The 56,355-nt window shown below is 70.7% G+C and carries 48 protein-coding genes, 4 tRNA genes and 1 other RNA gene (2 of these 53 running past the window's edge); 31 read left to right on the top strand and 22 right to left on the bottom strand.

The features are described from left to right. Positions 1–1,716, top strand: the 3' portion of a protein-coding gene (locus tag G6O69_RS09135; protein WP_255215746.1) for a hypothetical protein. It extends 24 nt beyond the left edge of the window; 1,716 of the gene's 1,740 nt are visible here — the last part of the coding sequence; the start codon falls outside the window, past its left edge; the stop codon is at positions 1,714–1,716. 51 nt (positions 1,717–1,767) lie between these two features. On the opposite strand, the gene G6O69_RS09130 is transcribed toward G6O69_RS09135, so the two are convergent. Further along, on the bottom strand, positions 1,768–3,201 hold the full coding sequence (locus tag G6O69_RS09130; RefSeq protein WP_172303131.1) for a thioredoxin domain-containing protein: 1,434 nt from the start codon (positions 3,199–3,201) through the stop codon (positions 1,768–1,770). A 186-nt stretch (positions 3,202–3,387) separates the two neighbouring features. On the opposite strand from G6O69_RS09130, the gene G6O69_RS09125 reads away from it, so the two are divergent. After that, a complete protein-coding gene (locus tag G6O69_RS09125; RefSeq protein WP_172303130.1) occupies positions 3,388–4,365 on the top strand; it encodes an ABC transporter ATP-binding protein in 978 nt (325 codons plus the stop codon). Positions 4,366–4,395: 30 nt separating this feature from the next. Here the strand turns inward: G6O69_RS09125 and G6O69_RS09120 are convergent, their stop codons facing one another. The 3 genes from G6O69_RS09120 to G6O69_RS42030 are packed head-to-tail and all read right to left on the bottom strand — an operon-like array spanning position 4,396 to position 9,504. Beyond that, positions 4,396–6,141, bottom strand: coding sequence for a DUF2330 domain-containing protein (locus tag G6O69_RS09120; protein WP_172303129.1), 1,746 nt, complete (start codon positions 6,139–6,141; stop codon positions 4,396–4,398). Positions 6,142–6,193: 52 nt separating this feature from the next. Then, positions 6,194–7,051: a bifunctional hydroxymethylpyrimidine kinase/phosphomethylpyrimidine kinase gene (locus tag G6O69_RS09115; protein WP_172303128.1), complete on the bottom strand. Its 858-nt coding sequence runs from the start codon at positions 7,049–7,051 to the stop codon at positions 6,194–6,196. Further along, complete coding sequence (locus G6O69_RS42030; protein WP_346017022.1) at positions 7,048–9,504, bottom strand: peptidylprolyl isomerase; 2,457 nt, start codon at positions 9,502–9,504, stop codon at positions 7,048–7,050. Before G6O69_RS42030 ends, G6O69_RS09115 begins: the two co-directional genes overlap by 4 nt. A 268-nt stretch (positions 9,505–9,772) precedes the next feature. Between G6O69_RS42030 and G6O69_RS09105 the strand changes: the two genes are divergently transcribed. From G6O69_RS09105 to G6O69_RS09095, 3 genes are all read left to right on the top strand, one after another. Further along, positions 9,773–9,991 carry a DUF5818 domain-containing protein gene (locus G6O69_RS09105; protein WP_172303127.1) on the top strand — a complete coding sequence of 73 codons (219 nt, stop codon included), beginning with the start codon at positions 9,773–9,775 and terminating at the stop codon, positions 9,989–9,991. Positions 9,992–10,059: 68 nt separating this feature from the next. Further along, positions 10,060–10,142, top strand: a tRNA-Leu gene (locus tag G6O69_RS09100). Positions 10,143–10,193: 51 nt separating this feature from the next. Then, a complete protein-coding gene (locus G6O69_RS09095; RefSeq protein WP_172303126.1) occupies positions 10,194–11,036 on the top strand; it encodes an SDR family oxidoreductase in 843 nt (280 codons plus the stop codon). 31 nt (positions 11,037–11,067) lie between these two features. On the opposite strand, the gene G6O69_RS09090 is transcribed toward G6O69_RS09095, so the two are convergent. Further along, entirely contained in the window at positions 11,068–12,930 is a 1,863-nt protein-coding gene (locus G6O69_RS09090; RefSeq protein ID WP_172303125.1) for a hypothetical protein, read from the bottom strand. A gap of 162 nt (positions 12,931–13,092) precedes the next feature. Between G6O69_RS09090 and G6O69_RS09085 the strand changes: the two genes are divergently transcribed. Continuing rightward, a complete protein-coding gene (locus tag G6O69_RS09085; protein WP_172303124.1) occupies positions 13,093–13,920 on the top strand; it encodes a hypothetical protein in 828 nt (275 codons plus the stop codon). A gap of 169 nt (positions 13,921–14,089) precedes the next feature. Here the strand turns inward: G6O69_RS09085 and G6O69_RS09080 are convergent, their stop codons facing one another. Then, complete coding sequence (locus G6O69_RS09080; protein WP_172303123.1) at positions 14,090–15,031, bottom strand: hypothetical protein; 942 nt, start codon at positions 15,029–15,031, stop codon at positions 14,090–14,092. Positions 15,032–15,281: 250 nt separating this feature from the next. Between G6O69_RS09080 and G6O69_RS09075 the strand changes: the two genes are divergently transcribed. The 4 genes from G6O69_RS09075 to G6O69_RS42025 all read left to right on the top strand — a co-directional run bounded on the left by G6O69_RS09075 (position 15,282) and on the right by G6O69_RS42025 (position 21,478). Further along, a complete protein-coding gene (locus G6O69_RS09075) occupies positions 15,282–16,571 on the top strand; it encodes a 2-hydroxychromene-2-carboxylate isomerase (RefSeq protein WP_172303122.1) in 1,290 nt (429 codons plus the stop codon). Positions 16,572–16,615: 44 nt separating this feature from the next. Then, entirely contained in the window at positions 16,616–17,536 is a 921-nt protein-coding gene (locus tag G6O69_RS09070) for a TlpA disulfide reductase family protein (RefSeq protein WP_172303121.1), read from the top strand. A 74-nt stretch (positions 17,537–17,610) separates the two neighbouring features. After that, positions 17,611–19,428: an acyl-CoA dehydrogenase gene (locus G6O69_RS09065; protein ID WP_172303120.1), complete on the top strand. Its 1,818-nt coding sequence runs from the start codon at positions 17,611–17,613 to the stop codon at positions 19,426–19,428. A 151-nt stretch (positions 19,429–19,579) separates the two neighbouring features. Continuing rightward, a complete protein-coding gene (locus G6O69_RS42025) occupies positions 19,580–21,478 on the top strand; it encodes a methyl-accepting chemotaxis protein (protein ID WP_172303119.1) in 1,899 nt (632 codons plus the stop codon). Positions 21,479–21,484: 6 nt separating this feature from the next. On the opposite strand, the gene G6O69_RS09055 is transcribed toward G6O69_RS42025, so the two are convergent. Further along, complete coding sequence (locus tag G6O69_RS09055) at positions 21,485–22,270, bottom strand: protein phosphatase 2C domain-containing protein (RefSeq protein ID WP_176396731.1); 786 nt, start codon at positions 22,268–22,270, stop codon at positions 21,485–21,487. 26 nt (positions 22,271–22,296) lie between these two features. Next, positions 22,297–23,103: a TlyA family RNA methyltransferase gene (locus G6O69_RS09050; protein WP_172303117.1), complete on the bottom strand. Its 807-nt coding sequence runs from the start codon at positions 23,101–23,103 to the stop codon at positions 22,297–22,299. A gap of 60 nt (positions 23,104–23,163) precedes the next feature. Between G6O69_RS09050 and G6O69_RS09045 the strand changes: the two genes are divergently transcribed. The 3 genes from G6O69_RS09045 to yhbY all read left to right on the top strand — a co-directional run bounded on the left by G6O69_RS09045 (position 23,164) and on the right by yhbY (position 23,895). Continuing rightward, positions 23,164–23,349 carry a hypothetical protein gene (locus G6O69_RS09045; RefSeq protein ID WP_172303116.1) on the top strand — a complete coding sequence of 62 codons (186 nt, stop codon included), beginning with the start codon at positions 23,164–23,166 and terminating at the stop codon, positions 23,347–23,349. Between the two features lie 65 nt (positions 23,350–23,414). After that, positions 23,415–23,487, top strand: a tRNA-Ala gene (locus G6O69_RS09040). Between the two features lie 87 nt (positions 23,488–23,574). Further along, positions 23,575–23,895: a ribosome assembly RNA-binding protein YhbY gene (gene yhbY / locus G6O69_RS09035; protein ID WP_172303115.1), complete on the top strand. Its 321-nt coding sequence runs from the start codon at positions 23,575–23,577 to the stop codon at positions 23,893–23,895. A gap of 9 nt (positions 23,896–23,904) precedes the next feature. Here yhbY and G6O69_RS09030 read toward each other — a convergent pair whose 3' ends face one another. Then, the gene (locus G6O69_RS09030; RefSeq protein ID WP_172303114.1) at positions 23,905–24,300 is read right to left on the bottom strand and encodes a hypothetical protein; all 396 of its coding nucleotides are present in this window, start codon (positions 24,298–24,300) and stop codon (positions 23,905–23,907) included. Positions 24,301–24,453: 153 nt separating this feature from the next. Between G6O69_RS09030 and G6O69_RS09025 the strand changes: the two genes are divergently transcribed. The 4 genes from G6O69_RS09025 (at position 24,454) to ffs (ending at position 26,140) form a co-directional block, all read left to right on the top strand. Then, complete coding sequence (locus G6O69_RS09025) at positions 24,454–25,644, top strand: serine hydrolase domain-containing protein (RefSeq protein WP_172303113.1); 1,191 nt, start codon at positions 24,454–24,456, stop codon at positions 25,642–25,644. Between the two features lie 120 nt (positions 25,645–25,764). Further along, a tRNA-Ser gene (locus G6O69_RS09020) sits at positions 25,765–25,849 on the top strand. 88 nt (positions 25,850–25,937) lie between these two features. Next, a tRNA-Ser gene (locus tag G6O69_RS09015) sits at positions 25,938–26,022 on the top strand. A gap of 20 nt (positions 26,023–26,042) precedes the next feature. Further along, an RNA gene (gene ffs / locus G6O69_RS09010) (signal recognition particle sRNA small type) lies at positions 26,043–26,140 on the top strand. A 340-nt stretch (positions 26,141–26,480) separates the two neighbouring features. Here the strand turns inward: ffs and G6O69_RS09005 are convergent. Next, positions 26,481–27,365 carry a serpin family protein gene (locus G6O69_RS09005; RefSeq protein WP_172303112.1) on the bottom strand — a complete coding sequence of 295 codons (885 nt, stop codon included), beginning with the start codon at positions 27,363–27,365 and terminating at the stop codon, positions 26,481–26,483. A gap of 12 nt (positions 27,366–27,377) precedes the next feature. Here G6O69_RS09005 and fsa point away from each other — a divergent pair, with 12 nt between their 5' ends. From fsa to G6O69_RS08980, 5 genes are all read left to right on the top strand, one after another. Beyond that, positions 27,378–28,025, top strand: a complete 648-nt coding sequence (gene fsa, locus G6O69_RS09000) for a fructose-6-phosphate aldolase (protein ID WP_172303111.1) — start codon at positions 27,378–27,380, stop codon at positions 28,023–28,025. Positions 28,026–28,081: 56 nt separating this feature from the next. Next, complete coding sequence (locus G6O69_RS42020) at positions 28,082–30,724, top strand: S41 family peptidase (protein WP_172303110.1); 2,643 nt, start codon at positions 28,082–28,084, stop codon at positions 30,722–30,724. 242 nt (positions 30,725–30,966) lie between these two features. Beyond that, positions 30,967–31,521, top strand: a complete 555-nt coding sequence (locus G6O69_RS08990; RefSeq protein ID WP_172303109.1) for a hypothetical protein — start codon at positions 30,967–30,969, stop codon at positions 31,519–31,521. Beyond that, on the top strand, positions 31,521–32,960 hold the full coding sequence (murF, locus tag G6O69_RS08985; protein ID WP_172303108.1) for a UDP-N-acetylmuramoyl-tripeptide--D-alanyl-D-alanine ligase: 1,440 nt from the start codon (positions 31,521–31,523) through the stop codon (positions 32,958–32,960). The genes G6O69_RS08990 and murF overlap by 1 nt, the downstream gene beginning before the upstream one ends. A gap of 83 nt (positions 32,961–33,043) precedes the next feature. Continuing rightward, positions 33,044–33,631, top strand: coding sequence for a hypothetical protein (locus G6O69_RS08980; RefSeq protein WP_172303107.1), 588 nt, complete (start codon positions 33,044–33,046; stop codon positions 33,629–33,631). A gap of 50 nt (positions 33,632–33,681) precedes the next feature. Here the strand turns inward: G6O69_RS08980 and G6O69_RS08975 are convergent, their stop codons facing one another. Beyond that, a complete protein-coding gene (locus G6O69_RS08975) occupies positions 33,682–34,326 on the bottom strand; it encodes a sigma-70 family RNA polymerase sigma factor (protein WP_172303106.1) in 645 nt (214 codons plus the stop codon). Positions 34,327–34,510: 184 nt separating this feature from the next. Here G6O69_RS08975 and G6O69_RS08970 point away from each other — a divergent pair, with 184 nt between their 5' ends. Both G6O69_RS08970 and G6O69_RS08965 read left to right on the top strand, forming a co-directional pair. Continuing rightward, the gene (locus G6O69_RS08970; RefSeq protein WP_172301232.1) at positions 34,511–35,278 is read left to right on the top strand and encodes a hypothetical protein; all 768 of its coding nucleotides are present in this window, start codon (positions 34,511–34,513) and stop codon (positions 35,276–35,278) included. An 80-nt stretch (positions 35,279–35,358) separates the two neighbouring features. Further along, positions 35,359–36,063: a hypothetical protein gene (locus tag G6O69_RS08965; RefSeq protein ID WP_172303105.1), complete on the top strand. Its 705-nt coding sequence runs from the start codon at positions 35,359–35,361 to the stop codon at positions 36,061–36,063. Between the two features lie 71 nt (positions 36,064–36,134). On the opposite strand, the gene G6O69_RS08960 is transcribed toward G6O69_RS08965, so the two are convergent. After that, positions 36,135–37,850, bottom strand: coding sequence for a hypothetical protein (locus tag G6O69_RS08960; RefSeq protein WP_176396730.1), 1,716 nt, complete (start codon positions 37,848–37,850; stop codon positions 36,135–36,137). Positions 37,851–38,111: 261 nt separating this feature from the next. On the opposite strand from G6O69_RS08960, the gene G6O69_RS08955 reads away from it, so the two are divergent. After that, entirely contained in the window at positions 38,112–39,011 is a 900-nt protein-coding gene (locus G6O69_RS08955; protein ID WP_172303103.1) for a DUF4388 domain-containing protein, read from the top strand. Positions 39,012–39,459: 448 nt separating this feature from the next. Next, positions 39,460–40,560, top strand: a complete 1,101-nt coding sequence (locus tag G6O69_RS41520; RefSeq protein WP_176396729.1) for a hypothetical protein — start codon at positions 39,460–39,462, stop codon at positions 40,558–40,560. Between the two features lie 6 nt (positions 40,561–40,566). On the opposite strand, the gene G6O69_RS08945 is transcribed toward G6O69_RS41520, so the two are convergent. The 6 genes from G6O69_RS08945 to G6O69_RS08925 form a co-directional block, all read right to left on the bottom strand. After that, entirely contained in the window at positions 40,567–41,844 is a 1,278-nt protein-coding gene (locus G6O69_RS08945; RefSeq protein WP_346017021.1) for a pyridoxal phosphate-dependent aminotransferase, read from the bottom strand. A 4-nt stretch (positions 41,845–41,848) separates the two neighbouring features. After that, on the bottom strand, positions 41,849–41,983 hold the full coding sequence (locus tag G6O69_RS39960) for a hypothetical protein (protein ID WP_255215745.1): 135 nt from the start codon (positions 41,981–41,983) through the stop codon (positions 41,849–41,851). Positions 41,984–42,107: 124 nt separating this feature from the next. Continuing rightward, positions 42,108–42,986, bottom strand: a complete 879-nt coding sequence (locus tag G6O69_RS08940) for a tetratricopeptide repeat protein (protein WP_172303101.1) — start codon at positions 42,984–42,986, stop codon at positions 42,108–42,110. 155 nt (positions 42,987–43,141) lie between these two features. Next, entirely contained in the window at positions 43,142–43,594 is a 453-nt protein-coding gene (locus G6O69_RS08935; protein ID WP_172303100.1) for an HNH endonuclease, read from the bottom strand. Positions 43,595–43,618: 24 nt separating this feature from the next. Continuing rightward, positions 43,619–44,593 carry an SGNH/GDSL hydrolase family protein gene (locus tag G6O69_RS08930; protein ID WP_172303099.1) on the bottom strand — a complete coding sequence of 325 codons (975 nt, stop codon included), beginning with the start codon at positions 44,591–44,593 and terminating at the stop codon, positions 43,619–43,621. 30 nt (positions 44,594–44,623) lie between these two features. After that, a complete protein-coding gene (locus tag G6O69_RS08925; RefSeq protein ID WP_172303098.1) occupies positions 44,624–46,285 on the bottom strand; it encodes a DUF2914 domain-containing protein in 1,662 nt (553 codons plus the stop codon). Positions 46,286–46,790: 505 nt separating this feature from the next. Here G6O69_RS08925 and G6O69_RS39955 point away from each other — a divergent pair. Further along, positions 46,791–47,654, top strand: a complete 864-nt coding sequence (locus G6O69_RS39955) for a CAP domain-containing protein (RefSeq protein ID WP_255215744.1) — start codon at positions 46,791–46,793, stop codon at positions 47,652–47,654. Positions 47,655–47,751: 97 nt separating this feature from the next. Here the strand turns inward: G6O69_RS39955 and G6O69_RS08915 are convergent, their stop codons facing one another. Together G6O69_RS08915 and G6O69_RS08910 are read right to left on the bottom strand one after the other, a co-directional pair. Beyond that, positions 47,752–49,005 carry a penicillin-insensitive murein endopeptidase gene (locus G6O69_RS08915; protein WP_172303097.1) on the bottom strand — a complete coding sequence of 418 codons (1,254 nt, stop codon included), beginning with the start codon at positions 49,003–49,005 and terminating at the stop codon, positions 47,752–47,754. Between the two features lie 26 nt (positions 49,006–49,031). Then, positions 49,032–49,391: a hypothetical protein gene (locus G6O69_RS08910; protein WP_176396728.1), complete on the bottom strand. Its 360-nt coding sequence runs from the start codon at positions 49,389–49,391 to the stop codon at positions 49,032–49,034. 101 nt (positions 49,392–49,492) lie between these two features. On the opposite strand from G6O69_RS08910, the gene G6O69_RS08905 reads away from it, so the two are divergent. From G6O69_RS08905 to G6O69_RS08890, 4 genes are all read left to right on the top strand, one after another. Beyond that, positions 49,493–50,359 carry a flagellar motor protein MotB gene (locus G6O69_RS08905; RefSeq protein WP_172303096.1) on the top strand — a complete coding sequence of 289 codons (867 nt, stop codon included), beginning with the start codon at positions 49,493–49,495 and terminating at the stop codon, positions 50,357–50,359. A 603-nt stretch (positions 50,360–50,962) separates the two neighbouring features. Continuing rightward, complete coding sequence (locus G6O69_RS08900; protein ID WP_176396727.1) at positions 50,963–51,727, top strand: haloacid dehalogenase-like hydrolase; 765 nt, start codon at positions 50,963–50,965, stop codon at positions 51,725–51,727. Beyond that, the gene (locus G6O69_RS08895) at positions 51,721–53,403 is read left to right on the top strand and encodes a prenyltransferase/squalene oxidase repeat-containing protein (RefSeq protein WP_172303094.1); all 1,683 of its coding nucleotides are present in this window, start codon (positions 51,721–51,723) and stop codon (positions 53,401–53,403) included. Before G6O69_RS08900 ends, G6O69_RS08895 begins: the two co-directional genes overlap by 7 nt. Then, the gene (locus G6O69_RS08890; protein ID WP_172303093.1) at positions 53,400–53,846 is read left to right on the top strand and encodes a hypothetical protein; all 447 of its coding nucleotides are present in this window, start codon (positions 53,400–53,402) and stop codon (positions 53,844–53,846) included. The genes G6O69_RS08895 and G6O69_RS08890 overlap by 4 nt, the downstream gene beginning before the upstream one ends. 77 nt (positions 53,847–53,923) lie before the next feature. On the opposite strand, the gene G6O69_RS08885 is transcribed toward G6O69_RS08890, so the two are convergent. Together G6O69_RS08885 and G6O69_RS41515 are read right to left on the bottom strand one after the other, a co-directional pair. Continuing rightward, on the bottom strand, positions 53,924–54,094 hold the full coding sequence (locus tag G6O69_RS08885; protein WP_176396726.1) for a hypothetical protein: 171 nt from the start codon (positions 54,092–54,094) through the stop codon (positions 53,924–53,926). Positions 54,095–54,645: 551 nt separating this feature from the next. Further along, a protein-coding gene (locus G6O69_RS41515; protein ID WP_172303092.1) for a S8/S53 family peptidase crosses the window boundary here: on the bottom strand, positions 54,646–56,355 show its 3' portion. 354 nt of this gene lie beyond the right edge of the window; the window shows 1,710 of its 2,064 coding nt (coding positions 355–2,064); the start codon falls outside the window, past its right edge; it ends in the stop codon at positions 54,646–54,648.

Genomic DNA, 56,355 nt, shown 5'->3' with positions numbered 1-56,355 from the left:
CTGCTCGCTTGCCCCAAGGCCGACTCCGCGTCGGCGGTGGCTCCCCAGCCCGACCCCGGCGGCCCCACGACCCCGGTCGAGGCCGAGGGCGGCGGGGGCGACGAGGACGCGGCCGAGGTCGCGGCGCTGCGCACCAAGGTCGAGCAGTTCGTGCCGGTGGTCCTCGAGGCCGACGTGGCGAGCCTGCCCGAGTCCGAGCAAAAAGCCCTCGCCGAGCTGATCGCGGCGGCCAAGCTCCTCGACCCGATCTTCTCGCGCCAGGTCTGGGCCGAGAACCCCAGCCGCGAGGCCGAGCTGATCGCGGCTGCCGAGGCCGAGGGCGCGAGCGAGGCCGACGCCCTGCGCCTCGCCTACTTCCAGATCATGCGCGGGCCGTGGGATCGCCAGGAGCACTTCTCGCCCTTCGCCGTGCAGATCCCCCACCCGCCCGGCGCCGGCTTCTACCCGCCGGGGCTGAGCGCCGACGAGTTCCAGGCCTACGTCGAGCAAAACCCGGCCATGCGCGCCGAGCTCGAGGGGCTGTTCACCGTGGTCCAGCGCGACCCCAAGGACCCCGCTCGGCTCGTGCCCGTGGCCTATGGCCAGGCCTATCGCCAGTGGCTCGAGCCGGCCGCGGCCAAGCTCGAGGCGGCGGCGGCGGCGACTCAAAACGAGTCCCTGGCCACCTTCTTGCGCTCGCGCGCGGCCGCGTTCGGCAGCGACGACTACTACCAGTCCGACAAGGACTGGATGGACCTCGACAGCCGCGTCGAGATCACCATCGGGCCGTACGAGACCTACGAAGATCAGCTGCTCGGGCTCAAGGCTGCCTTCGAGGCCTTCGTCACGGTCTCGGACCCCGAGGCCAGCAAGAAGCTCGCGGTCTACAAGGACTGGCTGCCCAAGATGGAGCAGCACCTGCCGGTGCCCAAGAAGGTCAAGACCAAGCGCGGCTCCGAGAGCCCGATCCGCGTGGTCGACCTGGTCTATAGCTCCGGCGACGCCCGCAAGTCGGTGCAGACCATCGCCTTCAACCTGCCCAACGACGAGCGCGTGCGCGCCGAGAAGGGCGCCAAGAAGGTCATGCTGCGCAACTCGATCAACGCCAAGTTCGACGCGATCATGACCCCGATCGCCGCGCGGATCATGAACGAGGACCAGCTCGGGCTGCTCTCCCAGGAGGCCTTCTTCAACGAGGTGCTCTTCCACGAGCTCAGCCACAGCCTCGGGCCGGCCACGGTCGAGCAGGGCAAGCGCGAGGTCGAGGTCCGCGTCGTCCTCGGGGCCAGCTACTCGCCCCTCGAGGAGGGCAAGGCCGACGTCATGGGCGCGTGGAACATCCTCTACATGATCGACGAGGGCCTGTTCCCCGCGGAGTTCCGCGAGCCGCTGCTCTTCACCTACTTCGCGGGGCTGTTTCGCAGCGTGCGCTTCGGCGTGGCCGAGGCTCACGGCAAGGGCGCGGCCTTCCAGATCAACCGCTACCTCGAGGCCGGCGCGGCCAGCTTCGACGCCGAGAGCGGGCGCTTCACCGTCGACCCGGCCAAGCTCGAGGCCGCCATCGAGGCCCTGGTCCACGACGTCGTCATGTTCCAGCACGAGGGCGACAAGGCGGCCGTCGACGCCTTCTTGGCCAAGTACGCCGTGCTCTCGCCGGCGATGGCGCAGGCCCTGGGCGCGATCGAGGACATCCCCGTCGACATCCGCCCGATCTATCCCGTGGCCGGCGAGGGCTGACGCGGGCGCTCACTCGGTGCCGGTGAGGTGGCGGTCGATCTGCTCCGCCGCTCAGTCGGTGCCGGTGAGGTGGCGGTAGATCTGATCCGCCGCCACGCCTTCGTTGCGGGCGGCCTCGACCCGGCGCAGCTCCTCGGCGACCAGCATGCGGAAGTCCAGCAGCGGCTGGACGCCGACCACCGGGCGGCCGTTGATGAAGTAGGCCGGCGTGCCGGTGATCCCCAGGCGGATCCCCAGGTCCATGTCGGCCTCGATGGCGGCGTCGTGCTCGGTCCCGACCATGGCCTCCTCGAGGGCGGCCCGGGGGATGCCGAGCTCGTCGCCGATCGCCAGGAGATCGTCGGCGGTGTAGCGCGCCCCGAAGGCGTAGACGGCGTCGTGGAATTCCCAGAACTTGCCGGCGTCGCGGGCCGCGAAGCTGGCCCGGGAGGCGAGCGCGCCCAGGGGGTGGCCGGGCAGGGGGAAGTGCCTGAACACGAAGCGGATGTCGTCGCCGTGCTCCTGGCGCAGGGCCTCCATGCGCTCGTGGCCGCGGGCGCAAAAGGGGCACTGGAAGTCCGAGAAGGCGACGATGGTGATCGGCGCGTCGTCGCGGCCGCGGGTCGGGGCGTCGCCGATCGGCACGGGGTAGACCGAGTCCTCGTCGAGGGAGGGGCGGGCGTCCTCGTAGACGATCGCCGTGTAGCCCCACTGCGTCGTGAACTCGTAGAGCTCGGCCGCGCTCACGCCCTTCTCGGCCAGGCCCTTGGCCAAGGACAGCTCCTGCTCGATGACGTGTTCGAACACCCGCCGCGGCCGTGCGCCGTCGAGGCGGCGGCCGTTGACGAAGAACACCGGGGTCGAGCGCAGCTCGAGGCGCTTGGCCGTGCGCAGGTCTCGGCGGACCTCGGCGGCGTAGTCGAGCTCGTCGAGCTCCTTGGCCAGGCGCTGACGGTCGAGGCCGACCTCGTCGATGTAGCGCTCCAAGGTGGGCTCGTCGATGCCGCCGCCGCTGAACACCCTGTCGTGCCACGGCCAGAACTTGCCCTGGGCGTGGGCCGAGTAGCCGATCAGCGCGGCGAGCATCGCCGTGGGGTGGCGGTTGAGGGGGAAGGCCTTGTAGACCAGGCGGATCTCGTCGGGGTAGTCGGCCTGGAGCGCGGTGATGGTGGCGAGGGCCTCCTCGCAGTAGGGGCACTCGAAGTCCGAGAACATCACGATGGTCACCGGCGCGTCGGCGGGCCCGCGGCTGGGCGAGCCGCCGATGTCCACGCGAAAGCGCAGGTAGGGCACGCCGGCGGCGATCTGCTCGGGGTCGGGCTCGAGCTCGCCGTCGCCGACCACGGCGATCGAGCGGTCGGACTCGGCGTCGGCGCCCGTGCCCTCGGCCGGCGCGGCGGCTGGCTCGGGCGCTTGGCTGTGGTCCTCGTCCGCGCCGCGCTTGCAGGCTGGAGCCAGCAGCAAGGTGGTGAGCGCGAGGGTCAGCGAGGCGCGGAGGGTTGGCATGCGCGGGGAGGGTAGCAGGCTCTCGCGGGGGAGAAACGCGGGCGAGCGCGTGGAGCGGGCGCCGACGGCGGGCGGGCGCTACCATCGAGGGCGCTACCATCGAGGGCGCTACCATCGAGGGCCCGGGGCGAGGCGCCGGGAACCTTTCGCCGGCGCCGGGCGTCGGGCAAGAGCCGAGGAGCAGCCGTGAAGTCCGTCTGCGTCGAGAACATTACTCACTCCTACGACGACCTCCGCCCCGCCGTGTCCAAGCTCGGCTTCGCGATCGAGGCTGGGCAGGTGCTCGCGCTGATCGGGCCCAACGGCGCGGGCAAGTCCACGACCTTGCGGATCCTCGCGACCTTGCAGCGCCCCGATCGCGGCCGGGTGACCTGGGACGGGCGCGACGCCTGGGCCGAGCGCCTGGCGCTGCGCCAGCGGATCGGTTTTCTGGGCGACGGTACCGGGCTCTACCCGACCATGAGCGCCGCTGGCTACCTGCGCTTCTTCGCCGAGTGCTACGGCCTCGACGACGCCCAGGCCCGGGCGCGGGTCGACGAGCTGCTCGCGATCTTCAAGCTGTCGAGCAAGGCCGACGACCAGATCTCGGACCTCTCCAAGGGCATGCGCCAGCGCCTGGCGATCGCGCGCACCTTGGTCCACCGCCCCGAGCTCCTGCTCCTCGACGAGCCGGCCGACGGCCTCGACCCCCTCGGCCGCAGGCAGCTGCGCGAGATCCTCCGGGCCGTCGCCGACGAGGGCGTGGGCATCGTCGTCAGCAGCCACATCCTGCGCGAGCTCGACGGCTTTTGCGACACCGTCGCGCTGATCCAAAAAGGTGAGCTACAGGTCTTTGGCGCCGTCGACGAGGTCATCGAGCGCTACGAGGTCGCCCGTCGGGTCCACGAGGTCTCGATCACCGCCGGGCTGCAAAAGGCGCTGGCCATCCTCCGCGCCCACGAGGGGCTGATCGAGGAGATCCTCCCGCTGCACCGCGAGGAGGCCCTCGACCCCGCGACCGCCGACCGCGGCAAGGTCCGGGTGCGGATCCACGGCGAGGAGTCGCGCGCGGCCAAGCTGCTCAAGGAGCTCGTGCTCGCCGACGTCGAGGTCATCGCGCTGACGCGGATCCGCAGCGACCTCGAGGACGTCTACCAGAGCATCGGCCGCGACGAGGTCGCCTGATCGAGCTCGGGCTCGGGCTCGGGCTCGGGGTCAGGCCCGACGCCGGCGCCGTCGCTGGAGCCCGGCGATGCCGAAGAGCGCCAGCAAGGTCAGCGTGGCCTCGGGGCGCGCGCCGATGGTCGCGCAGTTCCAGGGCGAGGGTCCCTGGATCCGGTCGTCGTTCCACGCGTCGATGATCGCGTCGTTGGCCGGGCCGTTGTCGACCTCGACCTGCTCGAGGCCGGTGGCGGGCACACGGACGATCCGCCGCGCCGGGTCGAGCTCGAGCGCGGGCATGGAGAGGTCCTCGGGCAGCGCGAGCACGCGCTCGACCCCCTCGTTCGTGGGCGGCAGCGAGAGGGTCGTCGGGCCGCCGTCGCAGTCGGTGATCTGCACGGCGGTGAAGTTGTTGTCGAGCTCGCCCAGGCCCGTGACCGGGTGAAAGAGCGGGTCTTCGATCATCTCGTGGGGAGACAGGCGCGTGCTCAGGCGGGTGAGGTAGGAGGAGGACTCGAGCATCTCGAGGGCGTGGAACGCCGGGTCGGAGATCCGGGCCTCGAAGTCGGCGGCGAAGCCCGGCTGCTGCGTCCACGCGCTGGTGTCGATCAGGGCCTCGAAGCACGCGGGGCAGTCCCAGAATTCCTCGTCGTCGAGGCTCTCGGGCGTGGGCAGGTAGGTGCGCACGAGGCCCTCGACCAGGGGGTGGCCAAAGCTGCAGGTGTAGCCCGAGGAGTCCTCGGCGCAGCCGAAGAGCGACTGAGACGCGAGCACGTCCATGAGCTCGGCGGGCTCGATCTCGGCGTAGGCCGCAGGGATCCAGGCCGCCGAGTAGATCCCGATCTCGCTGACGACATCGTCGGGGCCGGCGTACTCGGTCACGAAGGCCCGGCCGCCGGCGGCGTCGATGGCCAGGGACATGAGCTCGTCGTAGCTGGCGGCGGTGTCGCCCAGCCAGTCGAGCTGCGCCCACTCGAGCTCGACCTGCGGCCAGTTGCTCGACGCGACCCGGGTCTGACCCAAGAACAGCCCGCGGATCGCCATGTCCTCGACGGCGGCGATGCGCGTGAGCCGGATCGGGATGCACGGCTCGGTGCCCGGGTAGCGGACCACGAGGGGGTGGATCTCGTCGATGTCGGCGCCGTTGCGCAGCTTGATCGCCAAGAACACGAAGTCCTCGTCGAGGTACTCCGCGAGGATCGGCGGGGCCTCCTCGTCCTGGAGGTAGCCGTTGTCGTCGAGCCAGGTCACGACCTCGTCGATGTCGTCGCCGGTCAAGGTCACGTACTCGAAGGCCCCGGCGAAGCCGCGGTCGAGGATCTCCGGGCCGCTGGTGTCGGTGTCGATGCCCCACTCGCCGGTGTCGCCGACCTCGTCGGCGGCGAAGCTCGCGTCGTTGAGGGCGAAGCCGCCGCACAGCCCCGAGTCGCCGAAGCAGTCCCCGGTGCTCGAGCTCTGGAGCGTGAAGGTGGGGACCGTGGCCGCGAGCAGGTTGTCGATCAGGGTCTGGGAGCCGACGAGGATCTCGGGCACGCCGGTGACCGGGACGACCCAGGCGAACTGCTCGGCGTCGCCCTCGTACTGGATCTGGATGTGGGCCTCGGTGTACGGCTCGCTGCCGCTCTCGTCGATCCAAAACGCGATCGTCTCGCCGGTCTGATCCACGGTCATCACCGTGGGCCCGGCGTCGCAGAAGAAGCCGCCGCAGGCCTGGGCCTCGCTCGCGGCGGCCAGGGTCGTCAGGCCAGCGAGGGAGGCGGCGAAGGCAGCGGCGATGCGGCGCGGGGCAGACCGAGACATGGCTCGAGTCTCGCAGACTTCGCCGGGCGGGCGAAAGCGTGGCGACGTGCGTTCAGGGCCGCTGGCTGGAGTGCCAGGGCAGGTGGGGTCGCCCATCGCGGCCGGGGTGGAGGTGGCGGCGGGCCGCGTCGAGCCAGGCGATGGCGGCGGCGACGGCCTCGGTCATCGCCTGGCCGCGGGCGAGGCCGCAGGCGATCGCCGTCGCGAGGGCGCAGCCGGTCCCTCGCGGATCCGGGCCGGCGCAGCGCGGGCGCTCGAAGAGGCGCTGGCTGGGCCCGGCCGAGGGATTGGGGAGCAGCAGGCGGTCGCAGACGCGGCCCACAGCGAGGGGTGCCGCGAGGGGGGCTCGCTTCGGGGCTTCGCCCTTGGCGAGCACCGCGACGCCGAGGCCAGCGGCCAGGGCCTCGCTCGCGTGCGCGTGGACTTGGCCGTCGGCACGCAGCGCCTGCGCGAGGGCCCCGAGCTCGTCGCGGTTGGGGGTGATCAGATCCACGTGGCGGGCGAGGGCGAGCAGGCTAGACGCGGCGCCGAGGGAGCCGCCCGCGGTGGCCCGGAGCACGGGGTCGAGGACGATCGATGGCGGCCGCTCGCGGCGGCGCAGCTCGAGCACCAGGGCCTCGACGAGCGCGACGGCGTCCGGGGGGAGCATGCCGATCTTCAGGGCGCGCAGGCGCGGCGCCGCGGCCAGGCGGGCGAGGGCGCGGGCGAGGCCGCGGGGATCGACGGGCCCGACCTGCACGGGGACGTCGCCGCCTTGGCGGGTCGAGGCGGTGACCACGGCGAGCTGCCGCAGCTGCGGCGCCACGGCCTGGACAGTCCAGCCGTCGCGGAGCAGGCCGGCGCCGCCGGTGGGGTCGAGGCCCCCGATCAGCCCGATCGAGTCGTCCTGCTCGGCCGGGCCCGGGCTCACGGGCGCAGGACCTCGACGGCCTCGATGCGGTCCCCCGGGAGCAGGAGATCGACGACCTCCATGCCCTCGACGACCTGACCGATCACGGTGTAGCGCGCGTCGAGGTGAGGCTGGGGCGTCTGCGTGATGAAGAACTGCGAGCCGCCGCTGTCCTTGCCGGCCAGGGCCATGCCCACGGTGCCCCGCTCGTAGCGCAGATTGGAGCGCTCGCAGGGCACGAGGTAGCCGGGGCCGCCGTAGCCGTCGCCGCGCGGGTCGCCGCCTTGGACGACGAAGCCTGGAACGACGCGGTGAAAGCTCAGGCCGTCGTAGAAGCCGGCCGTGGCCAGGGCGGCGAGGTTTGCCTGGTTGTAGGGCGCGCTGATGCCCGTGAACTCGAGGGTGAAGCTGCCGGCGGTGGTCTGGATCCGCAGGCCGCGGGCGGGCTCGTCGAGCTGCTGTTGGAGGTCCGCGGCCAGGCGCTCGCCAAAGGGGGCGCGCGGGCGGGGGCCGTCGCCGGGGTCGCCGACGAGGGCCTGAGCGCCGACCCGGGCGGCGCGCTCGTCGAAGGCCCGGAGCAGCTGCTCGTGGCCCAAGATCGCCCCGCGGGCGGTCTGGCGCACGGCCACGGCGGGGTCCTGGGCCAGGGGGAGGATCGTCCGGGCGAGCCAGGGGCTGTCCCCGGCGGCGCCGGTGGAGGGGTGATTGCCGTCGGGGTCGAGGGCCGCGAGGGTGCTGCGGGCGAGGGCGCCCAGGGCCTCGATGGCGGCGAGCCGCGCCTCGAAGGCCGCCGCCTCGGTGCGCGTGCGGACGATGTCCTCGAGCAGGGGGACGACCTCGAGGTCGCGCTTGGCCGCGTCGACGGAGCGCACGGCGATCGCCGTGGTCGCGGCGGCGAGGATCCCCGGGTCTTCGCGGATCAGCGCCGCGCGCAGCACCGGGAGCACGGCGGGGTCGTCGAGCTCGGCCAGGGCCGCGAGCGCCGGGGTGGCCCGGGCCGGCGAGGGATCTCGGGCCATGGTCAGCAAGCTGGCCACGCGAGCGCGGCGGACGGGATCTCCCGGGCCGGCCCCGTCGACCCCCGCGCCGCCGATCAGCGCCGAGTCCTCGTCGATGGCCGCCGTGCCCAGGTTGTCGCGGGTCTGTCCCTCGGCCCCCGTGGGCCGGGTGGCCCGCAGCAGGGCCTCGACCTCGAGGTTGGCCAGCCAGATCTCGGGCAGCGCGTCGATGGCGGGGGCGTCGCGCAGCTCGTCGCAGCCGCGCACGCTCTCGGGCTCGCCCACGCGGATCGCCTGGAGCAGACGCAGCTCGCACATGGCCATGGCGCTGACCCGGCGCAGGCGGGGATCGTCGCTGCGCCGACCCTCGAGCAGACGCTCGCCCACGCCGACGAGCTCGGCGTCCGCCGCCCGGGGGTCCGCTGCCACGCCGCCGCGCATGGCCTGGAGCGCGCTCGAGAGCACGTGCTGCCGCGGCCCGGCGAAGGCCGTGGCGGGCAGGGTCCGCAGGCGCGCGCGCAGCTGGGCGCGCCCGGCCCGGGTCGCGCCCATGGCCCGCACGGCCTCGACCTCGGTGGTCCAGGACAGGGGGGAGTCGAGGGCGAGGACCGCCGCCGGCACCGGATCCGGGAGCTCGCCGAGGCCGGCCATGGCCCGCCAGGCCAGGCCGGCGAGCTCGTCCTCGCTGGGGCTCGCGGGGATCGCTTCGACCAGAGGTTGGAGCGCCCGCAGCAGGGCCTCGCGCTCCTCGGCGAGGACCTCGCCCGAGGTGCGAGCGCAGCGACCCAGGGCGTAGAGGGTGGCCTGCTCGGCCTCGTCGCGCGCACCGCGGGCGAGCCCGGCGAGGAGCGGCGCGGCCTGACCTTCGCCCAGGGCCAGGCCGCGGGCGCAGAGCAGGCCGAGGCCGCGCATCTCGGCCGACCAGCGCGCGAGCAGGGCGGGATCCGGGGAGCCCTGACCAGGCTGACCAACCGGATCAGGCAGGTCGGCCAGAGCCACGCCCAGGCGCTCGATCGAGCGTGTCCCGCCGATCCGGGCGATGGCCAGGAGCAGAGCGCGCTGCTGGGCCGAGGCCTGCGGATCCGTGACCGCGTAGCGGGTCCACAGCGCGTCCTCGACGGCCGCCCAGGCGCTGTCGGGGAGCGGCTCGGCGGGGCTGCCGGGCTCGAAGGCGGGGACATCGAGGAGCGCCAAGGCTGCCAGGCCGCCCGTCTGCGGGCCGCCGCCGTCGAGCTGCGCCTGGAGCTGATCCCGGGCCACCGGGCCGCCGATCCGCGCCAGCGACCACAGCGCTCGGACGCGCGCGGGGCCCTCGCCCTCGCTGAGCACGGCCTGGAGCCGAGGGGCCAGGGGCGAGCGCTCGAGCTCGGCGGCGAGCAGGCCGGCGAGGACCTGTGGGTCGATGGACGCCTCGTCGGGCACCCGCGGACCCCAGCTGGGGCGGCCGGGACCCTCGTCGATCTGCGCCGGGCTCACGTCGCGCGCCTCGCTCGGCGAGCGAGAGCCCCTCGGGTCACTGGCCTCCCCGCAACCCGTCAGGCCCAGGCCCAGGCCCACGAAAATCCCGAGGATCCTCACGGATTTCGCGCGATCTGACGCGCACCCGCGGCGGGCCACGTCACCCCTCGAGCCCTCTTCGGGCCGGCTTCGCCAGGACACCGGTGCAAAATACCAGCTGTTCGATAGCCCCGCGAACAGGCGTCCTGGCCGGCCGCTCGCGCGTCGGGGGCTATACTCCTGCCCCATGTCGAAGCAGTACACCGGCACCGTGCGCAAGAGCGAGCTCGAAGGCGGCTTTTTGGAGCTCGAGACCGAGGGCGGCGAGGTCTTCCGGCTCAGCGGACCCCAGGCGGGCCTCAGCCCCGGCAAGCGCGTCCGCGTCACCGGCCGCGTCGAGCGTGGAGGCTTCGGCATCCACATGAGCGGCCCGGCCCTCGCGGTGGAAAAAGTCGAAGCTCTGTGAGGGACCACGCATCGGTCGCCGTTGACCTTTTTGGGCGTCCGAATTAGGTTCCTCCGCCCAAAGACTCCGCGAGGGTGGCGGAATTGGTAGACGCGCACGGTTCAGGTCCGTGTGGCTTTCAGCCGTGGGGGTTCAAGTCCCTTTCCTCGCAAACCGGACCCCGGGTTCCTAGAACCCGGGGTTCGCGTTTAACCTGTCTGGGATGCGCACTCAGCTCGCGGGCCTCACCGTTTTGATCACCGGCGCTTCCGGGGGCATTGGCGAGGCCCTGGCCCTGGCCTTCGCCGACGAGGGCGCCAACTTGCTGCTCCATGCCAAGAGCCGCTCGGAGCACCTCGAAGATCTCGTTGGTCTGCAGGGCTGGGGCGAGCGCGCCGTGGTCGGGGCCGCCGACCTGCGCGAGCCGGACGCCCTCGACGACCTGCTCGAGCGCGGCCGCGAGCGCTTTGGACGCGTCGACGTGGCCATCGCCAACGCCGGCATCTGGCCCGAGACCGACGTCCCCCTGCACAACCTCGACCCCGAGCGCATCCGCGAGGTCCTCGAGGTCAACCTGCTCGGGGCGATCTACACCTGCCGCAGCTTCGTGGCTCAGCTCGCCAAGCACGGCCCGCGGGCCGACGGCGTCGGGGCCAGCGTGTGCCTGATCGGCTCGACCGCCGGGCGCTTCGGCGAGGCCAACCACCTGCCTTACGCCGTCAGCAAGGCCGGGCTCTACGGCCTGATGCGCAGCCTCAAAAACGAGATCGTCCACGTCGACGCCTGGGCGCGGGTCAACCTCGTCGAGCCCGGCTGGACCGTCACGCCCATGGCCGAGAAGGCCCTCGAGCAGCCCGGGGCCATCGACCAGGTCTGCGCGACCATGCCCCTGCGCCAGCTCGCGCGCCCCGAGGACGTGGCCCAGGCGGCGCTGTTCTTGAGCTCGCCGGCGCTGGCCCGGCACCTGAGCGGAGAGTCGCTGACCGTGGCCGGAGGGATGGAGGGGCGGCGGCTGTGGACCGACGAGCAGATCGACGACGAGCTCGTGCGTCAGCGCCTCGAGTGAGCGAGGTGGGCGTCCGCCAGGTGTCCAGCTTCTACACCGCAGACTCGCTGCGAGCCGAAAGGCGCAGGCGAGCGCCGAGGCCGAGGCATGCGAACAGCCACGCCCACGCCCACCCGCCGCCGCGCTGGGGATCCGTGCTCGCGCAGCCGCAGCCCTCGCTCGCGTTTGCGCCGGGCTCCCCGGTCTCGTCGCTGCCGGAGCCCTCGCTGCCGACCTCGTCGCTGCTCTCGCCCTCGCTCCCGAGCTCGTCGCCGCCGCTCTCGTCCGCGCCCGTGCCGAGCAGGCCGGTCAGGGTCACGCTGGCGCTCGCCTCGGCGAGGACGATCGGCTGGGGTCCGCCGAGGTCGTCGAAGGCGTCGGTGACCCGCTGCCCGGCGTCGTTGCTGAGGTTGTCCTCGAGCAGCTGGTCGAGATAGTCGGGGGTGTTGATCAGGTAGAGCAGGCGCACGCGCAGCTCGAGCTGGTCGTCGTTGGCGTCGGCCGGGGTCAGGTCGTCGACGCTCGCTGGCGCGAAGCTGTAGGCGTGGCTGTCGAAGTGTGGCCAGGTGCCGTCGGCCTGGAGGGCATAGCGATCCCCCACGGGGTCGGTCTCGAGATCTTGAACCAGGCCCTTGGGGGGGATCCGATCGTCGACGAGCCAGTGATCGTTGAGCACCAGGTGGTTGCGCGTGCCGTCGCTGTGGCGCTCGGCGATGGCCTCGTAGCGGCGCAGCTGCTCGTCGCCCTCGATGCTCAGGGCCTCGGCGTCCCACAGGCCCGAGCTCCAGACCACGGCGTCGCCGTAGCTGGCGCGGAGCTCGAGCCACATGACCCGCCCCTCGCTGTAGCCGCTGGGCAGCTTGTGGCCGGTCTCGTTGGTCACCGTCACGGCCAGGTCGGGGAGGCCCTCGCCGAGGTCCACGGCCGCCGGGAAGTCGACCTCGAGGCTCGCGGCCGTGCGCGCGAATTCTTCGGTCCAGGCGATCGACTCCTCGAAGCGGGCGTCGGCGACCTCGCCGGTGCCGGCGTCGCCGTAGAGCGAGGCGAGCACGCGCAAGGTGGTCGCGTTGGCGCCGACGAGCACGTGGCGGCTGCCCCCGTCTTCGTGGGGCTGGCCGGCGAACATGTTGCAGCCGAGGATCGTGCCCTCGATGGCCGGCACGTGGCAGCTCTGGCAGCTGGCCTGATCCGCCCCGCCGGGCTCGGCGTAGGCGCTGCCCAGCCACTCGCTGTAGGTGCGCTGCTCGTTGAAGGGCACGCCCATGCCGACGCCCTCGTCGTCGACGCGCTCGCGGGCCGTGCTCACGTCGTGGCAGGTGCCGCACATGCGTGCACCGGGCAGAAACTCGAGGTCCTGACCCCAGGGGTGCTCGGGCTCGGCTCCCCCCTCGTAAGACCAGGGCCCGAAGCGGGGGACGCCCTCGCCCTCGGGGGCGTCCGCGAGCACGTAGCGGGCGTTCCCGGCGGGCGTCTCGCCGTCGTCGATCATGCGGTGGCACAAGTCACAATCGACGCCCTCGCGCTGATCCTCACCGAGCTCCTCGAGGGCGAGGGCATCCCCGGCGCCCTCGAGGAAGGCCCGCGGTGAGTGGCAACGCACGCAGTCCTCGGTCTCGCCAGGGTAGTCCTGGTTGGCCAGGGCGACGCCTGCCCAAAACACGGGATCGCGGGCGCTGTTGGCCATCATCGAGCCGCGCCAGGCCCAGGGATCCACGCTCCCGCCGGACTCGGCCCAGGCGTCGGGGGTGGCAAAGTCGTGGCAGGTCGAGCAGGCCTCGGCGGTCGACAGGGGCTGCTCGAGCTGGCCAGGCTCGGTGGGGCTGGCCAGCGCCGGTGTGGACCCCAAGACCAGCGCCGATGTGGACCCCACCGCGAGGGCCCAGGAGGTGAGGGCGAAGCGGTGCCGGCAGGTCACGCGGTCATGGTAACCGTGGGGAGGCAGTGGGGGTGCCGCGAGGGTTGTCGGGGGGGCACCGGGGTCGCCGGGGACCGGACCGCGGGCCGCCCTTGCGCGCAGACCGCTCGACCCATGCGCAGGTCCCAGAAGCCGCGACCGCGTGCTATGGTCCGCCCGGACATGACCCGCTCTTTGCTGCTCTCGGGCTTGCTCACCGCCGCCTTGGTCGTCGCACCTCTCCAGTTCGCGCACGCCGGCCCGGTCGAGGACTTCTACACCCAGGGTCAAGAGAAGTTCGACGCCGGCGAGTACGCCGAGGCGGCCGACTTCTGGGCCCAGGCCGTGCGCGCCGTCGACGAGGGGCCGGACTCGGCCACGCGTCAGACGATCATGAACCTCGCCCTCGACGCGTACCTGCGCGCCTACTCGGCCGACGAGGACCGCAAGCACGTCGACGACGCCAAGGCCCTGCTCGACGAGTACGAGGCCCTGCTCGAGGGCAGCGGCGTCGAGCTCAGCGAGGAGATCGGCACGCACAAGACCAAGATCGACGAGCTCCTCGCCGAGATCGCGGCCAAGGAAGAGGAGGCGCGGCGCAAGGCCGAGGAAGAGGCGCGGCGCCAGGCCGAGGCCAACAAGCCGGCCGAGCCGCCGCCCGAGCCCGAGAAGCCCGGCAAGCCGCTGATCATCGGCGGCGCGGTGCTGACCGGCGTCGGCGTCGGTGGGATCGGCGTGCTCCTCGGTGGTGTGATCGGCGGGCTCTCGGCCCAGAGCGACTACGACAACGCCGAGGTCGGCAGCGACGAGTACGAGTCCGCCAAGAGCCGCGGGCAGACCATGAACGCCCTGGCGATCACCGGCGGCGTGATCGCCCCGATCTTCCTCGGGGCCGGCATCGCGCTGCTGGTCATCGGCGTCAAGAAGAACAAGAAGGCCGCGCAAAACAGCGCCGTGCTCCCGGTCTTTGGCCCGGGCTACGCCGGCGTCGGCTACTCCGCTCGCTTCTGAGCCGCGGCCGGTCGGTCCGCTCTCGAGCGTCCCGCGGACGCCCGCGTGACGACGCCCCGCGTGACGGCCAATGCAAAGAGCCCCCGCGTCGAAACGCGAGGGCTCTTTCGTTTGTCCAGGCTCGTTTGTCCAGGCTCGTTTGTCCAGGGAGTGCCCTGGCAGGGTCGGCTCAGTTGACCGAGGGCTTGGTCGCGCCGTAGCTCTTGAGCGCGGCCGGGCGCAGCGTGACCCAGGCGAAGTCGTAGAGGTCGAACATGTCGGCGGGCGCGTGGCCGAGCTCGGTGAGCTCCTCGGTGACCAGGCGCGCGACCTCGAGGTAGCGCTGGTAGCTGGCCTCGTTGGGGCGGCTGGGCGCCTTGAAGTTGGGGATCACGATCGAGCCCTGGGTCGAGAACACGCTCGGGCGCACGCACAGGTGCGTGACCGGAGCGAGCAGGGCCAAGGTCCCGGTCAGCACCTGCCACGAGGTCGCGGGGCCGCGGGCGCCGACGAGGGCGACCTGGAGGCGACGCAGCGCGCCGTCCTGGCCGGGGTCGCGGGTGACCTCGACGAGGGCCGCCGAGGTGTCGGCGCTCGCCGGCATGGACTTGAGCTTGGCGAGGTGCGAGCTCGGGGCGAGGTCGGTGCCCGCGAGCACGTCGATCCACCGACGCATGATCTCTTCGTGGTCGCCAGCGTCGGCGAGCTGGGCGAGGGTGTCGTGGGCGAGGAGCTCGCGGGCCTCGGCGATCGCCGGGTCGCGATGACGCTTGAGTCGGCGACCCTCACCGCGGTGCTTCTCGAGCCAGGCCTCGCCGGTGAAGCCCTTGGGGTAGTTGGCGAGGAGGAAGACCAGCTGATCTCCAACGCTGGGCAGCGCCTTCTTGGAGCCCGCGTTGTTGACCTGGGCGCGAAGCTGCGCCGCGGAGCCGTCGCCGGGGGCCTCGGTCGGGACCATCAGCTCGTAGAAGCCCTTCTTGAACACCCGGACTTCGCCGTCCGCGAACCGAAAGGCTCGCTTCTCGTCGCGCTCCCACAAGAACACCGCGACTCCCCAGCTCTCGCGCTTGCTGTGGCGGTAGAATTGATCCTCGGCGACCTCGGGCTCTTCGACTTCGACGCTGGCTTCCATGGCAGACGACTCCTCGTTGGGGTGAAGCGCTCGACTCGGCCCGGTTGAGGACCGGCTCTCTTTGAGGGCCACTCGCGACGTTCGCCGTGATGTCCGCGTCGCGGGGCCAAGCCCTGCGAAACGTCAACCACGGCACTCGAAGGAGTGTCAGCGCTTGGGGAATCATGACCCACGTGAGTCCAAAACGCAAGAGGCGGGCAATGGAACGCCGATTGCCGCCAACTCAGTCGACTGCGCTACCCTCGCGAAGATGACCGGCCGCGCGCTGCGTGTCTACCTCGACTTCTCCTGTCCCTACGCGTACCTGGCCGCGGGTCTTGTGGAGGGCCTCGCCGCGCGCTGCGAGGCCCAATTGGACGTGCGCCCCATGCTCCTCGGCGGAGTGTTCCGCGCGCGGCAGACTCCGCAGAACTTGTCCTCCGTGCTCTCGCCGGCCAAGGCGCGCCACAACATGGCGGACATGCAGCGCCAAGCTGCGATGGCCGGTGTCCCACTGCGCATGCCCGCCGGTCACCCGATGCGCACCGTCGAGGCGCTGCGGGCGGTGCTCGTGGTGGGGCCACCCTATCTGCCACTGATGCATCACTTCTATCGCGCCTATTGGGTCGACGGCGTGGAGATCTCGAGCCCCGAGGGGCTGCGCGAGGTGCTTGGGCGGGCGGGTCTGAGCGCGCGCGCCGACGAGATCCTCGCGCGCATCGAGGCGCCGGAGATCAAGCAGGCGTTGCGGGATCGCACGGACGAGGCGATCGCCGCCGGTGTGTTCGGGGCGCCGACCTTCGTCATCGACGTCGGCGAGGGCGAGGCGCTCTATTGGGGCACGGACCGCATCGCCATGGTCGAGGCGCGCCTGCGAGGTGGCGCGGTCGAGCGCGAGGCGATCCCGCCGACGCGCGCGCCCATGGACGTGTTCTTCGACTACTCGAGCCCCTTCGCCTACCTCGGCTGCGCCGGCGTCGAGCGGCGGATCGCGGCGGGGGAGCTCGACGCCGCCCAGGTCCGCTGGCGACCGATGCTGCTCGGCGCCGTGTTCAAGCAGGTCGACATGGTCAACGTGCCGCTCTTCTCGCTCAGCGAGGCCAAGCGTCGACACACGAGCATGGACATCGAGCGCCAGGCGGCGGCTCTGGACGCGCCCTATCGCTTCCCCAGCCGCTTCCCCATGAAGACCGTGCTGCCCCTGCGCGTGAGCTTGGCCGCGGGCGTCGAGGGGGTCGGCGACGAGGCGGGGCGGCGGCTGATCCAGCGGATCTTTCGCGCCTACTGGGCCGAAGACCGCGACATCGCCGACCCGGAGGTCGTGGCAGGGTTGGCCACGGACTGTGGCCTCGACGGTCGCGCCCTCGTCGAGGCCGCGGGTAGCCCCGAGATCAAGGCGGCCCTGCGCCGCGTGACCGACGAGGCCGTGGCCGCGGGCGTGTTCGGTGCGCCGACCTTCGTGGTCCACGACGACCACGGGCCCGAGCTGTTTTGGGGGGCCGACCGCCTCGACTTCGCGCTGCGGGCCGCAGGTGGTGACCCTCGCATGCGCGCAGTCTGAGCGCGGGGGCTCGCGCGGGTCCGCGGTGCGTTACCATCCCGGCGATGTCCGCTCGCTTCGAAGATCGCCGCGTGCTCACCTCGTTGATCTCGCTGCCGGCCGTGCTCGCGCTGGCGGTGCTCGGCTGTCGACCGGAGCCGGTCGCGTCGACGAGCGCGCCCGAAGCCGCAGCCCCCACGAGCGCGGGCGCGAGCTCTGCGAGCGCGGACGCGAGCGAGGGGCCCGACGCAGACGCCGACGCAGACGCCGACGCAGACGCCGACGCAGACGCCGACGCCGATGAAGATGAAGATGAAGATGAAGATGAAGATGGAGGCGAGGCGGCCGGCGAGACCGTGGACATCGGGAGCGGCGCGGTCGTGGCCGCGGCCGACCCCGGCGACGTCGCTGGCGAGAGTGAAGGCGAGGGCGAAGGCGAAGAGGCGAGCCCCGCCGCCGCGGCCGCCGGGACGAGCGAGTCCAAAAAGGCCCAGGCGGAGGCGCCCAAGCCCCTGCCCAAGCCGCTGCACGAGCCGGGCAAGAGCTGTCAAAAGAGCTTCAACGTCGGCGAGAAGGTCAAGGGCTTCAAGCTCCCGCGCGTCGACGGCAAGCGCAACATCGGCCCGGGCAGCTACCGCGGGCGCGTGGTCCTGCTCAACTTCTGGGGCACGTGGTGCAAGCCCTGCCTCGAGGAGCTGCCCAAGTTCGACCGGATCTATCGCAAGTACCGCAAGCACGGCTTCACCTTGGTCGCCGTGGCGACCGACGAGGACGCCGAGCCGGTGCAGGCCTTCATCGATGAGCACAAGCTCGCGGCCAAGGTCGCCCTCGACGGAGAGGAGGCCGCCGGCGCCTACAACCGGCCGAACTTCCCCTTCTCCTTCGTGATCGACGAGCAGGGCAAGATCGTCGCGGCCTACGAGTTCGTCGATAGCAGCTGCCTGGGCGAGCTCGAGCAGACGATCCGCGACGAGCTCGAGAACTGAGCGCGCGGGGACGCGCGGTGCAGTCGAAGGCGTCGGCGATGTTCGTGGCGCCGAGGGCGTGCGACACTGCGGCCATGTCCGCGGCCAACCCCCTCGTTCGCGATCGAGACGTCGAGTTCCTGCTCCACGAGGTCCACGAGGTCATGCGCCTGTGCGCGCTGCCAGACTTCGCCGACTTCGACCGCGAGACCTTCGACCTCTACCTCGAGAGCGCGGCCAAGCTCGCCCGCGAGGTCTATTACCCGACCTTCAAGGCCATGGACGAAGACGGGGCCAAGCTCGTCGACGGGCGGGTGGTGACGCCACCCCAGATGCGGGCGCTCTTCGACGCCGCCGTCGAGCTCGGGCTGCTGACCGCCGAGCGCTCCGAGGCAGTCGGTGGCGCGGGGCTGCCCCAGTCGATCTCCGTGGTCGGCTACCTCTATCTCATGGCCGGCAACGCGGGGGCCGTGGGCTACCCGCTGCTGACCTCGGGGGCGGCGCACCTGCTCGAGAGCTTCGGCTCGCCGCTGCTCCAGGAGCGCTTCATGGCCAAGATGTACGCCGGCGAGTGGACCGGGACCATGGCCCTGACCGAGCCGGGGGCGGGCAGCGGTCTGGGAGATCTGACGACCACGGCCGCGCCCGTGGAGGGCGACAACCCCGAAGGCGTGTACCGGGTCCGCGGGAGCAAGATCTTCATCTCGGGCGGCGACCACGACCTGCGCGAGAACGTGGTCCACCTGACCCTGGCGCGGCGCGTGGGGGATCCGGCGGGGACCCGGGGGATCTCGCTCTTCGCGATCCCGCGCATGCGGCCGACCGCCGACGGCGGCCTCGAGTTCAACGACGTGCACACCACCCAGCTGATCCACAAGATCGGCTGGAAGGGCCTGCCCAGCTTGGGTCTGAGCTTTGGCGAGAGCGACGACTGCCTGGGCTGGCTCGTGGGCGAGCCGTGCAAGGGCCTGAGCTACATGTTCCAGATGATGAACGAGGCCCGGCTGCTCGTCGGAGCCAACGGCACGGCCACGGCCTCGGCCGCCTACCACGAGTCCCTCGCCTACGCCCGCGAGCGCGTCCAGGGCCGGCACCTCGACCGCCGGCGAGCCAGCGGGCCGGTGGCGATCATCGAGCACCCCGACGTGCGCCGCATGCTCTTGCGCCAAAAGTCGATCGTCGAGGGCAGCATGAGCTTGCTGATCGCCACGGCCGGCTATGCGGACCGAAGCGTCCACGCGACCGACGCAGACGAGCGCCAGCGCGCCAAGCGGATCCTCGACATTCTCACCCCGGTGGCCAAGAGCTTCCCCGCCGAGCGCGGCTTCGAGTCGACCAGCTTGTCGGTGCAGATCCACGGCGGCTACGGCTACTCGAGCGAGTACCTGCCCGAGCTGTGGCTCCGTGAGCAGCGCCTCAACAGCATTCACGAGGGCACGACCACGATCCAGAGCCTCGACCTGCTCGGGCGCAAGGTCATGGCCGACGCCGGCCGCGGGCTGATGGCGCTCAGCGAAGACATCCGCGTGGACGTCGAGGGGGCCAAGCGCTGCGGGGTCGACGAGGACCTCTGCCAAACCGTGAAGCTCGAATTGGTCCGCGTGGGCGAGCTGACCGCGATGCTCGGCCAGCGCGGCGTTGGGGGTGACGCGGTGGGCATGCTCGCCCACAGCCACGACTACCTGGTCCTGTTCTCCAACCTGATCCTCGCCTGGCAGTGGCTGCGCGTGGCGGGTGCGGCGTGTCGAGGGCTCGGCGCCCAGACTGGGGACGAGGTCGCGGAGTTTTATCGCGGCAAGCTCGAGGCGGCGCGCTACTGGATTCGCACCGAACTCGCGGACAACGCTCGCCTCGCCGAGCTCTGCGAGACCGGTGAAGACTCGTTTCTGAAGGTCCCCGACGGCGGGTGGTAGCTCGCTCGGTGCGCGAGCGCGCGCCGGTCATGACGAGGCTGGTGCATCATGGCGAGCCATGGCGCGCGCCGCCCAGGTCGAGCAGCTGCTAGCCTGGGCGTGAGCCATCGGGATGCGGATCAAGCACGCATTTTTTCGTCCGCTGTTGTGGGTGGGGGCCATCGACGTCGGCCTGAGCCTGTCCTCGTTCACGTTTTGGAACGTGGTCCTCAACATCAACACGCCGAGCTTCGCCGCCTTGGTGATGGCGCTGCGCTTGGTCGCCTGGATCTCGCACCTGTACGCCCTGACGCTCCCGGTCCGGGCCTGGCAGCGCGGCGACGCGAGCGACGAGCTCACGCTGGCCGCGGATCAGGCCCTCCAGCAGATCCAGCGCCCCTTCTTGCTGGCCTACAGCCTGGGCTGGGTCGTGACCGAGGTGGTGGTGCTGACCGTGGCCTTCCGGGGCAGCCTCGACTCGGGGCTCTACGCCACGTCCATGCTCTCGGGGACCTCGCTGGTCCTGTCCTTGCCCGCGGTGATGCTGCCCACCTTGCGCCACGCGGTCTTCGATCTCCACTCCGAGATCGCCGGAGACCTCGAGCAGCGCGGGCTCGTGCCCAAGCGGCCGCGGCTGACGCTCACGCGCAACCTCAAGGTGGTGTTCTTGAGCCTGGCCGCGAGCGCGCTCATGGGCATGGGCGGGATGACGGCGATGCTCACCGGCCAGGCCGGGCAGGCGCGGGCGCTGGACGAGGGGCGCCACCTCGTCGAGCTCGATGTCGTGCGCGTGCAGTCTGGGCGCGCGCTCGAGCGCGGAGCGCTCGTCGACGGCGTGGACGCGCTGCCCGAGGCCCTGCAGGCGCAGCTACGCGGCGGTGAGCACGAGGAGACGAGCCCCGCCGTCTACGTGTCGGCGGCCAAGGAGGTCCAGGCCGCCATGCCCCTGGAGGACGGGCGCTGGGTCGTCGTTCACCTGCCCTACGACGACTCCGCGTGGTTGCTGGTGCTGCTCTTGGCCGGGATCTCGCTGGTCTCCCTGTACCCGGTCGTGCTCGCCACCCACGCGCTCTCGCGCACCGTGGTCGGTCCGCTCGAGCGCCTCGACGAGGCCACGCGGCGGATCGTCGAGACCGGGGTCCTGCGCGGCCAGGGCCGGCTCGTCTCCCTGGCCAACGACGAGTTCAGCGACCTCGCGGGCAACTTCAACCGCATGCTCGACATCTTCGAGGAGCTCGCGGGCGCGGCCGCGCGGGTGGCCGAGGGCGACCTTTGCGTGCGCCTCGATCGCCCCGGGGAGCTCCAGGAGGCCTTCCGGGCCATGGTCGTCAAGCTCGACGAGGTCGTGGTCCAGATCCGCGCCACGGCCCTCGAGGTCGCCGCCGCCTCGGCGGAGATCGAGGCCAGCATTCAAGAGCAGGAGCGGGCCTCGGACGAGCAGGCCAAGAGCCTGCGCGAGGTCGGGGTGGCCGTCGGCGACCTCGCCGAGTCGGCCGAGGCGATCACCTCGGCCGCGGCCGCCGTGCTCGACGACGCCGAGCAGACCCACGCCAACACCGACGCCATGGTCGCGCGGATCACCGAGCTCGGGGAGCAGACCGTGGGCATCACCGAGCTGCTCGGGCTGATCGCCGAGATCGCCGAGCGCAGCGACCTGCTCGCGCTCAACGGCTCGCTCGAGGCCGTCCGCGCCGGAGAGGCCGGGCGGGGCTTCGCGCTCGTGGCCGCGGAGATGCGCCGCCTGGCCGAGCGCGTCACGGGCATCGTCGCCGACGTCGGCGGGCAGGTCTCGACGATCCGCTCGGCGAGCACGGCCTCTCAGGCGGCCACCAACGAAAGCCGCGAGCTCGCCGAGAACACCGCCGGGGCGGCGCGCAAGATCTCCTACGAGACCGAGCAGCAGGGGCGGAGCACCGAGCAGCTCGCCGTGGCCGTGCACCAGGTGGTCGAGATCGCGGCGGCGACCTCGGCCGCGACCTCGCAGACCCGAGCCACGGCCGAGGGCCTGCGCGCCCACGCCGAGTCCCTCGAGCAGCTCACCGCGCAGTTTCACCTGCGCGGCGATGACTGACTGGCCTCAGACCACGCGGCGCATGACGATGGCCGAGATGTTGTCTGGCCCGCCCGCGCCGTTGGCCGCCTCGATCAACCGCCTGGCCGAGCTGCGGACGTCGCGTTGGCCGATCAGTGCGGCGATGTCCTCGTCCTCGAGCACGTCGCTGAGCCCATCGCTGCACAGCATGATGTTGGCCTCGCGGTCGATCGTGGCCTCGACGATGGTCGGGTTGCCCTTGTTCTTGCCGTGGCCGAGGCAGCGGCTGATCCGCCCGCGGTAGGGGTGGATGGCCGCCTGCTCCGGGGTGATCAGCTTCTGGTCGACGAGCTCCTGGACCACGGTGTGGTCGATGGACACCTGGGAGAGCTCGCCCTCGTGGACCATGTAGCAGCGGCTGTCGCCGGCCCAGGCGACCCACAGGCGATCGTGCACGCCGAGGACCATCACGCAGGTGCAGCCCATGCCGCGGGCGTCGGGGTTTTGTTCGGCCTGGGCGTCGATCGCCTCGCTGGCCACGGCGAAGGCGGCCTCGAGCAGGATCTCGTTGGGGATCTCGCCGAAGTTCTCGGCGATGTAGCCGGAGATCGCCTGGATGGCGATGGCCGAGGCGACCTCGCCGGCGTTGTGACCACCCATGCCGTCACAGACGATCGCCAGGTAGTAGCCGCGGCCGTCGTCCTCTTGGATCGCGATCGCGTCCTCGTTGTGGTCGCGGGCCCGGCCGGGGTCGCAGGCGCCTGCCATCTGAACCTCGAAGGTCCCCGGGGTGTGGGTGCGCTTGAAGAGCTTGTACATGGCGGCGGACACAGTTTGCCATCGCCGCGGGCGCGGTGTCAGCTCTGCTCTCGCGCGCCCGTGTTGCCGGCCCAAGATAGCCACGAGAGCAGCTCGCGGTTGCCCTCGCGGCCGTGAATGGGCGAGTCGATGGCGCCGCGGACGACCAGGCCGAGGGCTCGGGCCGCCGCCTCGACGGCGCTCAGGGCCCGGGCCCGCAGCTCGTCGTCGCGGACGATGCCGCCCTTGCCGACGTGCTCGCGGCCGACCTCGAACTGCGGCTTGACCAGCATCACGAGCTCCGCGCCGCGCTCGTCGAGGAAGGGGGGCAGGTGCGGGAGGACCTTGGTCAGCGAGATGAAGGAGCAGTCGGCGACGACCAGGGAGATCGGCTCGGGGACCTGCTCGGGCGCGAGGCTGCGGATGTTCTGGCGATCGAGCACGACCACGCGCGGGTCCTGGGCCAGCTTCCAGGCGAGCTGGCCGTAGCCGACGTCGACGGCGTAGACCCGGGCCGCGCCGGCTTGCAGCACGCAGTCCGTGAACCCGCCCGTGGACGCGCCGACGTCCATGCACACGCGCCCGGCGACCTCGAGGCCCTCGCCGGCGAAGTGGTCGAGGGCGGCGCGGAGCTTGAGACCGCCCCGAGAGACATAGGGGTTTTGGGCCGCGGCTCCGGACTTGAAGCGGATCGCGGCCTCGGGATCGACGGGCGTCCCGGCCTTGGTGATCGCGTGATCCCCCACGACGACCTCGCCGGCCAAGATCAGCGCCTGGGCCCGGCTGCGGCTGTCGCATAGCCCGCGCTCGACCAGGAGCTTGTCGAGGCGAACCGTCTTGCGCTTGGGCGCTCGCTCACTGCCCACGGTCTCGGCTTTTCTCACACGATCGCCCCCTCAGGCCAGCCGCGGGCTACCCTCGCCGCCATGCGTTCGCTCGCCCTGCTCGCGCTCGTCGCGGGGTCGCAGCCGCGGCCTGGGCTGTGGGATCGCCTGCGGGCTGCCCGGTGGCTCACGGGCACGGGCGAGGACGCCGAGCCGCTGCTGTGGGGGATCTTGCTCGCCGCCGGGCTGCTGGCCGTCTGGGGCGCGTGGATCGGCGCCCGGCGCTGACCCCCAAAGGAGTTGAACGACCCCCTTGCACCCCTCGAACCCTTCGGCTAGCTTCCGGGGCCCCTGGGGCTGTAGCTCAGCTGGGAGAGCGTCGCGTTCGCAATGCGAAGGTCAGGGGTTCGATCCCCCTCAGCTCCACGAAGAAAGACCCCGGTCAGCTGACCGGGGTCTTTCGCGTTTCCAGCTCGCTTCTTCGCCGTCGCGCCCGCCCCGCCTGCTCGAGCCATGCCCACCTCCAAGCTCACGCCGCGTCAACGCCAGCACCTCAAGGCCCTCGCCCACGAGCAAAAGCCCGTGGTTCAGCTCGGGGTCAAGGGCCTCGGCGAGCCGATCGTCGCCGCTTTGCGCGAGGCCCTGCGCCGCCACGAGCTGATCAAGGTCAAGCTGCCCAAGCTCGACGACGCCGAGGAGCGCAAGGCCCTGGCCGACGAGGTCGTCGCGGCGAGCAAGGCCGAGCTCGTCGCCCTGCTCGGTCGGGTGCTCGTGCTCTACGCCCCGCGCAAGGACGACCTCCCCGACAAGCCGCGGATCCAGCTGCCGCGCTAGTGTTTGTTGTCAGCGGATCCGCCGGGTCTGCTTGGCGCGCTGGTAGTCGGCCTTGAGGGCGGACAGGCCCGCGGCGTAGATCGCCCAGATCACCACGCCGACGATCACGCCGGTGACGATCGCGGCGAACACCGGGGCCTCGACCCGGACCTCGCGCAGCTCCGCCGCCGCCCGGCCGAGGGCGACGAAGAAGAAGAAGAGCGCGAAGGTGTTGAAGACCGCGCGGAACAGCTGCATGCCCGACAGCCGCGGCTGCTTGCCCAGGCCCGAGCGGTCCGACTCGATCCACTGCAAGAGCACGCGCAGCCACGCGCCCAGGGCCGGCATCAGCAGACCGCCGACGAGGCCGGCGAGGCCGGAGACGGCGAGCTCGAGCTCGTCCGGGCCGATGGGGGTCTCGCCCACGGCCGTGCTCTAGCAGGCCGCTGAATTTTGTGCCAACGGCCGTCAGCCCGGCGAGAGGGCTGCGAGGCCGCAGCGCTGGCCTGCGTCGAGATCCCGGACGCGCGCGGCGGGATTTGCTGGACAGGGGCGGCCGCAGCACGTAGTTGTGCGCAGATGAGCGCGGCTCGCAGGCCGATCTCGCGGCGCAGCGCCCTCGTTGGCCTGGGGACGGGCGCGGCCGCAGGCGCGGCGGGGCTGCTCGGCTGCGTGCACGTCGACGAGCAGGAGCCCGTGCAGCTGCGCGCCCGGGCGCTGACCGCCGTCGCGGCGGGCGAGGTCCCGGCCATGGTCGTCGCCACGGTCCACCACGGGGAGATCGCCGTCGAGCAGGCTGGCCTGGCCGCCTTGGCCGAGGGCCGGGAGATCTCTGCCGAGAGCGCCTTCGTGTGGTTCTCGATCACCAAGCTGTTCACGGCCACGGGGATCATGCAGCTGCACGAGCGCGGCGCCCTCGACGTCGACGCCCCGGTCGAGGACCTGCTGGGCGAGGAATTTTCCTTTCGCCAGCCTCGCCACCGGCGGATCACCGCGCGGGATCTGATGAGCCACTCGAGCGGCCTCGGGAACCCCTCGGTGTGGGCGCTGGCGCGGCCCTTCGACCAGCCGCGGCCGAGCACCGCGACGCTGCTGGCCCTGCTCAGCGCCGCCCACGGCAAGACCCTGCGCTACCGCCCCGGCGCCGGCCAGCACTACTCCAACCTCGGCTTCCTCGCGCTCGGGCGGATGATCGAGCGCGCGGACGGCCGCGACTACATCGACTATGTGCGCGCCGAGATCCTCGAGGTCCTCGGCATGGCGCGCACGGACTTCGGGTGGACCGAGGCGACGATCGCCGAGGGCGCCGTGGGCCACAGCGCCAAGCGCGGCTTCTACACCAAGCTGGCCAAGCGCGTGGCCAACCCCGAGGTCTTTGGCGAGCCCTTCGAGGACTGGGAGACCACGGTGCCCTTCATCGTCGACGGCGCGTCCTATGGCGGGCTGATCGGCCCGGCCAGTGACCTCGCTCGCTTCGCGGCGGCGCACCTCGGCCACGGCGCCTGGGAGGGTCGACGGATCCTCACCCCGGCCTCGGTCCACGCCATGCAGGTCCCGCGCGAGGACATCTTTGGCCGGGAGATCGAGCACACCATGGGCTGGCACACCGGGCTCATCGACGGCGAGCGCTACTACAACCACATGGGCAAGGGCGGCGGCTATCGGCCGGCGCTGCGGATCTGGCCGGCGCGGGACTATGGGGTGGTCGTGATGACCAACCGGACCCGCTACGACCCGCGGCCGCTGACCCGCACGGCGCCGCCACGCTGAGGCGCTGGCAGCCAGAAGTCCGTGCGACATCTCTCTTGCGTGAAAAGCGGGATGGTCATCGCGGCCGCCACTCGGTGGACTGAGCGTCAAAGCCCTGCTATGTTCCGCCGCCCATCACCTGGAGAGGTGTCCGAGTGGCCGAAGGTGCCAGACTCGAAATCTGGTGTGGCGCAAGTCACCGTGGGTTCGAATCCCACCCTCTCCGCTACCTGACAAGCTGACCCGATCGATGACGCCCTTGCCCCACGTGGGCAAGGCGTCCGACCACCCTCGCTCCTCGTGAGCGAACACCTGGAGAGGTGTCCGAGTGGCCGAAGGTGCATGATTGGAAATCATGTGTGGGGCAACCCACCGCGGGTTCGAATCCCGCCCTCTCCGTCGGTCGCGCTCGCGCGACCGTTCATGCCCCGGGTGACGTTTCTCCCCTCAACTCCGCCAGGGCCGGAAGGCAGCAACGGTAACGGGGAGAGCGGGTGCCCGTGGGCGCTTATTTTAACCCCCGCGGGGGTTGGGGTTGGAGCCGCGGTGGCCCGCTTCGCGGGCCCCGAGACCGCTGCGCGGTCTCGGGCGGGTTGGCATGTGGTGGTTGTTGGGTACGTAGTGACCCCCTGAAGGGGGTCTTGTCTCCGCTGAGATTTGGATCCTTCCTCTGTTAAAGGGAGATCTCGTTTCCGCTGAGACTTGGGTCTTCCCTCTGTTAAAGGGGCGGCTGAGACTTGGGTCCTCTCCCTGTTAAAGGGGCGGCTGAGACTTGGGTCCTCCCCCTGTCAAAGGGGGCGGCTGAGACTTGGTTCCTTCCCCTGTCAAAGGGGGCGGCTGAGACTTGGGGCGGGGGGTCAGGGCTCGAGGACGCGGCCGAGGAAGAGGGGGGTTCGGGTTGGGCGGTCGTAGATGAGGAACACGAAGGGGCTGTCGGCGTCGAAGGAGGCGTCGGGTTCGAAGGAGCCGGAGTCGCCGACGGAGATGCCGGTGGCGGCGGTGGCCTCGGTGCCCTTTTCGTCGATCCTGAGCACCGTGTCGTGGACGACGTCGGTGATCACGCCCAGCGAAGGGACGATGTCATCGAAGGCGTCGAGGTCTTCGAAGGGGGTGGGCATGGGGAGGGGGAGGTCCTCGTGGAGGAGCTTGGTCAGCTCGATGTTGGACTCGATCTCGAAGTGCGGGATGCTCAGGTCGAGGTCGGAGGACTCCATGGCGTCGAGGATGTCGAGGAGGATGGGGGCGTCGAGGGTGCTCTCGAAGGTCTCGAAGTCGTCGGGGACGATGAAGGCCATGGACAGCGCGTTGCCGCGCAGGGCCAGGCTCGCGGCCGAGTAGCCGTCGCCCGCGGTGTAGAGGGCGGTGATGTTCGGGTTCGCCATCATGTCGACGGTCTTGTTCGCTCCATTGAGCAGGGTGAATTCATTGGGGTAGCTGTTGAGGAAGGGGGTGGCCCACGGGGCTTTGAAGTACAGGGCGTTGACGAGCACCATGGTGGTGGCGCTGTCGATCATTCCGGGACCGAAGAGCTCGGGGATCAGCTGGTTGGTCCTGTTGCCGACCCACGCGTTGATGTCCTCGCGCTCGCGCTCGGCGCTGGTCGAGAAGTCGGCGACGCGCAAGCCCGTGCCGTAGTAGAGGGCGAGGATGTCGAGGTAGTCGCGGCAGATGTGTCGAAGGTCGCGCCCGCGGGGGCGGCGATCTTCGCCCGGGCCCTTCACCCCAGGGTCCTCGCGTGTCATGAAGGGCCGGCCATGGAGCTCTTCATCGACACCGCGGACGTCAAGGAGATCGAGTCGGCGCAGGCCATGGGTCTGCTCGACGGCGTGACCACCAACCCCACGCTGGTCGCCAAAACCGGCCGGCCGCACCGTGAGGTGCTCGAGGAGATCTGCGAGCTCGTCAGCGGGCCGGTGAGCGCCGAGGTCCACGCGGTGGTCTACGACGAGATGATGCGCGAGGCTCGCGAGCTCGCGACCATCGCGCCCAACATCGTCGTCAAGATCCCGCTGATCGAAGAGGGGATCCGAGCGGTGCGCAGCCTCAGCGACGAGGGCATCAAGACCAACGTGACCCTGTGCTTCTCGCCGCTTCAGGGCATGCTCGCGGCCAAGGCGGGGGCGACCTATATCTCGCCCTTCGTCGGTCGCCTCGATGACATCGGCCACGACGGCATGGCCCTCGTCGAGCAGCTCGTCGACATGTACGAGCGCTACGACTTCGAGACCAAGGTGCTGGTCGCGTCGGTGCGCTCGCCCAGCCACGTGGTCGAGGCGCTGCGCCTGGGCGCGGACGTGGCGACGATCCCCTTTGGGGTGATCGCCAAGCTGATCCACCACCCGCTGACGGACGCCGGGCTGGCGCGCTTCCTCGAGGACGCCAAGGCGATCCCCAAGACCTGAGGCACCTGCTGCCTTCACCCTGGCGGCGGGGGTCGGGATCATGGACTATCGGATCCGTGAGCGGATCAGGGATCTCTCGCCGAAGCTGGCTCTACGCCAGCGCCACGCTCGCGGCCGCGGCCTGTGCCCGGCGGGTCGAGCCGACGCAGCTGCCGGCCGCGGGGCCCGAGGCGGCCCGCCCGCTGAGCCGCCTCGGCGCCGAGAACCTGCTCGTGCTCACGGAGCTGGCGGCGGCGGTCCGTCGCCTGCACCCTAGTGATCAGGCCGTCGCGGCGCGCTGGGAGCAGCTGATGCTCGCGGGGATCCGTGCGGTCGAGGGGGCGGAGGAGCGGGCCACCTTGGCCGAAGGGCTGCGTGGGCTCTTCGCTCGGGTCGCCCCCACGGTGGGGATCTGGGTGAGCGCGGCCGAAGACGAGCAGGCGCGCTCGGCCCTGGCTGGGCCGGCCTGCGCAGACCCAGATACCGAGGGCGAGGGCGAGGGCGAGCAAGAGGCCGAGCAAGAGGCCCGCGCCCGCGAGCCGGGCGAGGGGCCAGCCAAGACGCGCAAGGGGGGGCACAAGCAGCTCAAGGCGAGGACGAGCCGTGGGGCCGAATCGGCGAAGGACGAGGCCGACGCGGGGTCTGGCACGCAGGGCGATGCGGACGGGGCCGGAAACGACGACGCGGGCGCGTCGGACGAGGACAAAGACGAGGAGACCGGGGAGAAGAGCGCAGACGCGTCGCCGTCATCAGAGGATGAGGATGGCGAGGGGGAGACGCGCGAAGGAGCGCCAGAGGAGGACGACGAGGGCCCTGAGAGTGAGGCTGACTCCGCGAAGGAGGCGAAGGACGGGGAAGGAAAAGAGCAGGCGGCCGAGGGCGAGAACGAAAAAGAGGGCGAGGAGGCGAAGGGCGGCGAGGATGCGAAGAGTGGTGGTGAGGGCGAGGAGGCGAAGAGCGGTGGCGAGGACGAGAAGGAGGGCGAGGATGCGAAGAGCGGTGGTGAGGGCGAGGAGGCGAAGAGCGGTGGTGAGGGCGAGGATGCGAAGAGCGGGGAGAAGACGAGCAAAGACGAGGACGAGCTCGAGCCGCGTCCGCCTCTACACGAGGCGCTCCTGGACGATCGCGAGGGCCTCGCGCTCGTCCAGTGGCACCGGCGCGGCTTCTTCGAGGGCCAGGCCGACGAGGGCACGCCGGCGGGCTGCGCTCGGCGGATCCGCTGGAACCCGGCCGCGCGTGGGGCCTGCACACAGACCGAGCCGGCGCGGGGGAGCGAGCCTTGTGATCGCTGCGCGGGCGAGAGCTTCGAGGCGCTCACTCCCGGGGACCCGGCGCAGCTCGAGCTCGGTCGGGGGTTGAGCTGCCTGATCCCCACGGCGCTGTGGTCCGAGGGCGGGCAGACGCTCCCGATCGAGGCGGGGGGCAGCGAGGCCCCGGGGCCGGCGGTGTTCGACGCCCGGGCTGCCCTCGACTTCTCCTTGGCCGACCGCGCGACGCGGCTGCTCGTGGTCCTGCGCTGCTACGCGCTGCTGCGTGGCTACGGTCCGCACGCCGACGCGAAGGCGCTGCGCGAGGCGCTGATCCCCGCGCTGTGTCGGGCGGCCGAGCACGGCGAGCCCGACGAGCTCGCGGCGGCGGTCGAAACCCTGCTGGCGGCCAGCGAGGACGGGAACGCGGCCGCGATCACGCACCTCGACGATCGTCGCTCGCGGCGTGTCGCGGCGCGCTGGTGTCCGCCGGTGGGCCTGGGCTGGGTGGAGGAGCGGGTCGTCGTGGGTCCGCTCCCCGGTGAAGGCGAGCTCCCCGAGGGGCTGCTCGCCGGCGACGAGCTCGTGCGCGTCGACGGAGAGGCGATCGCGGGCTTGATCGGCGAGGGCATGGCTCGCACGCCGGCCGCGCGACCGGGCGTGCGGGTGGAGCGAGCGCTGGGCGGGCTGCTCGAGCGCGGCTCGGAGGGCGCGAAGCTGCGCATCGAGGTGCTGCGCCGCGTCGACGAAGGCGAGGCCACCCTCAGCGTAGAGCTGCGCACGGACTTGCACGCGAGCGAGCGCCCCGACGGCCTGGATTTGCGCCCGCTCGAGCCCTTCGTCGAGCTCGGCGAGGGCGTGTTCTATGTCGACGCGACCCGCCTGGGCAACCTGAAGGCCGCCGCCCGTCGTCTGCAGCGCAGGCGCGTCGGGATGACGATCGTGGATCTACGCGGCGAGCTGGCCGACGAGGGCGGCTCTTTGCTCGCGCACTACCTGGACGCGGCCGAGATCCTGGCGGTCGAGCGTGTCCCCGCGGGCCCCGATCGCAGCGGCGCGCTGCCCTTGTCCGCGGCGGGCGAGCGCAGCCGGGCGGCCGAGCGGCCGTGGCTGCCGGGCAAGCTGGCGGTGCTCATCGACGGTCGCACGCGAGGTCGGGCAGAGGCCGAGGCGCTGGGCTTTGGCCAGCTCGAGCGTGCCTGCCTGGTGGGCTCGGCCAGCGCAGGCGAGCTCGCTGGCAGCGCGCAGACCTGGCTCCCCGGCGGCTGGCGGCTGCGCTTCTCGACCACGGAGCTGCGCAGCCCGGAGGGCGAGGCGCTGTGGGCTCGCGGCGTGGAACCCAAGCTCCGAGCGCGTCCCGGTGTCGATGGCTTGCGCCGCGGCGCCGACGAGGTCCTCGAGGTCGCGATCTCGGCTGGCCTCGGGATCACCGATGATCGGGTGAAACGTCCGTCATGGGGGCGCATACGCTGATCTGCTCGGGCCTCGACGGCCTGATCTGACGTGCAGATGAGCGTCGCGCTCGGCTCGTCGATCCAAAATTGGGGCGGCCCAACTGGCCTTTGGACAGTGTCGGCCAGCGCCCACGCGCGGGGTCGCGGGACCTCGTTGGGTGTCGGGTCGGGAGCGCGAAGACCGGGAGCCCGTGTCAGCGCGGCGAGCCACGGACTCGCTTCAAAGTAGACGTGATGGCCGGAAGCGTTTAGCGTTGGGCCGTGCAGATCAGTGGTCACGTCATCCGCTCGCGCTACATGTTCGTGCGCAAGGCCGGCGACGAGGCCTTTGAAAAGGTCCTCGCTGCGCTCACCCCAGAGGCGCGCAAGGTCATGGAGACCGGGCCACTGGAGACGGTCTGGTACCCCTACGACGTTCTGATCGACATCAGCGTCACCGTGGATCGGGTGCTCGGCCAGGGGGATCTGCAGCTGTGCGAGGAGATGGGCTCGTTCTCCTGTCAGCACAACCTCACCGGCATCTATCGGGTGTTCTTTCGCTTCGGCAACCTCAACTTCCTGCTCGATCGGGCGGCCAAGGCCTACCACTCGCAGTACGACTTTGGGTCCATGCGGGTCATCCGTGACCCCGAGAACAAGCACAAGGTCACCCTCGAGCTCGCCAACGTCCCGCGACCGCACCGCGCCGTCTACCTGGCCATCAAGGGCTGGGCGATCAAGGCCGCCGAGCTCAGCGGCTCCGAGATGACGGGCTTCACCGACGGCTTCTCCGAAGATCCCGAGGTCCCCACGACCTGGATCTTCGAGTACATCTGATGCGCTGGACGCCGCAGGGGCTGGCCGAGGCCGCGGGCGGTCGGCTGCGCCGCGCCGGGACGCGGGCGATCGCCGGGGCCTTCATCGACAGCCGCACGCCGCGAGCGGAGGGGCTCTTCGTGCCCATCGTCGCCGCGCGAGACGGCCACGACTTCATCGCGGCGGCCCACGCCGCGGGGGCCAGCGCGACCTTGATCGCCGCAGGCCGGCCGCTGCCCGAGGGCGAGCTGACCGTCGTCGAGGTCGACGACACCCTCGCGGGGCTGAGCGCGCTGGGCCGCAGCGCTCGCGCTGGGATCTCGGGGCCGGTGGTCACGATCTCCGGGAGCAACGGCAAGACGACCACCCGGGCCTTCGTCCAGGCGGCCGTGGGCGCGGGCTTCGACCCAGTGCTGTGCACCCGGGGCAACTTCAACAACCACCTCGGCCTGCCCCTGACCCTGGTCGACGCCCCTCACGAGCCCGCGGCCGCGGTGCTCGAGCTGGGCATGAGCGCACCGGGGGAGAACGATCACCTGGCCAGCGTCGCCGCGCCCACGGTCCACGTGATCACCTCGATCGCTCTCGAGCACCTCGAGTTCATGGGCAGCCTCGCGGCCATCGCCGCGGCCGAGGCCGAGCCCATCGCTCACCTGCGGCCGCGCGCCGACGGGGGCGAGGCCGCGCTGCTCGTGGTCCCCGGCGACGAGCCGAGCCTGCTCCCGCACCTGCCCCCGCGAGCGGACGCGAGCCCGCGAGTGCTGCGTTTTGGCGACCCCAAGGCGGCCCTCGGCGGGCCGCTGGACATCGAGATCCTCGCGGTCGAGGTCGGCCCGCGGACCCGCGCCGTGCTCGGCCTGCGCAGCGCGGGCGGGGTCGAGCGCCTGGAGATCTCGCTGCGGACCTTTGGGGCCCACAACGCGCGCAACGCCGCGGCCGCGATCGCCGTCGCGCGCCACCTCGGCCTGCCCTTGCCCGCGGTCGTCGAGGCCCTCGAGGCCGTCGAGCCCGTGGGGGATCGCGGCCGCCTGCGCGAGCTGGGCGGGCACCTGATCATCGCCGACTGCTACAACGCCAACCCTGGCTCCATGGTCGCCGCCCTCGACAGCCTGGCCCTGCTCCGCGCGGGCCGGCGTGGGCCGCTGATCGCCGTGCTCGGTGACATGCTGGAGCTCGGACCCGACGAGGCCGAGCTCCACGCCGAGATCGGCCGGCGCGCCGCGGCCTTGGGCATCGACGCGCTCTTGGGCGTGGGCCCGCGCTCGGCTCACACCGTGACGGCCGCCCGGGCAGCCGGCTTGGGCGATGTCGCCTGGCTCGAGCTCGACGCCGTCGACGAGGCCGTGGCCTGGCTCGGCGCTCGCCTGCCTCCAGACCAGGCCGGCGGGGCCGCGCTCTTCAAGGCCAGCCGTGGCGTCCGCCTCGAGCGAGTCGTCGACGGTCTGGCCGAGACCCGCTGAGGCAGCCCGGCGCTCGCGCGATCGCGCGGGGCCACCAACGAGGGCCACCAACGCGGGGCGCGGGCCTGTTACCCTTTGGCCCCATGTCGTCCCAGACCGTCCGCGTCGAACTTCGTGAGGCCACCTTGTCCGAGAGCGCGACGCTCCACGAGGGGGAAGCGACCTTCATCGCCCTCGACTGTCCCCCGCCCGTCCGCAGCTTGCTGCGCGTGGTCGTCGATGACGATCCCCGCGCCTTCGAGGTCCACCGCGTCGTCGAGGTCGTCGGCGAGGGCGAGGCGCGGCGCGGCTGCTACGGCGCCTTTGTCGAGGCCGCGCGCTTCGACGAGCAAAACAAGGTCGGCTCCGAGCACCTCGAGCCTGGGATCAGCAACAGCGGGGTGCCGGCGCCGGTGGTGATCATGAACACCGGCGACATGATGCTCGGCGCCGAAGCCGAGGACGAGCAGAGCGACGCTGCGTCCAGCGGCGAGGACTCGAGCGAGGGCAGCGATTCGAGCGAGGCCGAGAGCAGCGGCTCGAGTGAGGGCGAGGGCAGCGATTCTGGCGAGGGTGATTCGAGCGAGGGTGATTCGAGCGATGGCGACTCGAGCGATGGCGACTCGAGCGATGGCGACTCGAGCGATGGCGACTCGAGCGATGGCGAGGAAGCGCCGCGCGACGGCGAGTGATGAATTGAGCCGAGCGCGAGCACGGCCGGAGCCCGACCCCGGGCGGGCGTCTACTCGGACGCGCCCGGCGAGCGCACGCGCTGGCGGAGGTCGCGGGCCCAGCCCTCGAGGTTGGCGACGGTGCTCTCGAGCTGCTGGGGAGACTCGGCGAGCTCGGCGAGGGCGGCCTCGAGCAGCTGCTTGGCCCGGCGGATCCGCCCGCGCACCGTGCCCTCGGGGATGTCGAGGACCTGAGCGAGCTCGGAGCCCGACATGTTCTCCCAGTAGTAGAGCTCCAAGGTGATCTGGTGATCCATGGGCAGGCGACGCAGCGCCTGGAGGAGGATCTCTTGCTCGCGCTTGTCGGCGATGATCAGGCTCGGCCCGGGGCCGAGGTCGTGCATCGAGGCGATCAGCGGGTCGAAGCGGGCTTCGTGGTAGCGCTTGTCTCGGTAGTAGCGGCGCAGCACGTTGCGGGCGACGCCGAACAGGTAGCCGCGGAAGCTGGCCTCGCCGCGGTAGCGATCCCGGCCCTCGACGCAGGCCAAGAAGGTGCGCTGGATGAGATCGTCGACCTCGTTGGGGGCCTTGTTGGCGAAGAAGCGGCAGACGCTGTCGAAGTGCCGGTTGAACAGCTCGTTGCCCGCGCGCGTGTCCCCCTCGCGCCACGCGTCGAGGAGCTCGAGGTCAGACTTCGCCGGGGCCTCCTGGTTCATCTGCGGGCGATCCTAACAGCGGAAGATCGCCACGCCCATCCCCGCGCCACGTCGTACACCTCGACGCGTGCACTTCTGTGGGTCGGTGGCAGAGCTGGGCCGCTGCGCTCGCTGTGTTACACCCCACTGAGATGCCGGGTTGCGCGCCGGGGTTCGGCTCCCCGATCCTGCCCGGGAGATTGCCATGACTCGCTTCGACTACCACCTGATCCCCGCGAGCTTGCTCGCCCTCATCACCTCGACCCTCGCGCCTGGCTGCGGGCTGATCGGGATCGAACCCGACGAGATCGACATCGCCGACGGTGCGGACGATGAGGCCGGCGACGTCGGGGAGACCGCGCAGGGGGAGGACGACATCGGGTCGAGCGAAGGTGGAGACGGGGGGACGAGCAGCGGCGAGGAGGGGCCGGGCGAGGACGGGGGGACGGAGGACGGCGGGGCGGAGGACGGCGGGGCCAGCACGGGCGGCGAGAGCAGCGACGGCGAGGGGGACTCCGGTGGTTCGGGCACCGACGACGGCCCCGGCACTGACGACGGCACCGACGAGGGCACCGGCACCGACGAGGGCACCGGCACCGACGAGGGCACCGATACGGGCGGGTTTACCTGTGAGGCGATCGCGGAATTCGAACTCGAGCTCGGCGAGGCGACGGCGGTGAGCGTCGACCCGGGCGCCAGCGCGCTGTCGGGGACCTGCGGGGGAGACCTGGGGCCAGAGGCGCTGGCCGTGTTCGAGGCGTCCGAGTCGGGCGCGTACACCTTCTCCGTCAGCCCCGACTTCGCGGGGGTGTTCTATCTGGTCGACGCCGACTGCGAGCCCCTCCCTGGAGACAGCTGCGCCTCGTCGGACGCGGCGCTGGTCTTGGCCATGGAAGCGGGAGAGCTCGTCTACGTCGTCGTCGACGTCGACGAGCCGCCGCAGGTGGTCGACGTCTTGGTCACCGGCCCCTGAGCTGATCGATCCGCCGCCCTCGTGGCACGGTCCTTCTACGTGGGGCCCATGCGCCTCGCGCACTCTACGAAGGACCTTGCATGCATTTTTTCTCGAAAAACACCGCCCTGACCCCCCTCATCGCCGGCGCGCTACTCGCGGCTCCGCTCGCGGGTTGTGCTCTCGTCGGCATCGAGCCCGACGAGATCGACATCGCGGACGGGGACGAGGAGACCGGCGTCGCCGATGAGGTCGGCGAAGACACGGAGGGCGACGCGGGCACGACGGGTGGAGACGGAGACGCGACAGGGGGGGAGGACGCCGCGGACGACGACAGCACCGAGGACAGCGGGAGCTCGGAGGGGACAGACGGGGGGACGGAAGACGGGGGGACGGAAGAGGAGACGGACGATGGGGAGGAGGACACCGGCAGCGAGGAGAGCGACACCGGCGAAGAGTCGAGCTGTGAGGCCTTCGACGCCATCGCGCTCGGCCTCGACGAGCTCGTGGACTTCGAGATCCCCGCGGGTAGCTCGGCCTTCGAGTCCGACTGCGGCGCGCCCGGGCCCGAGCTGCTCTACGCTTTCACGGCCGAGGAGGCCGGGAGCTACGAGGCCGAGCTGAGCAACCTCGCGGAGCCCGTGGCCTTCTATCTGGCCGTGGAGTGCGATCCGCTGGAGACGGCGCAGTGCAACCTCGGCGACACGGCGCTCGTCTTCGAGCTCGCCGCGGGCGAGACCGCCTACTTCGTGGTCGACGCCGAACAAGCGGGCGCGGTGGGGACGGTCACCGTCATACTGCCCTGAGGCGCGCACGAAAAAACGAGCGAGCCCGCCGCGACCTGTTGGTCGGGGCGGGCTCGTGTTTTGTGGCTGGCTCAGCGGGGCCGCGAGCTGCTGCGAGAGGACGAGCTGCTGCGGGAGGGCGAGCTGCTGCGAGAGGACGAGCTGCTGCGAGAGGGCGAGCTGCTGCGAGAGGACGAGCTGCTGCGAGAGGGCGAGCTGCTGCGAGAGGGCGAGCTGCTGCGAGAGGGCGAGCTGCTGCGAGAGGGCGAGCTGCTGCGAGAGGGCGAGCTGCTGCGAGAGGGCGAGCTGCTGCGAGAGGGCGAGCTGCTGCGGGAGGGCGAGCTGCTGCGGGAGGGCGAGCTGCTGCGGGAGGGCGAGTAGCTGCGAGAGGGCGAGCTGCTGGAGGGCGAGTAGCTGCGAGAGGGCGAGCTCGAGCTCGGGGACGAGCTGCGGGAGGGCGAGCTGCTGCGCGCCGGCGGGCTGTAGGTCTGGTAGCTCGGCGAGCGCTGCGAGCTCGAGCTGGAGGACGGAGAGGTCCGCGAGGGCGAGGTCCGCGTGCTCGTCGTGGTGCCCACGCTGCGCGAGGTCGGTGCGCTGCGGGTCGGCGCGCGGCGAGTCGCGGGCGGGGCGTAGGTGGCCCGGGAGGGCGAGCTCGAGGCGCTGTGGACCTGCACGCGAGCGGGCGAGGAGACCCCGGCCGTGGGCGTGCGAGAGGTCGTGGACGTGCGAGAGGTCGTGGGCGTGCGGGTGGCCGTGGGGGCGCGGGGCGGCTTGGACGGCTCGACGCGGCTCGAGGTGACCACGGGCGTGCGCCCGGGGTCGGTCACGCGGGGCGGCTTGGACGGCTCGATCCGAGCCTTGCTGAGGGTCGGGGTCGTCGAGTCTCCGCCGGCGCGGGGCGGCTTGCCTGCGTCGCGGCCGGTGGCCACGGCGGGCGTGCCAGGCTGGCTGTTGGGCTGCTCACCGGTCGCGCGCTCGCCGGTCACGGCGCGGGGCGGCTTGTCGCCGCTGCCCGTGGGGGCGAGGTCCTTGCCGGCCGTGGGCACGCGGTTGTTGTTGGCGGTGGTGGGGAGGGGGCGGTCTTCACCGTGGTTCGACTCGCCGCCCGGGCGCGGGTTGCCGCCTTGGTTGTTGGGGACCTCGGGGCGCCCGCCGCCGGTCGGCCCGCCGGGGTCCGCGTTGGGCCCTTGGCTGGGACGGCCGGGCTGGCCGTGACCGTAGCGATCGTGCCAGCCCCGGGGCGGCCGGCCGTAGGCGTGGTAGCCGTAGTGGCTGACGCCGCCCCAGTACCAACCGGCGCCGTAGTAGCCCACGCCCCAGCAGAAGGTGACCCAGGGGTAGTGGTAATTCCAGACCGTGACCAGGGGCGCGGGCGGGCCCCAGTAGTAGACCCAGCTGTTCCAATAGGGGTCCCAAAACACGAAGGTGCCCTGGACGTTGTAGTACCAGCGCCCGGCCCAATAGACCCGGGGGAAGGTCTCGATGGCCTCGGAGTAGGTGTGCACGTAGTGGACCACGACGATCTGCTCGCCGCTCGACATGGTCTCGTAGCCGACCATCTCTTGCGGGGCCTCCTCGAAGGGGTCCGCGTAGACCTGCTGTGACACGTAGACGTCCTCGTAGGAGACGTCACTGGGGGGCAGATCGCCCTCCTGGTAGCTGCGCTGATAGTAGGCCGCAGAGGCCGTGCCCGCTGGGGCATACATCGGCGCGCTGGTCTCCTGAGCTTGCTGCTTGCTGGCACAGCCAGTCATCGCCGCCAGCCCGAGGAGCACACCAAACATTCGAGTCGTTCGCGGTCCCGCCACGCCATCAGTCTTCCGCGCACACACACCAGAGACAACCCGGGCGATCCCCCCGCACCCTAGGGACTAGGACCTGGATCTGCGCTTCGCCTGGGGGGAATCCACCGCTTTTGCACCACCTGAGGGTGATCCTCGGCACGATCCCTGGTCGAATTGGCAGCTTTTTAGTGTGCAACATCACGAAACTCTTCTGGCCAGGGCGGATCCTCCAGCTTTTGACACAGAGACGATCCTCGCGCTTCGTGCTTGCGGTAGGCTGAGCCGATGCCAGCCGCCGAGGTCCCCGTGCTGACCTTCGTGTCCGGCGCCAAGCCGGGAGAGAACTTTCCGCTCGGACCTTCGGGCGAGAGCTGGGTCGCCGGACGAAGCGGCGACGCCGACTTGGTGCTCGAGGACGATCTCGTCTCGCGCAAGCACGCGCGCTTTTATCGATCGCGTGGCGAGCTATGGCTGCGAGACCTCGGCTCGCGCAACGGAACGTTGATCAACGGCGAGGCCGTGCAGCACCACCGGCTCCGGATCGGGGATCGGATCGCCATCGGCGCCAACTTGCTGCGCGTCGAGTCGGTGCCCGCGGATCACCTCGAGCGCGCGACTCGAAACGAAGAGACGAGCACCGCCGGGCGTTCGATGTCGGGGAGCATCCAGGACATCCCCCTGGCCGACGTGCTCCAGTGGCTGGCGACGAGCCGCAAGACCGGCACGCTGCGCGTGCGAGGGCGCTCCGTGGGCGAGCTCTTCTTGCGTCAGGGCACGATCTACTACGCGCGCATCGAAGGCAGCGAGGGCCTGGCCGCCGAGAAGGCGCTGCTGCGGATGATGGGCTGGACCGAGGGGACCTTCGAGCTCGACAACATGACCGTCGATCTCGAAGAGGGCGAGGAGCTCTCGGTCTCCCTCGAGCACATCTTGATGGAGGCGGCGCGCGTCCAAGACGAGCTCGCCCACCTCGCGGCGCGCAACAAGATCCCCGAGGAGCGGATTGGCCTGGTGTTCCCGCCCAAGAAGGCGTGGCGCGAGCTCGGCGAGGACGAGCTGGATCTGATCCAGGCGGTGGCCGAGGGCCTCGACTGGACGACGATCCTCAACCGCCTGCCGGGGGACGACGTCAGCGTGACGCAGACGGCCGTGAAGCTGCACAAAGCTGGCGTCGTGGACTACTGAAGACCCCCGCGGAGGGTGTTGTTGGGGGCCGCAGCGGTCCGCTTCGCGGACCTCGAGCCTGCTTCGCAGGGCTCGGGCGGGGAGGCATGTGGTGGTTGTTGGGTACGTAGTGACCCCCTGGGAGGGGGTCTTGAACGCTCTCCCCGCGGAGGGTGTTGTTGGGGGCCGCAGCGGTCCGCTTCGCGGACCTCGAGCCTGCTTCGCAGGGCTCGGGCGGGGAGGCATGTGGTGGTTGTTGGGTACGTAGTGACCCCCTGGGAGGGGGTCTTGAACGCTCTCCCCGCGGAGGGTGTTGTTGGGGGGCGGGCGGGGAGGGCACTTGGTGAATTTTGTCTTGGTCTAGAATCTGGGGATGCGGTCTTTTTGTGTGGGGGTGATCTTGGGGATTTGTCTGGTCGGGTGGGGCTGTGGGCCTGGGGAGCAGGGGGAGGGGGACGATGAAGAAGAGATGGGGGCGGATACGGAGGCGGATACGGAGGCGGATGGGGGGGAGCCGACGCGGATCGAGGAAAGCGCGGACTGGCCGGAGACCGCGAGGTACTTGACCCTGGTGGAGATCGAGGGGGAGGCGGCGCTCTTGCTCGGGGGTGATGACGGTCTGGGGACCTTTGGGAACGCGAACAAGGTGATGGCGCTTCGTGGGGATGGCGAGATGCTGTGGGTCGCGATGACTGGGAACTTCGAGGTCGATGCGATCCACAAGCTGACGAGCATCGAGCGCTTGGACTCCGGGAATGTCTGGCTGTCTGGTTGGGCCTACGACGAGGGCATCGTGGAGGATGACCCCGGCTGGGGCTGGTACGCGGAGCTCGACATGCAGGGGGAGTGGGTCTGGTTCGAGGAGGTCGGGCCCGGGGCCTCTCCGCAGATCAGCGCGCCGCGGGCGGATGGCTCGGTCGTGGTCCTCAGCCAGTCGTGGGGGGCGGATCAGCTGCTCGGGCTGTCGTCGACGGCGATGGAGTTGTGGAGCGTCTCGGGCTGGGGAGACGACGACGACGAGGTGCGCGAGTGGACGCGCGCGCTCGCGGTGACGGATACGGGCGTGATGGTGGGCGGCGGGCACGAGCTGGTCGGACAAGCCTCGTCCTCGAGCTGGTTTGCTCGCTTCTCGGAGCAAGGCGAGTTCCTCGAGGAGTTCGTCCACGCGCCCGTGGCTGGGAAGTCGAACTCGGGCATCCACGAGCTCGAGTTCGACCCGGAGAGCGAGACCTTGGCGGCGCTTTGCTACGACTACGAACCCGGCTCGGACGGGCTCACCCAAGAGTTGCTCTTGCGGCGCTTCGACGCGAGCGGCGCGACGCTGCTGAGCACGCGGAGCATCGGAGACGGCCTCCCCCTCGGGCTGAAAATCGACGGGGCGAGCGGAGCTTGGATCCTGTGGGACTTCGAGGGGAGCGGCATGCTCGGCTACTACCCCGCGGATCCCGAGGCGCCGCCCGAGTGGGAGGTGCTGCTCGAGGGCCTGGCTGCCTACGACTTCGCCGTCGACGTCGACGGGAAGCGGGCCTATGTCCTCACGGACACCTCGATCGAGATCGTCGAGTTCTGAGCGGGCTCAGCCGCGGACGAGCTCGGCGAGGCGCTCGAGGCCGCGCTCGATCTGGGCGCGCTCGGGGCCGAAGCTCAGGCGCACGAAGCCGGCCAGGCGCGAGGCGATGTGGTCGCGGCGGTTGCCGGGGTCGATGTCGAAGAACACCCCGGGGACGCAGATCACCTGGCGTTCGAGGGCGGCCTTGAAGAAGTGCATGCCGTCGTTGAGCGGCTCGGGCAGGTTGCGCAGATCCGCGAAGCAGTAAAAGGCGCCCTCGGGGCCGCCGTCCTCGGCTCCGGCGACGCCGATGCCCATGTCAGACAGGCCGTCGAGCATCAGCTGGCGCTTGATCGAGAACGCGGACTGGATCGCCGCGGCCTCGCGGTCGGCGACCTCGGGCTCGAGCAGGGGCAGGGCCGCGCGCTGGAGGCAGTGCGGGGCGCCGCCGTCGAGGAAGCTGCCGGCGGAGCTGACCCGGTCGATGATCGACTTGGGGCCCACGGTCCAGCTCAGGCGCAGGCCGGGGTAGCGCCAGTTCTTGGTCAGGCCGTCGACCACGACCACGGGGTCCTCGTCGACGTCCTCGACCCAGGCGCAGGCGCTGACGCTGCGCGGGAGCTCGCCGTCGCGCATCAGGCTGGGCGGGCCGTAGACGTAGTGCGAGTAGAACTCGTCGAGGATCAGCGCGCAGCTGAGCTTGCTGCAGGTGTTCACCCAGCGGCGCAGGTCCTCGCCGGCGATCAGCCGGCCGGTGGGGTTGCAGGGGTTCGAGGCCAGCAGCGCACCCAGGCCGCTGCCGACGATCGCCTCGCGCAGGCGCTCGGGGGTCAGGCGGAAGCCGTCGCGCTCGTGGAGCACGATGGGGATCGGGACGAAGGCCCGGAACACCTCGAGGAGCTCCTCGTAGGCGGTGTAGTCCGGGAGCACGTGGCCGAGGTTGACCCGGCCGAGGGCCGTGGCCAGGCGGGTCAGGGCCACGCGGCCGCCGGAGGCGATGGCCACGTTCTCGGCGCTGTACTGGCTGGGCAGGCCGCGGCGGTAGCGGGCGTTGTAGAGCGCGGCGACGGCCTCGCGCAGCTCCCAGAGCCCGGGGACCGGGGCGTACTCGGAGCGCTCGGCGTCGATCTCGATGGTGTTCAGCCGCGGCGCGCTGCCGGGCAATTCACCGGTCTCGGGCGCGCCCTGACCGAGGTTGCACCAGTCGGGGTGGCCGTAGTGAAAGCCGCGCTCGCCGGCTTCGGTCATCACGTAGATGACCCCGGTCCGCGGGACCGGACGGAACATCGAGGCCGCGTTCGTCACCGGCTCAGCCCGGCGTGCCGAACTTGAACTGCAAGAACAGAACGAGGCCGATCAACGACACGAAGAGGATGAGGGCGAACCAAGCCATGGCGGTCAGCCCGGGCACTTGCGGATGGTCTTCTTGCTTGTTCTCGGCCATGAATCGCCTCGCTGGTGGAGCTCCGATTACACTACATCGAGAGGATGCGCTAGAGCGTCGATTCGCCCGCTGAGGGCCGCTGCGAGGCTACTCACGATGACTCGCACGATCGCGCTCTGGGCTCCTAAGGCTCGTCGTCGAGCTTGGCCTTGGCTGGCAAGAGCGCGGAGCCCACGGGCGCCTCGGGGAGCATGCGTCGGAACATGCCCTCGCCGTGCTGGCCCTCGACCAAGGCGAGCCGCCGGGACTTGGCCTCGCTGGCCAGGCGGGTGCCGGGGAAGGCCTTGGTGGCCTCTTCGTAGGCCTCGGCCGCGAGCTGGCGCTCGCCGAGGTGCTCGTAGGCCTGGCCGAGGTGGTAGAGGTAGACGACGCGCGCGGGGTTGTAGGCCAGGGAGCTCAGCCCGCGCTCGAGCAGGGGGGCGGCCTCTCGAGCCCGACCCATGCGCACCAGGCACAGGCCCTCGAGGGCTCGCCAGGCGTCGGTCACCAGCTCGCGGTAGCGCGGCGGGACGTGTTGCAGGCAGGCGTCGCGGTCGCTGCGGATCGTCTCGAGCAGGCCGTCGTCGGGGCTGCCCGAGAGCAGCGCGAGCTCGTGGCGGCCGAAATTGGCAAGGGCCTGGAGGTGCGAGGACAGCCCGGCGTCGTCGGCCCCGTAGATCGCTCGGGCCTCGTCGAGGCGCCACTCGGCGACCAGCAGCCCGCCGAGCTGCGCCCGGGCCAGCCACTGACGCTCGACGCTGACCGCCTCGCCGGCCTCGGCCAGCGCCAGCTGCTTGCGCAGGCTCATCTCGATCTCGCGCTGCTGGCCGGTGGCGATGGCGTGGCGCAGGTTCTCGGCGGCATAGAGCGCGCGATTTTGGCGGTCGCGGCTGACCATCCACGCGCCCAGGGCCGTCCCGAAGGCGAGGGAGAAGAGCGCGGCGACCTCGCCCTCGCAGCCGGGGAGGAAGATCAGCGCGGGGACCAGCCAGCGCTCGGCTCGGCGCGGGATCCTGGGAGCCATCGCCGGGGAGTGTAGCGCGAGCGAGCCCGGCGCTGAGGGGCGGAACCGTGATCCAGCCCGGCTTTGTGGCGGTCTGGCCCGCGCAGAGCCTGCGCCATGGTGCCCGCGGAGATCTCGGCGCAGCGTGCGACCGGTGGCCGAGATCTCCGCGCGGCTCAGCGGCCGCGTCGCCCGCGGGACTTGGTGCCTCGACCTCGCTGGGCGCTGTCTGCGGGGGCCGTGTCCTGGTCGGGCGGGGACAGAGGCGGGAGCTCGAGGCCGGCGAGGGGCGGCCGCATGCGCGCGCGCCTTCGGGCTCGCAAGGTGGAGATCACCGCCTGCAAGGTGGGATCGGACCACGGCCGATGGTCCAGCCGGCTGCCCTTGCCCTGGTTGCAGCGCGAGCAGGCGATCGCCAGGTTCTCGACGGCGTCCGTGCCCCCGTGGGTGCGCGGCACGATGTGCTCGACCGTCTCGTTGGCGATCGGCTGGCCGGTGAGGTCCACGGCGAGCTTGCGCTTGCAGTGGATGCACTTGCCGGCCAGGACCTCGCGCTCACCGAGCCGGGCGCGCTCGAAGGTCGAGTCCGTGGCCGCGCACCACAGCAGCTTGGCGCTTCGCCTGCCCACCGCGCCAGTGTAGCGCGGGGCGGATCAGGGCTTGGGGCAGGTGCAGCCCCAGCTGGCCGGGAGCTGCGGGCAGGTGATCTCGGCGACCAGCTCGTGCCCCTTCTCGTTGGGGTGGATGTGGTCGAAGGCGCGCAGCTCCGGGCGCATGTACCAGCGCGGGAGCTCGGCGGCGGCCTGGGCGTCGCGCTCGAGGGCGGCCTCGCGGGCGGCCGGGTCGAGGTCGGCGTGGCGCTTGTTCCAGCCCTTGTCCTTCTCGAGCAGCGCCCGCATCTTGGCGAGGTCGCGCAGCGGCGCGTTGCGGTCGCGCATGTCCGAGTCGTAGAGGTCGATGGCGATGTCCGCGAGCTCGTCGGGGCTCCAGGGCGCGCTCTGGTCGTCGCGGCGGTCGATGTAGTTGCCCAGGGCCTCCTGCGGGGTGGAGCGCTTGAGCAAGAAGTCGACGACGGTCTCGGTGTGCTGCTTGTACTTGAGGCCGGCGAGACCCCGCCAGCGCTTCTTGTCGCTCTCGTCCCCCCAGGGCATCAGCGAGAGCGCGACCACCTCGACCCCGCGGCGGTGGGCCGAGATGAAGAGCTGGCGCAGCTCCTTGTTGGTGCTCTCCGGCGTGGCCACGCTGTTGAGCCCGCCGTGGAAGATCATCCAGTACTCGTGGTCGGGGTTGCGCAGGTTCAGGTAGGGGTTTTGGATCACCTGCTGCATGAAGCGCTTGCGCAGCCAGTAGGCCCCGTAGCCCGTCTTGGACAGGTTCTCGACCTCGACGTTGCTGCACCAGTTCTCGAGGTGCTCGTGGTAGGGGTCCTTTTGCCAGGCGCCCACGGAGCCCGCGAGGACCACGACCTTGACCGGCTTGTCCTGCTTCTTGAAGCGCCAGGTCGGCGGCGGATCTTCGTCGGGGTTGGCGGTGGCCGAAGCCGGGGCGAGGGTGGCGAGGCCAAGGCCGAGGGCGAAGCTCATGCCCAGGGCCAGCAGACGGGGCTTCGAGAGGCGGCGGGTGCTCATGGGGGCAGCTCGGACGAAGATGAGGGGATCCTATTCGCTGATCTGGAACTCGGCTACCACGAGGTCGATGTCGTCCTCGTCCTCGGGCACGATGCGGACGCGCCAGTCGCCCACGTATTCCGGTCGCAGCTTGAGGTAGGCCCGGGTCTTGTACGCGTGAATGTCGCGAATTCGAACTTTCCCGCGCCGCGTGAGCAGCCCGTCCTTCTCCCAGTAGACCCACACCGTCTCCTCCTCGCGGGGATGGACCACGCGGAAGCACACGTTGACCAGCTCATCGGCGGCGATCGAGTAGCGCTGACTGGCCGGCACGCAGTCGCCGCCTTGGTAGTCCTTGCCGACCTCGACCGCGTCGATGTGGATCCCGCTGCGGCCGATGGCGCCCAGGGGGGGCCCGTCGTGGATCGAGACCGGGAGCTTGGCGAAGGCCTTGGCGTTGTCCTCGGGGGTGCCGCGGGGGATCACACTGGGCGCGCGAGGATCGCCGGCCGCGGCCGTCGGCAGCGGCTTGGGGCCCTCGGCGGGCGCGTCGTCGCCCGTGTCCGTGTCGGAGTCCGTGCCGGCCTCGGACCTCGACGGCGGGCGGGGGTCGGCCTGCCGGGGCGGCGTCTCGCTCGGGTCTGCCTGGGGATCGGCGGGCGCCGTGTCGGCCTGCGCGGCGCCGGGGGTCTGTCGAGCGCGGGGCTCGGGTCCCTCGCCCTCGCCCCGCGACAGCACGACGACAGCGGCGATGACGGCCACGACGCCGACGACCAGCAGCAGGCCGCGCTTGGAGGTGGGCCGCTGATCGTGCTCGAGCATCTCGGCGAGCTCGGTCTGGTTCGGCCCTTCGGGCTCGCGCGCAGCCTCGGAAACCGTGGCTGGGCCGGACTGGGCTGGGCTGGACTGGGCTGGGCTGGGCTGGGCTGGGCTGGGCTCGCCCTCGTCTCGGACCAGCGAGAGCCGAGCTCGGCGAGCCCCCGAGCTCTCGGGAGAGCCCACTGAGACACGGCCCCTGGACGACGAGGAGGCGCTCGCTGCGGTCCCCTCGGCGGCCGAAGAGGGCCGAGCGTCACTTCCCGCGGCGTCGGCCGAGCTGGCGAGTTTGGGGCTGGAGGCGTCGGGGGAGCTGGCAGCTTCGGCGGTGGAAGCTTTGGGGCTGGAGGCTTCGGTGCTGGAAGCTTCGGCTTTGGAGGCTTCGGCGTCGGCCGAGCTGGCCCCGGGCTCGCTGGGAGCTTCGGCGCTGGTGCTGGAGGCTTCGGCTTTGGAGGCTTCGGCGTCGGCCGAGCTGGCCCCGGGCTCGCTCGGCGCCGCGGCGTCGGTCGAGCTGGAAGCTGGAGTGCCCGAGCGGGGATCCGCCTGGGCCGGCGTCGGGACGGGGACCGGGGGCGCGACCTCGCGGGCTCCGACCGCCGGCGCGGGGACCGAAGGCGGGGCGGAGACCGAAGGCGGCGCGACGCTGGAGCGAGCGGGGGCGCTGGGGATCGTCAGCGCAGGCGCGGGAGGGGTCGGTGGCCCCCCAAAGGCGCCCGACACCGAATTGGTGGTCGTCGAATTACGAATTTCGCGGGTCGGCGGGGAAAAGGTCGGGCGCGGGACCTTTTGCGGCGCATCCTCGTCGCCGAGGAGCTCGCTCCAGCCGGAGTCGAACACCGACTTGGGCTTGGGGGGCTCGCCGGTAGCGTCGGGGGGCTTGTCCGAGTCGCTGGCCATGATCCCTCGCGAGCGGGCTCGCGCAAGCAGGCACTGTGCCTCAGCGGCCGCGGCCCTCGCAAGCCCGCCGGAGGATCTGCCTGGATCTGGCCGCAGGGCCTCCACCTGTCGTTTGAACGCGAGCTCTCGCGCCCCTTCATCGTGTTTTCTCTGCGAGACCAGGAGGTGAGCTGGCGAACCTGCGCATGTCGCCGAGGCAACACCCGCGGCCCGATGCCGACCTCGGCGGGCGGGGCTTGTCGCCGCGATCCCCCAGCGTGGTGTCCAGACCTCTGCGTGGGAGAGGCGTCACGGCCTGCCGAGTGTCGACATTTGCCTCGGTCTGCGCAGTCGCGGGAGGAGATCGCAGAAATTACAGTGAGCTCAGCATGGTGATTGCTCGATTCAGATTGGAGAACCTGGAAATGCTTGAATGGTTTTGGCGGCCATCCTAAAAAATAACATCGGTTTGATCATGAAATATCGTCACGCTCGTATCTTCTCGTTTGCAACGATCTGCTTTTCGATGGCCGCGACGGCCTGCTACTCGGGCCTCGACCTCGACGAGCAGGACGACCTCTTCGGTGGCGTGAGCGCTGGCGATGGCACGGACGAGGGCGGCGACGTGGGGGAAGACGGCGACGCGAGCGGCGGAGAGACGAGCGGCGGCGAGACGAGCGGCGGAGACACGAGCGGTGGAGACACGAGCGGTGGAGACACGAGCGGTGGAGACACGAGCGGTGGAGACACGAGCGGCGGCGAGACCGACGATGGCGGCGAGACCGACGATGGCGGCGAGACCAGCGACTCGGGCTCGAGCGAAGAGGAGTCGACCAGCGACAGCGGCGGAGAGACGTCCACGAGCGGAGGCGAGGAAGAAGAGTCGACGAGCGGGGACAGCGAGGAGAGCAGCGAGGGCGACATGCCCGACAACGCCTACTGCAACCCCGTCGACGACTGGGACGCGTCGTGGGTGGCCTGGGAGCTCGAGGTCATCGAGCTCGTCAACGCGGCCCGGGCCTCCGGGGGCAGCTGCGGCAGCGAGGGGACCTTCGCTGCCTCGGGTCCGCTGACCTGGGAGGCCACGCTGACCTGCGCGGCGCGGGTCCACTCCATGGACATGGGCGAGAACGACTACTTCAGCCACACCAACTTGATGGGCAACGGCCCGGGCTGGCGCCTGGATCAGGCCGGCTATAGCGGCGGCGGCTGGGGCGAGAACATCGCGGCCGGCTACGGCAGCCCCGAGGACGTCGTCCAGGGCTGGCTCGACAGCGACGGCCACTGCGCCAACATGCTCAACGGTAGCTTCACGCTGATCGGGGTCGGCTACGCCAATGTCGCCGGCTCGGACTATGGCCACTACTGGACGCAGACCTTCGGGAATTGATTATAAAGGGGGCTTTCGCAAAGCCCCCTCACTACGGGCGGCAGAGCCGCCCTTCGTACACCCCCAACGCTCGCCTCGCGGGTCTCGTCATGGAGACCTATTGACACTCGGACTCGGCGGGTCCGCAGGGGAAGCGCAGGTGCAGGTGGCCATCGTGGCCAGGCGCGTGGCGGATCAGCCCGAGGTTGGCCTTGAACCCGCGCGGGTATTGGATCAAGGCGTCGAGCGCCTCTTCGCTGGCGCCGGCCTCGACGGCGGCCTTGTAGAGCCGCCGCTGGCGCTTGTAGTCGAGGAAGATGATCTCGATGACGCCGGTGCCGACGAAGGCCTGGACGAGCTCCCAGGTCGCGCGCCAGTCGACTCGCCTGGCCGTGGGCGGGAGGGCCTGGGGCACCTCGACGCGCAGGGGCAGGCGAATGTCGAGGTCGCGGCCGGTCTGGTGCGAGTTGTGCCCGCCGATCTCGCCGCCGCGCTGGCGGCTCATGGTCCCGACGCGGATCTCCAGCGGGTAGTCGCTGGTGACTCGAAAGCGATCCAGCGCCGCGACCACGTGGCGCACGGACCAGGTCGTGCCCCAGGCGGAGTTTGGGTAGCGCAGCGTGTAGCCCGGGCCTGGGGGGATCTGTACGCCGGCGATCAGCACGCCCTCCTGGGGCGGCCCGACCCCGTGGGCCCCAGGGCGGACCTCGGCCGCGCGCAGGTCCGCGGGCAGGTCGTTGATGATGGCGTCGTAGACGATCGGGTCGACCCAGACGTCGAGGACCTCGCCGGCCTCCAGGCTGCGCCCGAGCGCGCCGACGTTCCACGCGCGCAGGTCGCTGCTGTCGACGCCGTAGCGGCGGGAGATCGACAGCCAGCTCTCGCCCTCGCGAAAGGCGTGGCGCAGGCGTTGACGCGGGGGCGGGCTGCGCCGGGCGTAGACCCGCAAGTGTTGGGGCCGGCGGGGGTGGAGCTCGTCGCCCTCGGCGATGTCGTTCCAGGCGCGCAGGTTGTCGACGTGGACGTCGTAGCGCGCGGCGAGCTGGGCCAGGGTCTCGCGGGGGATGGTCTCGTGCTCGATCCAGCGAGGGAGCGAGCCGGGCTCGTGGGCGGGCATGTGCCACGAGGGCTTGGCGCGGCTACCGTCGTGGCCAGCGCTGGCGCGGGCGTCCGTGGTGTCGGTCTCGGTCTTCGCGTCGGTGTCAGTGTCAGTGTCGGCTTTCGCCGCGACCTGCACCGACTCGACCTGGCGCTCGGTGAACTCGCTGGCCGCCTTGCGTTCGAGCGCGCCCTGCACCTCGGCGGCCTGGACCTCGCAGCCGAGGGTCGACGCGAGCGCCGGCACCAGGAGCGAGCGCAGCGAGCGAGCCATGACCCATGGTACCTCAGCTCGAAGGCTCAGACCTCGTCGGGGGTGTCGGTGGGGATCTCCAGAGGCGCGTCGCCGGGCAGCTCGGGGAGCGTGGGCGAGATGGCAGGAGCCGGCTCGTCTGGCGGTGGCGCCTCCTCTGGTCGACGTGGGAGCGAAAAAGGCCGCGGCTCTGCCGGCGGGGGGAGCTCCTGGGGGCCGCGGCCTGGGCCGGGCGGCGGCTCGAGCGGGCGCGGCTCGCTGGGGCCAGGGGCGGGCGGCGGCTCCTCCTGAGGCTCGGGCGCAGGTGAGGGCGAGGGCTCGCTGGGAGCGGGCTCGCTGGGAGCGGGCTCGGTGGTGGCAACGAGCTTCGAGCCAGGCGCGACAGGTGAGTCAGAGTGCACGACCACGAACATTACATCCTCTCTCGAGCCCAGGTGTCGGAACTCGGGCGCATAAAGGGCGCGCGGCCTCGCTGTCCAAGCTCGGGGGGCCTGTGCATACTCCTGCCATGAAGCGCCAAACTTCATCTCTCGCGATGGGCCTGCTGCTCGCCTCGCTCAGCGTCGGCTGCGTCAGCGCCAAAAAGTACGAGGCACTCGAGGCCGACCTCGCCAAGACCCGCGACGAGCTCAGCCAGTCCCGCGCGCAGAGCCAGGACCTGGAGGCCGCCCTCGCCGACGCGCAGCTGGAGATCGAGGCCCTCGGCGGCCAGATCTCCGGCCTCGAGGAAGACCTCGCCGTCGCCGAGGCCAGGGCGAGTGACGCCGAGAGCCAGCTCGCCAACGTGCTCAAGGACCGCAGCAGCCTCGAGGCCTCCGTCGAGGAGATGCAGCAGGCCCTGGCCGAGCTCCAGCGCCTCAAGAAGCAGGCCGAGGCCCGCGCCTCCGAGTACCGCGGGGTCCTCGCCAAATTCAAGAGTCTGATCGACAACGGCAAGCTCAAGGCCAAGATCGTCGACGGGCGCATGGTCCTCGAGCTCCAGACGGACATCTTGTTCGGCTCCGGCTCGGCCAAGCTCTCCGAAGAGGGCGCGGCGACGATCCGCGAGGTGGGCGGTCTGCTCGCCGAGATCCCCGAGCGCCGCTTTCAGGTCGAGGGCCACACGGACAACGTGCCGATCAAGACCAAGACCTACCCCTCCAACTGGGAGCTCGCGTCCGCGCGGGCGATCAACGTGGTCAAGGAGATGGCCGACGCTGGCATGCCCGGCAAGCGGGTGAGCGCGGCCGCCTTTGCCGACACCCGGCCCGCGGCCAGCAACGACAGCGACGAGGGCCGCGCTCGAAACCGGCGCATCGAGATCGTGATCGTCCCCGACCTCTCGGATCTGCCTGGCGCGGATCAGATCGAGAAGATGTTCAACTCGCAAAGTTGAATTGGTCGAAGGACCAGCCAAAAAAGGCCGACGTGCGAAAAGCGCGTCGCCTTTTCTTTTGGGTGCGATCCCGCCCCGTGACCAATGCCGCTTTGGGGCGAAGAACTTTCTCGTGAGACAAGAGACGTACCGGACAGCCGGCACAGTTCATAATGGCCGCTCGAGTAAGGTCGACTCGTTCAACGTCGACTCGGCGCGCGCACGCGAGAGAAGCGGTGAATTCACGTAGATACTGAAAACCTCGCGAAGTTTTGGGTGTAAGGGTGCACTGATTAATCGTGAAAGAATGATGAATGTGGACGCTCCTCAATGGCTGGCCCAAGGAACAGTTGGTGGTCCTAATGACTGTCCCAAAATGCCACTAGGGTCTTGACCGCTGCGAGACGGTGCCCTATCGGTTGAAAGGCGAGAGCGACGATTTGCACCGCATTCGTTGTTAGGCGGCAAAAATGCGATGTGGGATACATCTTACACGCACATTGAAAGCAGCCCCCCTCAATCTGTCCCAGAATGCCCCGAAACAAGATGGCACCTCGACAAGCCACTCAATTTGGCATGAATCGACCCAAGACTATACGTAATTCTGCCCATGGCGATCTGAGCGTGAAGGACGCAAAAACCGGCATCGCGCCCCTCGATGTAGATGGGACGCTCTATCCGGGCACTCTCGGGATCGATCTACTTCGCGTGCTCATGCGAGCGGAGCTTTGCGATCTCGACGCGGCCGCGGAGGTCTTTGCGATTGGCGGTGCGCACCAACGCGACGAGATCGATTTCGAGACCATGGCACGCGGGGCCTACGAAGCGTATGCGCGGGCCCTGGCCGGTCGCAGCTGCGCCGAGGTCGAGGCCCAGGCGCGGGCGCTGTGGGAAAAGAAGCGGGGCAAGCTGTTCGCCTTCGCGCCGACCTTGATCGCCGAGCTGCGCGCGAGCGGCCGCGTGCCGCTGCTGATCTCGGGCAGCCCGATCGAGATGGTGCGCCTGGTCGCCGACGAGCTCGGCATCGAGGAGGCGCACGGGGCCGTATTCGCGCGGGCCGAGGGGCGCTACACCGGCAGCGTCGCGTTGGGCTCGGGTGTACCGGGGGCGAAGGCGGAGATCCTCGCCGGCGCCTTTGGCCGCCGGCCCCGAGATCTGCAGCGCAGCTTCGCCATGGGTGACTCGCTCACTGACGTGGCTATGTTCGAGGAGGTCGGGATCGCCTTGGCCTTCGAGCCAACTGTCGAGCTCGCCGAGCTCGCGCAGACGCGGGGCTGGCCCGTGGCGACCCGGGGTGACGTGCTCGAGCGCGTCCGCACCCTCCTCTGCCTCGAGCGGCTCTCCGGCTCGGACCGCACAACCTTCGACAGCCAAGGCTCGCCATGCTGACCTCCTCTCTCGTCTCTGTCCGCGATGTCCCCCCGCGTCCTGCCCTCGACCGCGAGGTGCTCCACGCTCGCGATTTTCTGACCACGCGCGTGCTCGAGAGCGTCCGCCCCGACGGGGCGATCCTCGGTGACTGTGAGAGCCGCGTGCTCGAGTCCGCCCTGGCCCTGCACCTGCTGCGCGTCCTCGACCGCCACCTCGTCTGCCGCGAGCGCGCCGTCGGCTACCTGCGCCGGGAGTGGCGCAAGGGGGCCCTCGACCCCTTCCACCGCGCGCTGGTCATCGCCGCGCTCGGGCTGGAGGCGGAGTCCTCCTCGATGGCCGCGGTCTCGGCCTTCCTCGACGGCTTCGAGCACTTCTCCTCGCGGCGCAAGCACGTGCTCTTCAACATCATCCTCGGCGCGGTGGGCGGGGCGATGCCGGACCTCGGCCTGCGCGAGCAGGACTTCGTCCCCGGGCCGGAGCTCCAGCGCTGGGTCTCGGTGATGACCCTCGCCCTGGGCGTGCTCTACTTCGTGGGCCGCGGCCAGCCCGAGCGCATCGACCCCGCGCACATCGAGGTGCTCAAGCTGGCCGCGCAGCCGCGAGAGCGCGGCCAGACCTGGGAGCAGTACCTGCTCGCGCGGCTGCTGGCCATGCTCGCGCTGGCGGAGCTCCCCGGCGAGCGCGACTTCGTCGCCCGCAGCGCCGACGAGCTCGTCGGTCAGCAGCGCTTCGACGGCGGCTTCTCCTTCATTGCGAGCATGGAGATCTTTGCGACCGCGACCGCGGGCCTGGGCCTCGTCGGCGCCGGCCTCCCGCGGGCGACGCTGTGCCGCCTGGGCGACTACCTGGCGGGGCAGCAGCGCAGCAACGGCGGCTGGGGCTACGCCCACGGCGTCAACCAGACCGACGTCGACGACACGGCCTACTGCGTCGAGTTCCTGCGCGCGGTCGATCCTTTCCGCTATCACGGCGCTCTGCGTCGCGCCGAGGCGTACATGGTCGACATGCAAAACCTCGACGGCGGGTTCCCGACCTTCGTCCGGGGTGCCGCCTCCGAGGTCGCCATGACCGCCGCCGTGCTCAACGCCCTCGCGCCCAGCCACCAGCGCTACAGGGGGCTGTTCTCGCGTGCCCTGAAGTTCATCGCAAATCACCAGGATCTCGACGGCACCTTCGAGCGCAGCTGGAGCAGCGCGCACCCCAACGCCATCTTCCGGGCGCTCTTGGCCCTACAGACCCAGCAGAGGTGCCTGTCCTCGCTCGAGCGCCTCCAGGCGGAGCGCCGCGCCATGTCCTATCTGCGCCTCTCGCAAAATGACGACGGTGGCTGGGGTCACATCATCGGTGACGGCAGCGACCCGATCAGTAGTGCGTATGCGCTAATCACGCTGAGTCACTTCGACGCGGGCTACACCATGGGCCGCGGCGTGTCCTACCTGATCGATCAGCAGCAGAGCCACGGGGGTTTTTCGTCGCGCCCCGACCAGTCGGGCCCGCGGCCGATTGCCTATGACGTGCCGGTGCTGGCCGATAACTTTGCACTCATCGCACTGAACCATGTGATCTCCACGCATCCCCTCAGCGAACAGCCTTTTACGGCGCTGAACACCCGAAGGGGGAATCCGGGCGGCATGAATTTCAGCTGGTCTAACGATACCCAAATCTGGCAAGTTGAACGGGCGAGCGACGCATGAGCGAATGTATCTTCAAATGGGTCAAGAAGGACGACCTCATGGTCGGCGTGAACACCGCAGGCCCGATCGACGACAAGACCTGGGCGGCGTTCATGGAGGACTTCACCGCGGGTGACTTCAGCTACTACATCGGCGGGACCTTGGGCATCCTCGAGGTCTCTCCGGTGCAGCGCAGGCAAGCCGCGGTCGCCCTGCGCGAGCACAGCATGGGCCTGGTGGTGATCACCGACGACGTGCTGGTCCGCGGCGTGGTCACGGCGGTGTCCTGGCTGGGCGCCAAGGTCCGCTCCTTCGCGTGGAAGGACTTCGACCGCGCCATGGACCACATCAACATCGTCGACCGCAAGCAGGAAGTCACGGAGATCCTGGACCGCCTCCGCGCCGAGTGCCTCGCGGAGCTCGAGGCGCAGCGCGAGGAGCGACGCCGCAGCCTGCACGGCTGAGCTCGGACGGCTCTGGAAGCGAAAAGCCGCCCGACCACAGGTCGGACGGCTTTGGGGTCGCTTCGGGCGGGCCGGTTCTACGTTTCGAGGCCCCCGCAGACCTCGCGGATGGATTGCGCGCCATGGAGCGCGGGGAACTCGGCGCGCTGGTCGACGGAGATCGACCGGATTGGCTTGGTGTGATCCTCGCTCGTGCTCGAGAGCTCGGAGAGTTGGCGAGGACGATCGTGAGAGGTCGCCCGAGTCACGAGGTGCCCAGGCGAGTTCGGCGGGCAGCGGCCCCAATCGGCTCAGGCCGCCGCTCCCGGACTAGGTGGTCCCTCCTTTCGCAGCCGCCGCTGCTGGGATGAAACCAGGGAGAATCGTGGCTTGGGTTTCGATCATGCACACCTCCTGTGCCGGGTGCCTGAAACGACGCTTCGATCGTAGCAGTGATCGCGGCGGCCAGCCAAACACAACCCCGCCACGCGCCGGCGCCGAGCTCGGTCGTGTTTTGGCTAGCGCAACCGGGGCGGGGCGCCGCTCGGGGCCTCGATGCGCCCCGGCCACCAAGGCGCGAGGCGTGAAAAATTTCCGCGACAATCACCGAAACACTTCACCAGGCAATTCCGAAGGAGTCGCTGCGCCCCGAGGTGTAGCTAGTGTGCGCGCCAGAGGACTTGAAGGGTCTCAGGCGCCGGACCGCCGGTCGCTGACGAGGCGCGAGGAGGGAGTTTGTCGGGCACAAATGACTGACGAGCAACGAAGTCAGCGGCCGGTGCTCCAAGCCTGGGGCCCTTCAAGTCCTCTGCCGCGCACACTAGTTCACGGGGATCTGGTTGCCAGCCGTGAAGGTCCGCCCGGTCGCGTCGGTGAACACCATGTCGACGCGCGCGCTGACCGGGGGGAGGTTGCTGCGGTCGATCTGCATGAGATCGCTGTCGACCAGCGTATAGACGCTGTCCGCGTCGAGGGCGAGCGCGCCATAGATCAACACCTCCTCGCCGCCGGCGCCGTCGTCGAGGGTGATGCTCACGTTTTGCAGGCTCATGTCCCGGTAGGCCTGATCCAGGGCGAGGTAGCCCTCGTCGTCCTGGATGCCACACATCGGACAGGGGGGATCTTCGGGCTGCGGGATCGACCAGGGGTCGGGCATGTCGCCGGCGTCGATGGCCGCGTGGGCGGGGAGCTTGGTGTCACGTGGGGTGGTGTCGCAGGCCTGGCACTCGTAGGGGACCATGGCGGGCGCCCAGGCCCCGGTCTGGGCGTCGGGGTCGAGCTGGGCGAGGGCGCTGTCGTAGTCCTGCCACCAGCTCTGGCGATCGACGTTCGCGCCGCTGCACTGGCTGCGCAAGCTGGCGCAGCGGCCGGGATCGGAGTCGAGGGCGTCGCAGGTGTAGGCGAGGGCCTCGCAGGCGGTGACCAGGTGCTGTTGGTAGGGCGACTGCGGCCCGTGCAGCGTGGCCATGATCGGGCTGCCGTCGAGGACCCGGGGGACCCCCGAGTCGTAGATCTTCGTCATGAGCTCGTCGACGCTCTGCGCGGGGTAGTAGCTCCACAGCAGCGCGGCGACGCCCGAGAGGGTGGCCGCGGACACGGAGCTCCCGGTCAGCGGGCCGCGGCGAACGCCGTACACGCTGCCCACGCCGCCGAAGCCCACGGTGGCGATGCGCGCGTCGGAGCCCGGGCGGAGGTCCTGGAGGTTGTCGAGGGACCAGTCGAGGGGGGTGGCGGCGTAGAGGAGCTGGGAGGTCTGGGGCGCCGGGTTGGCGACGCCCACGGACAGGCAGGCGCCGGCGTCGAAGCCGGGCAGCGCCTCCCAGGCGCCGGGGCTGATCCCCCCGCTCACGCAGCTCCCCGGGGGGAGGTTGCCGCTCGCGGCCACGACCAGCGCGCCGCGGCACCCGGCGAAGCCGATGGCGTCGCGCACGGCCATGACCGCCTGATGGTCCGTCTGCCCGCTGTCGTCGAGATCTCCGAGGCTCGGCTCCCACCCCACGGAGAGGTTGATGATCAGCTTGTGGTCGGTGTTCTCCCACGCGTCGACGGCCGCGGCGATGCCCTCGGCGAGCTCGCTTTGATAGCCAAAGTAGCCGCCGCGGGCCTCGTCTCGGCCGACGCCCTCGATCTGCGGCAGGCCCAGGAAGGTCTCGACGCCGCGCCGGCACTGCTGGCCCTTGCTCAGGGCGGGGACGCAGCCGTTGGCGACGTTGGCGATGATCGCCGCGATCGCCGGGCCGTGGGCCGAGCGGCCGTCGCTGGCCTGGGCGGGGGCGGTGTCGACCACGGAGATCTGCACGGGGGCGCCGGGGCGGCCGATGATGTCGTCGGTGCCGCTCACCATGTCGACGCCCTGGGCGAAGGCGAGGTCGAGGCGCGGGCCGAGGCCGTCGTCGAGGGGTCCCTGGGGAAAGACCTTGCAGTCGGGGGAGACCAGCGGCTCGACCGCGGCGGGGAGCAGCCCGGGGTTGGGGTCGGTGTTCGGGCCGCCTTGCCACAGGTAGCGGCAGTAGCGAGGCAGCGAGCCCTG

The organism is Pseudenhygromyxa sp. WMMC2535 (assembly GCF_011083025.2).
Note: the sequence above shows the minus strand (reverse complement) of the source record. Positions and strands in the feature narration are given on the sequence as shown.

Bases quoted from the DNA above. Each gene is read 5' to 3' on its own strand.
- G6O69_RS09130 (WP_172303131.1), bottom strand. From the start codon at position 3,201: ATGCCAACCCTCCGCGCCTCGCTGACCCTCGCGCTCACCACCTTGCTG.
- G6O69_RS09120 (WP_172303129.1), bottom strand. From the start codon at position 6,141: ATGTCTCGGTCTGCCCCGCGCCGCATCGCCGCTGCCTTCGCCGCCTCC.
- G6O69_RS09105 (WP_172303127.1), top strand. From the start codon at position 9,773: ATGTCGAAGCAGTACACCGGCACCGTGCGCAAGAGCGAGCTCGAAGGC.
- G6O69_RS09095 (WP_172303126.1), top strand. From the start codon at position 10,194: ATGCGCACTCAGCTCGCGGGCCTCACCGTTTTGATCACCGGCGCTTCC.
- G6O69_RS09085 (WP_172303124.1), top strand. From the start codon at position 13,093: ATGACCCGCTCTTTGCTGCTCTCGGGCTTGCTCACCGCCGCCTTGGTC.
- G6O69_RS09080 (WP_172303123.1), bottom strand. From the start codon at position 15,031: ATGGAAGCCAGCGTCGAAGTCGAAGAGCCCGAGGTCGCCGAGGATCAA.
- G6O69_RS09075 (WP_172303122.1), top strand. From the start codon at position 15,282: ATGACCGGCCGCGCGCTGCGTGTCTACCTCGACTTCTCCTGTCCCTAC.
- G6O69_RS09070 (WP_172303121.1), top strand. From the start codon at position 16,616: ATGTCCGCTCGCTTCGAAGATCGCCGCGTGCTCACCTCGTTGATCTCG.
- G6O69_RS09065 (WP_172303120.1), top strand. From the start codon at position 17,611: ATGTCCGCGGCCAACCCCCTCGTTCGCGATCGAGACGTCGAGTTCCTG.
- G6O69_RS09045 (WP_172303116.1), top strand. From the start codon at position 23,164: ATGCGTTCGCTCGCCCTGCTCGCGCTCGTCGCGGGGTCGCAGCCGCGG.
- yhbY (WP_172303115.1), top strand. From the start codon at position 23,575: ATGCCCACCTCCAAGCTCACGCCGCGTCAACGCCAGCACCTCAAGGCC.
- G6O69_RS09025 (WP_172303113.1), top strand. From the start codon at position 24,454: ATGAGCGCGGCTCGCAGGCCGATCTCGCGGCGCAGCGCCCTCGTTGGC.
- G6O69_RS09005 (WP_172303112.1), bottom strand. From the start codon at position 27,365: ATGACACGCGAGGACCCTGGGGTGAAGGGCCCGGGCGAAGATCGCCGC.
- fsa (WP_172303111.1), top strand. From the start codon at position 27,378: ATGGAGCTCTTCATCGACACCGCGGACGTCAAGGAGATCGAGTCGGCG.
- murF (WP_172303108.1), top strand. From the start codon at position 31,521: ATGCGCTGGACGCCGCAGGGGCTGGCCGAGGCCGCGGGCGGTCGGCTG.
- G6O69_RS08980 (WP_172303107.1), top strand. From the start codon at position 33,044: ATGTCGTCCCAGACCGTCCGCGTCGAACTTCGTGAGGCCACCTTGTCC.
- G6O69_RS08975 (WP_172303106.1), bottom strand. From the start codon at position 34,326: ATGAACCAGGAGGCCCCGGCGAAGTCTGACCTCGAGCTCCTCGACGCG.
- G6O69_RS08970 (WP_172301232.1), top strand. From the start codon at position 34,511: ATGACTCGCTTCGACTACCACCTGATCCCCGCGAGCTTGCTCGCCCTC.
- G6O69_RS08965 (WP_172303105.1), top strand. From the start codon at position 35,359: ATGCATTTTTTCTCGAAAAACACCGCCCTGACCCCCCTCATCGCCGGC.
- G6O69_RS08955 (WP_172303103.1), top strand. From the start codon at position 38,112: ATGCCAGCCGCCGAGGTCCCCGTGCTGACCTTCGTGTCCGGCGCCAAG.
- G6O69_RS41520 (WP_176396729.1), top strand. From the start codon at position 39,460: ATGGGGGCGGATACGGAGGCGGATACGGAGGCGGATGGGGGGGAGCCG.
- G6O69_RS39960 (WP_255215745.1), bottom strand. From the start codon at position 41,983: ATGGCCGAGAACAAGCAAGAAGACCATCCGCAAGTGCCCGGGCTGACC.
- G6O69_RS08940 (WP_172303101.1), bottom strand. From the start codon at position 42,986: ATGGCTCCCAGGATCCCGCGCCGAGCCGAGCGCTGGCTGGTCCCCGCG.
- G6O69_RS08930 (WP_172303099.1), bottom strand. From the start codon at position 44,593: ATGAGCACCCGCCGCCTCTCGAAGCCCCGTCTGCTGGCCCTGGGCATG.
- G6O69_RS08925 (WP_172303098.1), bottom strand. From the start codon at position 46,285: ATGGCCAGCGACTCGGACAAGCCCCCCGACGCTACCGGCGAGCCCCCC.
- G6O69_RS39955 (WP_255215744.1), top strand. From the start codon at position 46,791: ATGGCCGCGACGGCCTGCTACTCGGGCCTCGACCTCGACGAGCAGGAC.
- G6O69_RS08915 (WP_172303097.1), bottom strand. From the start codon at position 49,005: ATGGCTCGCTCGCTGCGCTCGCTCCTGGTGCCGGCGCTCGCGTCGACC.
- G6O69_RS08905 (WP_172303096.1), top strand. From the start codon at position 49,493: ATGAAGCGCCAAACTTCATCTCTCGCGATGGGCCTGCTGCTCGCCTCG.
- G6O69_RS08895 (WP_172303094.1), top strand. From the start codon at position 51,721: ATGCTGACCTCCTCTCTCGTCTCTGTCCGCGATGTCCCCCCGCGTCCT.
- G6O69_RS08890 (WP_172303093.1), top strand. From the start codon at position 53,400: ATGAGCGAATGTATCTTCAAATGGGTCAAGAAGGACGACCTCATGGTC.